A 57,355-nucleotide genomic window follows, 5' to 3' on the forward strand; every position below is an offset into this window, starting at 1 on the left:
TCCCGCCGACGATCTCGACCTCGTCCTGCTCGAACGACATGCGCGCGCCACGGCCGTAGCCGAGGCGGCGGCGGGCCAGATCACGCCGGATGTCATCGCTCGTCACCCGCACCCCGGCGGGCACGCCTTCGAGCAGGGCGACAAGCGCCGGGCCATGGGATTCACCTGCAGTCAACCAGCGCAACACGGGTCACAGTGTGACACGCCACCGCAGCGCTGTGCACCCGCCCGGGCGGCGTCCCGCCCTGCGGACCACCCCGGCCCGCTGCCGTCCCGCCGCCCACCGGCACGATCGCGACCGCAGCGCGGGGGTACGGTGCGGGGCGTGCCCGCATCGATCACCAGGCCCGCCGCGCCACACGGCCCGCTGCTCGTGGTGATGCTCGGGCTGACCACCGCGATCGGGCCGCTGTCACTGGACATGTATCTGCCCGCCTTCCCCGCCATCGCCGCGGACTTCGGGGTGCCCGACGCGCAGGTGCAGCTCTCGCTCACCACGTGCCTGATCGGGCTGGCACTCGGGCAGCTGGTCGGCGGCCCGCTCAGTGACCGGTGGGGCCGCCGCCGGCCCGTGGTCTTCAGCGTCACCGCGTACGCGGTGATCTCGCTGCTGTGCGCGCTGGCCCCGGCCGCGCCCATGCTGGTGGCGCTGCGCCTGCTGCAGGGGCTGGCGGGCGGGTTCGGGGTCGTGGTGGCCCGGGCCGTGGTGCGTGACCTGTACTCCGGGGTGGCCGCCGCGAAGTTCTTCTCCCAGCTCACCCTGATCTTCGGGGTGGCGCCGATCGCGGCGCCCGCCCTGGGCAGCGCGGTGCTGCGGGTGACCGCGTGGCCGGGCATCTTCGTCGCGCTGGGCGCGATCGCCGCGCTGCTGGCGCTGCTCGTGGCGGCCCGGCTGCCGGAGACGCTGCCGCCGGCGCAGCGGGCGCAGGGCGGCCTCGGCGAGACCGCGCGGGTGGCACGCCGGCTGCTGACCGACCGGGGCTACCTCGCGTTCGCGCTGGGACAGGGGTGCGCGTTCGCGGCGATGTTCGCGTACATCTCCGGGTCGTCGTTCGTGTTCCAGGACGGGTACGGGATCTCCCCGACCGCGTTCAGCCTGCTGTTCGGGCTCAACGCGGCGGGGCTGATCGGGCTCAGCCAGGCCAACCGGCGGCTGCTCGACCGGTTCACGCCCACTCGGCTGCTGACCGGCGCACTGGTGACCCAGACCGTGGCCGCGGCGGGGGTGCTGGCCGCGGCGGCGCTGGGCAGCCTGGCCGGGCTCGCGGCGGCGCTGTTCGTCGTGGTGGCGTCGATCGGCATGGTGATGCCGAACGGGACAGCCCTGGCGCTGGACCGTTACCCCCAGCGGGCCGGTACGGCGGCGGCGCTGCTGGGCGGCATCCAGTCCGTCGTCGCCGCGGTCGCCGCTCCCCTGGCGGGCCTGGGCGACGCGGGGACCGGCGTACCCATGGCGGTCGTGATCCTCGCCTTCGCCAGCCTCGCGCTGCTCACCATGGCCGTGCTGCGGCCGTGGCAGATTCACGGGCCCGGGGTGCGGCGGGAATCCGCCGAATCCGCCCAGTGATCAACCATCTGCTGCCGGGGTACTCCACGCGGCCGCGCGCGGTCGAGATGATCAGCGCTGGGCGGCGGCGGCCAGCAGCGCCGCGCGCATGGCCGGCTCGGGGGCCGGCCGCACGCCGGTGAACTGCTCGAACTGGCCGAGCCCCTGGGCCAGCAACAGGTCCAGGCCGGACACCACCGGCAGGCCGGAGGCGACCGCCGAGGCCGCCAGCGGGGTCGGCCAGGGGTCGTAGAGGGCGTCGAACAGCACCGTGCCACCGCGCCAGGCGATCGCGGGCGCCAAGGGGTCGGCCACCCCCTTGGGTACGGTCGAGATCACCACGTCGGCGTCGCAGGCGGACGGGGCGGCGGTCCAGGCGACCCCCGCCAGGGTGACCCCCAGCGCGGCGGCGGCCGGGGCCAGCTCCGCCACCGCCTCGGGACGCCGCGTCACCACGGACACCGTGGTCGCGCCGAGCTGGGCGGCGGCGGCCAGGGCGGCGCGGGCCGTGCCGCCGCCGCCGAGCACGGTCACCGTGGGCGCCGTACCGACGCCCGCGTCGCGCAGCACCCGCACCATGCCGGACACGTCGGTGTTGTCCGCGTGCCAGCCGTCCGCGCGGCGGATCAGCGTGTTGGCGGCACCGGTGGCCTGGGCGACCGCGGTGGCGGAGGTGGACAGCGCGAGCGCGGCCTCCTTGAGCGGCATGGTCAGCGACAGCCCGGCCCACTCCGGGCCCAGGCCCGCGACGAGGGCGGGCAGGTCCGCCTCGGCACACTCGATGGCGTCGTACGACCAGTCGGTCAGGCCTGCCGCGGCGAACCCGGCACGATGGATCACCGGGGACAGCGAATGCCCGATGGGCTTGCCGCACACCGCGGCACGGCGCGCCGCGCCATCCGCCCCCGGCAGAAGATCAGCCGTCACAGGACGCCGTTCTTGCGGGCGACCGCCTCGTTCTTGCGCTGGCCGTCGAGCGTCGTGGCGAACGCCGAGTGGCCCTGCTTGTCGATCGCCACGAAGTACAGCCACTGGCCGGCGGGCGGCTTCATCGCACCTTCCAGCGCGGCCTGACCCGGGTTGTTGATCGGCGTCGGCGTGAGGCCGGGCTTGTTGTGCGTACGGTACGGGTTCTTCGGGTCGGTCAGCTCGGCCAGCGTCATGTCCTTCGACGGCTTCGTCGGCCGCCCGGTGAGCTGGTAGTAGTAGTTGATCCCGACGTCGAACTGCAGGCAGCTGCACGGGAAGTTGCCGCCGTAGATCCGGTTGTACGCGACCCGGGCGACCTTGCCGAGGTCCGCCTCGTTGCCCGCCTCGGCCTGGGCCAGCGACGCCACGGTCAGCGCCTCGTACGGGCTGATCTTGCGTTCCTTCTCCACGGTGCTGACGAAGTCGACCTTCTCCGCCACCTTGAGGAAGTGCCCGACCATGAGACGCAGCGCGTCCTCGGCAGTGCCCTTGGGCTGGAACTCGTACGTGTCCGGGAACAGGAAGCCCTCGATCGAGCGGGTCGGTTTCTGCCCGTCCGTCCGGTTGAACCAGAACGCGGGCACGCCGAGCGCGACCGGGTCCTTGGCGGCCTCCTCGAAGTCCTTGACCGGGATGTTCGTGGCCTTCGACAGCAGCGCGAACACCTGCTTCGCGGTCTTGCCCTCCGGGATCGTGACCCCGGTGCTCACCCGCGACTTCGGGTCCAGCAGCATCGTGACCGCGTCCTTGGCGGCCATCTGCGTGCGCAGGTTGTACGTGCCCGAGCGGATGTTGTGGCCCTGCGGGTTCGCGTCGGCGGCGTTGACGAACGCGGCGGTGCTCTTGACCACGTCCTTGTCGACCAGCGCGTTGCCCATGTCCGTCAGGGTCGCGCTCTCCTTGATCTCCACCTGCACCGTGCCCGTGCCGGGGCCGTCGTAGTCGGCCGCGGTGAAGAAGTCACGCACCTTGTTGTAGCCCAGGTACACGCCGCCACCGAGGACCGCCAGCAGGACGAAGGTCAACAGGAACGCGACGGATGTCTTGCCCTTGCCGCCGCGGGAACGCCGGTGTCGCGGTTTGGTGCGATCGACCTTGTCGTCGAACGCCAGATCCAGCTCGTCGATCATCGTGTCTGCCTCCGCTGCGCATCCAGCCAGCTCTGCAGGATCTCCACGGCGGCCACCTGGTCGACCACCGCCCGCTGGCGCCGTCCACGCACGCCACGTTCGGCCAGCCTACGAGTTGCCACCACGGTCGACATCCTTTCGTCCGTCAGAACGACGGGCACGTCCCCGACGGCACGTGCCAGCCGGTCAGCGTACGCACGAATGTCTACCGCGGCTGCCCCTTCGGCGCCGGACAGGCGCACCGGGAGGCCCACCACGATCTGCACGGCCTCGTGCTCCGCCACGAGGCGCTTGAGCTCGGCTATGTCGGCGGGTACGGAATCGGCGGCCGCCCCCATGTCACGGGATACCGTCACCAAAGGGGTGGCCAGGATCCCGTCAGGGTCACAGATCGCAACCCCGACACGGACCTTACCGACATCGACGCCCAGCCGCCTACCCCGCGGCGGTGCCATCATCGGGCCACCTCTCCAGCGTCACGCAGCGTCGCCGACCGCCTTCTCTACCGCTGCCAACAGGGCCGATACCTGATCGGCCGGAACGCCACCGCCCTGAGCGAGGTCGGCGTTGCCGCCTCCGCGCCCGGACAGCGCCCCCTTGACGAGGTCGGCCGCGGAGAGTCCGCGACCCTTCGCGGCGGCGTTGATCGCCACAATAAGTGATGCCTTGCCGTTCGCGCGGGACGCGACCGCGACCACGGCCGGGCGCGCCGGGTCGATCTTGCCGCGGATCTCCTGGGCCAGGGTGCGGACGTCGTTGCCGGCCGCCCCCTCGGGCGCCTCCGTGCCCACGTACGCCACGCCGCGCAGGTCCTTCGCCTGCCCCGCGAGCGCGCCCGCACCGCCCAGCACCATCTGGGCGCGCAGCTTCTCCAGCTCCTTCTCCGCGTCGCGCAGCGCGGTCACGGTCTGCTCCACGCGCTCCGCGACCTGGTCGCCGGGCACCCGGAACAGCTCCGCCAGGCGGGAGACGAGCAGGTGCTCCTTGGCCAGGAACCCGAACGCGTCGATGCCGACCAGCGCCTCGACCCGGCGTACCCCGGAACCGATGGACGACTCGGAGAGGACCTTCACGAGGCCGAGCTGACCGGACCGGGACACGTGCGTGCCGCCGCACAGCTCGCGGGCGTAGTCGCCGACCTCCACGACGCGGACCTCGTCGCCGTACTTCTCGCCGAACAGCGCCATCGCGCCCAGCCGGCGCGCCTCCTCCTGGCTGGTGATGAACGCGTGCACCTCCAGGTCGCGCAGCAGCACCTCGTTGACCTGCTGCTCGACGTCGTGCAACACCGCCTGGGGCACCGCGCCCGGGGTGTTGAAGTCGAAGCGCAGGCGGCCGGGCGCGTTCAGCGAGCCCGCCTGGGTCGCCGACTCGCCGAGGAAGTGCCGCATCGTCTGGTGGATCAGGTGGGTCGCGGTGTGCGACCGGGAGATCGCCTTGCGCCGGGTCACGTCGATCTCCGCGAACCCGGCCTCGCCCGCGCGCACCTCGCCGCGGATCACCCGCGCCTTGTGCACGATCAGGCCCGGGATGGGCTGCTGCACGTCGACGACCTCGACCTGACCCGCGCCCACGTTGATCAGGCCGGTATCGGCCTGCTGGCCGCCGCCCTCCGCGTAGAACGGGGTGGAATCCAGGACCAGCTCCACGAACTCGCCCTCGCCCGCCGCCGCCACGCTGGCGCCACCGCCGAGCACCGCGCGGATCCGCGACTCGCGGGACACCTCCGCGTACCCGGTGAACTCCACCGGGCCGCCCGCGTCCAGCACCGACCGGTACGCGGACAGGTCCGCGTGGCCGGTCTTGCGCGCCGCCGCGTCCGCCTTCGCCCGCGCCCGCTGATCGGCCATCAGCCGCCGGAAACCGTCCTGGTCGACCTGCAGGCCCTGCTCGGCCGCGATCTCCAGGGTCAGGTCGATCGGGAACCCGTACGTGTCGTGCAGCTGGAACGCCTGCGCGCCGGTCAGCGTGGCGCCGCCCGCGGTCTTGGTCTCCGAGATCGCGGTGTCCAGGATCGTCGTGCCCGCCCGCAGCGTGGACAGGAACGCGTCCTCCTCCGCGTACGCGTAGGTGGAGATGCGGCCGAACTCCTCCGCCAGCTCCGGGTACGACGGGGCCATGCAGTCGCGCGCCACCGGCAGCAGCTCGGGCAGCGCCGGGGCCTGCCAGCCGAGCAGGCGCATCGCCCGGATCGCGCGGCGCATGATGCGGCGCAGCACGTACCCGCGGCCCTCGTTGGACGGGACGATGCCGTCACCGATCAGCATCAGCGCGGTACGCACGTGGTCCGCGATGACCCGCAGGCGCACGTCGTCGGGGTGCGACTGGTTCGCCGCGTGCCCGGAGTGCGCGCCGTACGTCTTGCCGGTCAGCTCCGCCGCCCGCGCCAGAATCGGGCGGACCTCGTCGATCTCGTACAGGTTGTCGACGCCCTGCAGCAGCGACGCGATGCGCTCCAGGCCCATGCCGGTGTCGATGTTCTGCTTGGGCAGGTCACCGACGATCGTGAAGTCCTCCTTCGACTTCACGTCGGTGATCTCGTACTGCATGAAGACCAGGTTCCAGAACTCCAGGTAGCGGTCCTCGTCGACCTCCGGGCCGCCCTCCGGCCCGTAGTCCGGGCCACGGTCGTAGTACAGCTCAGAGCACGGGCCCGCCGGGCCGGGGATGCCCATCGACCAGAAGTTGTCCTTCTTGCCGCGGCGCACGATCCGCTCCGCGGGCAGGCCGGTCTGGCGCCAGATGTCGATGGCCTCGTCGTCGTCGAGGTAGACCGTCGCCCAGATGCGCTCCGGGTCCAGGCCGAAGCCGCCCTGCTCGACCGGCTTGGTGGACAGCTCCCAGGCGAGGGGGATCGCGCCCGCCTTGAAGTAGTCGCCGAACGAGAAGTTGCCGTTCATCTGGAAGAACGTGCCGTGCCGCGACGTCTTGCCGACCTCGTCGATGTCCGGGGTGCGGATGCACTTCTGCACGCTGACCGCCCGCTGGTACGGCGGGGTCCGCTGGCCCAGGAAGAACGGCACGAACTGCACCATGCCGGCGTTGATGAACAGCAGGTTCGGGTCGTCGATGGCCGGCAGCGGGGCACTCGGCACGACCGTGTGCCCGTTGGCCTCGAAATGCGCCAGATAGCGCCGCTTGATCTCCGCCGTCCTCATCGTGACCCCTTCTGGGCGTGCCGCCCCTGCGTACCGTCCTCCGGGTCCTCCCGCAGGTCGCTGAACTGATCGTCGAACAGCTCGCCCGCCGCGAAGGCCTCGTGGATCTCCTGTTCGCGTTCCGCCATCCCGTCGCGAACGTCTTCCACGAAGCTACGCATCGACTCCACGAGGCCGCCAGCGGATTGTGACAGCGAGGCGGCGATGCCGGACGGGGTGAACTCGTCGGCCTTGCGCGTCAGCTTGCGGACGACGATCGCGCCGACCGCGAGTCCGATGCCCAGCCAGAGCAGGCGCTTCATGGCGGCGTTCCTTTCTCGGCAGCCCACCCGGCCCGGTGGTGCGCGGGCGGCCGCGGATGATCGGGGGTCGGCTCAGCGGGCGGACCGGCGCCGCCGCTTCAGTGACTCGCGGACCTCACGTTCCTCCTCGGCGTGCCGCCGGGCGACCGTGGCCTTGCGCAGGCCGTACCCGAACGACGCCACCTTGACCAACGGGTTCGCGGCGGCGGCGGACACGACGGCCACCAGGTTCGCGACGTTGGCCGAGATGTTCTGCGCGTGGCCGGTGATCGCGTCCACCTTCGCCAGCTGGAGGTTGACACCGTCCAAAGAGACCTGCACCTGGCCGAGCGCCGTGTTCACGTTCTCCACGGTCTCATTGACGTTGCCCAGCAGCGGGCCGGTGCGGTCGGTGAGGTCGTTGATGGCCCGGGTCGCCGCGTCCACGGTGTGCCGCAGCTTGAGGATCGGTACGGCGAGCACCAGCACGAGCATCAGGAACGCCCCCGCGGCGATCAGCCCTGCGATTTCTCCGGCGTCCATGAAACGCGTCTCCTCTTCTGGCGGCCGTGTGCGGCTAGTGCAACCGTGCAGACCCTACCGTCCGTCATCGCCGATGCGTGTCACGACCGGGAGGGTGTCGGCTCCAGCAGGGGATCATCACTGAGAACCGGGTCCGGGGTCTCGCCGACCAGCGACGGGTTCGGCGCCGGTTCCTTCTTGCCGCGCAGGTCCGTGATCGCGTTCTGCACCTTGATGCTGACGCTGGAACCCGTGCACTTCTTCGGGTCCGTGGGGGGCACCACACCGTTCGCTCCGGTCGACGGCAGCGCCGCCGGGTCCTGGGCGGCGACCGCGTCGATCGCGCAGGCGGGCGGGCCGACCCACAGGTCCAGAGTGAACTCGTCGCGCCGCCAGCAGGTGTAGCTGCCGTCGGTCACCGGCTGCTCGGGGCACTCGGCGACCTTCCAGCGGTGCCACCCGGCCGTCGACAGCGCCGCGGCGTACGCCTTGGTGGTCTCCTGATACGGCTGCTGCGACTGGGCGGTGCGCTCGCGGAACCGGCAGTCCATGAAACACCACTGGCTGCCGCTGCTGCGGTCCTTTACCTGCGCCTCGGCCCAGGACGGCACCTGCAGCGCGTCCAGCGAGGTGAAGACCGGGTCCCGGGTGGCCGAACGGATCCCGAAGAACAGCGGCAGCAGGCCCAGCACCACGACGGCCAGCGACATCAGCGTGATGACCCGCAGCCGCCGCTGGGTGCGCATCTTCTGGCGCAGCTCGGAACGGGCCTCGCGCAGGTTGCCCAGTGCCGCGTTGCCCAGCGCCGCGGCGGGCGCGCCCGTGGCGAACGGGCGTACCGGCGGGCGGGTCGCGGCGCCGCCGGGTGCCCCGTCACGGGCCGGAGCTGCGGCGCTGTCCGCGGGCGGCATCGTGCGGGCGGCGGCGGAACCCACCGCGGCCGCGCTGACCGTGGCGGACGCCCGCGTCGGTGCGACGGCCGTGCCGCCGGTGACCTGGGCGCGGCCCGGCGCGGGAGCCGCTTCCAGCGCACGGCTGGGCGCCCCGACCGAAGCCGCGCCGGTGGCCCGGCCGGGAGCCGGCTCGCCGGGCGGCAGGGCCCGGCTCGGCGCCTGGCCCGGCGGCAGGGCCCGGCTCGGCGCCGGACCGGGCGGCAGTGCCTGGCGGGGTCTGTCACCAGGCCGGGAGGCACGGCCGGTGCTGCGGTCAGGTGCGGTGGGTGGGGACACCGGCGCGGTACCAGGACGGGCAGACGGCACCCGGCCGGCGACGGGCGCGGCGGCCACCCCCGGACTGGACGCCAGGCCCGCAGCGGACGCCATCCCGGACGCCGGCCGCCGTCCCGGAGGATGATCCGGCGCGCCGTGGGCGGGCTGCTCCGTCACACCGTGCCGGGACGCATGTTCCGGGCGCTCGGCCAGGCCGTGCCGGGGCGCGGGCCCGGGATGCTCCGGGAGGCCGTGCCGGGCGGGCTGGTCTCCTGGAACCGACGCGATGCCGGGTGCGGCCGGGCTGGCCGAGCCGACGACCGGGCCGCTCGGCCGGGCGGTGCCATGACCGGCGCCCTGGCCGGTGGCCGAACCGGGCTGCCCAGCAATGCCGGGCCCGCCGGGCTGCATCCCGGTGCCAGGCCCGGGCTGCGGCGCAGGAGCGCGGCCTGGTGCGCCGGCGCGCCCTCCCCGACGGCCGGTACCGCTGGTGCGGGACGGGTCCCCGGCACGCGGAATCGACCCGGTGGCGCCCCCCGCCATTGCTCCGGCGCGGCCGGGCACGGCGGGACTGCGTACGCCCTCGCGGCCCGGCACGACCGGCGGGGCGACGGACTCCGCGGCCGGACTCGGCTGACCGCCCGCCCGCCCGCCTCGGGGGCCGGGCGCCCGCCCCGGCTGAGCGCCGGACGACGGCCCGGGCTGCCCGGGCGGGAATCCGCCGGGCTGCCCGGCCGGGAAGGGGCCGGGGTGGCCGGAAGGAAGCTGGGCCTGCCGAGCGCCCGGCGACCGCGGTGCGGACGGCGCGGCGGAACGCTGGTCGCCGGGGCGGGCGCGGCGACCGGGCTGGCTCCCGCTCCCCCGCTGTCCCGGTGCCTCGGGCGCCGGGGCGTACGCGCCGGATTCGGGCGCACCGTGGCGTCCGCCGCCGTCGCGGGTGCCGTCGGCGGGTTGCCGGTCGCCCGGGCGGCCGCGGGTGCCCGCTGCCGCGTTGCGGGATCCGAAGCCGGTGCTGTCGGCGCCGGGGACCGCGGAGACCGGCCGGACGCCACCGCCCTCGCGATGATCGGGCAGCGGGTACTCGTGGCGCGGGGCGCCGTCGGGCTGGTGCGCGGCGGGCGGGAAGCCGCCGGCCGCCGGGTCGGGCCGGGCATGTTCGGCAGCCCGGCGGGCCACCGGTGCGGCGGGTGACTCGTGGGCCGGGCGCCGCATCGCCGGGCCCGCGCCGGATGTGGGTCCGGCCGGCGGCTCGGCGGCCCGGCGGCCCCGGGACTGCGACGCCGCACGGCCACGCGGCGCGGGCAGTTCGGGCGCGTTGCCGGACAGCGGCACCGGCGGGGCCGCGTGAGTCGACGGGGCGGCGTGGGTCGGCGAGACCGGCGCGGAGGGCGGGACGAGATCGGACGGGCCGGTGGTGCGGCCCGGCTCGATCTGGCGGCGCCCGTGGCCCGGCCCGCGTTCGGCCTCCCGGCGCGGCGGAGCCACCGGCACGCCCTGGTGGTCCCGTGGCCCGCCGTGGGCGGCCTCAACGGGCCGGGACCGGCCTCCGGGCGGAGGCGGAACGGAACCGGGCGGGGGCGGCACGGAACCGGGCGGGGGCACCGAACGGGGCGCCACGGGAGGGGCCGACCGTGGGGCGGGCGCAGGGGCCGGGCCGCGCATCCCGGGCGGACCGGCGGCCGGTGAGCCGGGAGCGGCCGGCCCACCGGGCGAGGGGGGCCCACCGGGTGAGGCGGGGGCCGCTGCGGGGCCACGCCGCCGTCCGGGGTTCCCAGCCGCGTCGACGGCGGGCCAGCCGCCGGTGGCGGGGAACTCCCCGGAGCCGTCCTGCCAGGACCGGGCGCGGCCGGTCTCCCGGGCGCCCGGGCTCCGGGACGCGGCGCCGGTCGGTGCGCCGCTGGTGGCGCGGGGACCCGGCGGCGGGCTGACCGGGCGTACCCCGGGATCGCCACCGGCCGGACCGAACGTGCGTGGGTCCGCGGCGTCGTCCTCCGGGCTGGGGGCCGTGCGGCCGGACTTGCTGGTGCGGGCCTCGCCGGGGGCGGCGCCGGGGCCGATCGCGGCGCGCTGCTCCTTGGCCGTACGGAGGTCGTCGAGCCAGCCGGTCTCCTCCTGCGGCACCTCCTCCGGCGTCGCGGGCTCCGGCCGGCCACGCCCGAAGCGCCGACGACTGCGCCCGGCCTGCTCGTTGCGCTGGCCGGTCTCGTCGTCGGGCCCGTCGGCACCGCGCGCTCTCACAGCTGTTCCCCTCCGGCGGCGTCGCCGCGCTCGCCCGCGTCCGTACCGTCGGCCGACGGTACGCGCTCTCCCCGCACGATTCTGCGCAGGCGGGGCAACCGCTCGCCGACCGCCCGCTCGGCGCCGTGGTCGGTGGGCCGGTAGTACTCCGCGCCGACCAGATCATCCGGCACATAGCGCTGCGTAACAACTCCCCGCGGGTCGTCGTGGGGGTAGCGGTAGCCCGTACCGTGACCAAGACCACGTGCCCCCGGGTAGTGCGCGTCGCGCAGGTGCGCCGGAACGGCCCCGCCGCGCCCGGCCCGCACGTCGGACAACGCCTCCCCCAGCGCCGTGGTGACGCGGTTGGATTTAGGAGCCGTGGCGAGGTGCACGACCGCCTGGGCGAGATTGAGCTGGGCCTCGGGCAGGCCGACCTGCTGCACCGCCTGCGCCGCCGCGGTCGCGACCAGTAGCGCCTGCGGATCCGCCATGCCGACGTCCTCACTGGCGAAGATCACGATCCGGCGGGCGATGAACCGGGGATCCTCCCCGGCGACCAGCATGCGGGCCAGCCAGTGCAGCGCGGCGTCCGGGTCACTGCCCCGCATGCTCTTGATGAAGGCGCTGATCACGTCGTAGTGGGCGTCGCCGTCGCGGTCGTAACGGACGGCGGCCACGTCGACGGCGCGCTCGGCGGTGGCCAGATCGATCTCGGCGGCCCCGACCGCCTGGGCGGAGGCGGCGGCGGCCTCGAGGGCGGTGAGGGCCTTGCGTACGTCTCCGCCGGCCAGCCGGACGAGGTGTTCCTCGGCGTCAGCGCTGAGGGTGACCGCACCGGCCAGGCCGCGCTCGTCGGACAGCGCGCGCCGCACCAGCGCGCGCACGTCGTCCTCGGTCAGCGCGTGCAGGGTGAGCAGCACACAACGCGACAGCAGTGGCGAGATGACCGAGAAGTACGGATTCTCCGTGGTCGCCGCCAGCAAGGTGACGGTCCGGTCCTCGACCGCGGCCAGCAGCGAGTCCTGCTGGGTCTTGCTGAACCGGTGCACCTCGTCGATGAACAGCACCGTGGGCGGGCCGCCGCCGCGCCGGACCCGGCGGGCCGTGTCGATGACCGCCCGCACGTCCTTGACCCCGGCGGACAGCGCCGACATGGCCACGAACGTACGGTCGGTGGCGGCGGCCACCAGGTGGGCGATGGTGGTCTTGCCCGTGCCGGGCGGCCCCCACAGGATCACCGACATCGGGGCGCGGCCGGTGACCAGCTGGCGCAGCGGCGCGCCGGGGGCCAGCAGATGGTCCTGGCCGACGAGCTCGTCGATGCTGGCGGGACGCATGCGTACGGGCAGCGGGGAATCCGGGCCGGGCGCGGTGAATCCGACGGGCTCGGCGCCGGCCGGGGCGGCGGTGCGCGCGGCCCCGGGCCCGGTCAGCGGAAAAAGCCCATCGGATTCCATCGGCACCGAGGGTACCGGCACGCCCGTCAGTGCCGGAAATGCGCCGAACGCCCAGCTTTGGCCCGCCGGGTCATCCGCGGCCGGGGCGGCGCCCGGAGAACCGGCGTCCCGACCCGACGGACGTACCACTGCCCACCCCGGCCAGATACAGGGAGAGCAGCAGCAGGCCGAGCGAGGCGAACGTGGGGAAGTTGACCAGGTCGGTGGACTTGACGTCGAGCAGATCGAGCAGCAGGTAGATGCCGAAGACGACGGCGGCGGCAATGGCCAGCATGGTTTCCTCCGGGGGGAGTGAGAAGCACCTGGCGCGCTGATACCCCGGCCGGGACCGGGCCCAAACGCCGCTGGCACGGCGGCACCGGCCCGATACCCTGCCGCGCATGATCCACGTACGCCGCGCCACCCCGACCGACGCCGACGAGCTGATGCGGCTGCGGGTGGTGATGCTCAGCGGCATGGGCACCCCGGTGGCCGACGGCCCGTGGCTGGCGGCCGGCGCCGACCTGCTGCGCCGCCAGCTCGCCGACCCGGCCGAACGGGTGGCCGCGTTCGTCGTCGCCCGCCCGGACGCCCCGCACGCCCTGGCGGCCTGCGTGGTGGGCGCGATCGACGAGCGGCTGCCCGGCCCGCACAACCCCAGCCCGTTCAAGGGGTACGTCTACAACGTCGCCACGGATCCGGGCTACCGCCGCCGCGGCTACTCCCGCGCCTGCATGCGTGCCCTGCTCGACTGGTATGCCGAACGCGGAGTCACCCTCGTCGACCTGCGCGCCTCCCCCGACGGCGAGCCGCTGTACACCGCGCTCGGCTTCGTCCGCACCCCCGACCCGGCGATGCGCCTGATCACGCGAGCGCGTTGACCGCCTTCGCCACCACCAGGGTCGCGATCACCACGGAGATCGCCGACTGCAGCAGCATCGCGGTCTTCGCCCACCGCGACAGCGGCATCGTGTCGGTCGGGCTGAACGCGGTCGCGTTGGTGAACGCCAGGTACACGTAGTCGAGGAACCGGGGTTCCCAGTCGCGCCCCAGCCGGTCGTCGGCGAGCTGCGGGAAGAGGAAGTCCGGGTACTGGTGCGTCCCGGCCGAGCGGGCCTGCGGGCCGCCCCGGTCGAACTCCCAGTACCAGACCGCGAACGTGAGCACGTTCAACAGCCAGACCGCGCCGCCCGTGGCCAGCAACTGCGCCGCGCTGGCCGGGGCGTGGCCGGTGGCGATGTCGCGCACGAGCAGGGCCACCGAACCGGCGTTGGCGAGGCTGATCACCGCCGTCAACGCCAGCCCGACGCGGCGCAGCACCGGCGTGGGCCGCTCCATCCGGCCGGGGTTGGCCGCGACCAGCACTGCCATCAGCACGATCTCCACCGCGGGCAGCAGCCACCGCGACCCCAGGGTCAGCCGGTCCGGCAGCATCAGCTGCAACCCGATCATCCCGGCGATGGCCAGCGCGAACGGCCACCGGTGCTCGCCCGCGGTGGCACGCCGCCAGGCGGGCGCCACCGCGTCCTCGACGTCGCGGGTGACCAGTCGCTCGACGCGGGCCAGCCGCTCGATCAGGTCGTCGGAATCCGGCTGCACGCGGCCAGTCTCACAGCTCGGCGCGGCGGGCGCACCGCGTTGCGGCGCTGCGCCCACCGGCGGCGGACGCGCCGCCTCGCGTCAGTTCGAGTGCTCCACCGGCAGGGCGACGCCGTCGGTGCCGGGAAGCCCCGCGGTCGGCTTCGGCTTGGCGTCGATGCCCGCCTCCAGCCGCTGCTGCGCGGTGATCGGCGTCGGCGCCCCGGTCAGCGGGTCGAACCCGCCGCGGGTCTTCGGGAACGCGATGACCTCGCGGATCGAGTCCGCGCCGGACAGCAGCATGCAGGTGCGGTCCCAGCCGATCGCGATGCCCGCGTGCGGTGGCGGGCCGTACTTGAACGCCTCCAGCAGGAAGCCGAACTTGTCCTGGGCCTCCTCCGGCGAGATGCCGAGCAGGTCGAAGACCCGGCTCTGCACGCTGCCCCGGTGGATACGCACGCTGCCGCCGCCGATCTCGTTGCCGTTGCACACGATGTCGTACGCGTACGCCAGCGCCCGGTCCGGAGCGTCCTCGAAGTTGTCCATCCACTCCGCGTTGGGCGAGGTGAACGGGTGGTGCACCGCGGTCCAGCCGCCCTCGTCCGTACGCTCGAACATCGGCGCGTCCACCACCCAGCAGAACGCCCACGCGGACTCGTCGATCAGGTTGGTCCGCCTCGCGATCTCGATGCGGGCCGCGCCCAGCAGCTCCTGGGCCTCCCGGCGGTGGTTCGCGGCGGCGAAGAAGATCGCGTCGCCCGGCTTGGCGCCGACCGCGTCGCCGATCCCGGCCAGGTGCGCGGCGGACAGGTTCTTGGCGACCGGGCCGCGCGGCTCCCCGGTCGAGGAGTCCAGCAGCACGTACGCGAGCCCGCGCGCCCCGCGCGCCTTGGCCCAGTCCTGCCAGCCGTCCAGCTCCTTGCGGGTCTGCCCGGCGCCGCCCGGCATGACCACCGCGCCGACGTAGCCGCCCGCGTCGATGGCCCCCGCGAAGACGCGGAACTCCGTGCCGCGCAGGTAGTCCGTCAGCTCGGTCAGTTCCAGGCCGTAGCGCAGGTCGGGCTTGTCGGAGCCGTACCGGTCCATCGCGTCGTGCCAGGTGATCCGGCGGATCGGGGTGGGCACGGTGACGTCGGCCAGTTCGCCCCACAGCTTCGCCACGATCTGCTCGCCCAGCTCGATGACATCGTCCTGGGTGACGAAGGACATCTCGATGTCGAGCTGGGTGAACTCGGGCTGCCGGTCCGCGCGGAAGTCCTCGTCGCGGTAGCAGCGGGCGATCTGGTAATACCGCTCCAGGCCGGAGACCATCAGCAACTGCTTGAACAGCTGCGGCGACTGCGGCAGCGCATACCAGGTGCCCGGCTGCAGGCGGACCGGGACGAGGAAGTCGCGGGCACCCTCGGGGGTGGAGCGGGTCAGCGTCGGCGTCTCGATCTCCACGAAGTCGCGGGCGTGCAGCACCTCGCGGGCGATCTGGTTGGCCCGGCTGCGCAGCTTCAGCGCGCTCGCCGGCCCGGTGCGGCGCAGGTCCAGGTACCGGTACTTCAGGCGCAGGTCGTCGGAGGCGGTCACCGCGTCGTCGACCGGCAGCGGCAGCGGCGCGGACTCGGACAGCACCACCAGCTCGCTGGCCACGACCTCGACCGCGCCGGTGGCCAGGTCCGGGTTCTCGTTGCCCGCCGGGCGCGCGGTCACCTCGCCGGTGACCTTGACGCAGAACTCGTTGCGCAGCGCGTGCGCGTCCTCCTCGCGGAAGACCACCTGGACGACGCCGGAGGTGTCGCGCAGGTCGACGAAGATGACCCCACCGTGGTCGCGCCGGCGGGCCACCCACCCGGCGAGCGTCACCGTCGTGCCGGCGTCACTCGCACGCAGGCTGCCGGCGTCATGGGTACGGATCACGGGAACGTCTCCTCACAGGTGTCACAGGGCGCACCCGACATTCTGTCAGGGCCGCCGGGCCCAGCCGCGACGCGGCCCGAAACTCGTCGATCAGAAGTACGTGTGCAGCACGTCCACGACGCGCAACTCGTCGTCGACCACCGGGATGTGCCGCCACTTGTCGAACGCCGTGCACGGGTGCGAGATCCCGAACCGCACGATGTCACCGGGGACCAGCCGCACCCCCGGGGCCACCTCCAGGTAGGCGTGGTGGTCGTTGAGCCGGGTCACCGCGAGCCCGTCCGCCGCGACCGTGACGCCGTCCGCGCGGCGCACCGACAGCGGCACGGGCAGGCCCTCATCGAACGGCGCGTCCCGCTTGCCCATCCCGGCCAGCGCCAGACCCGGCTCCGGGACCGACAGGACCTGGGCGTACAGGTCGAGGGCGGCGGCCAGCGGGCCTTCGGCGGGCACCCGGCGAAACGGGGTGCGGTCGGCGTACAGGCCGTCGTCGTGGGTCACCGAGGCGCCGCTGCGCAGCACCGTACGCAGCTCGTGGCCCGGCAGCCACGCCCCCGCCAGCAGGCCGGCGACCCGGTCGAACCAGGCGCTGCCGCCCGCCGACACCAGCACCCGCGGGCCGAGCAGCCCGCCCGCGGCCAGGGCCCGCGCACCGGCCGCCAGGCCGGTCAGGAACGCGTCCACCTCGGCCTGCCCGCCCAGCCCGCCCTCATACCCGGTCACCCCGGCCAGCTCCAGGCCCGCGACACCGGTCACGGCCCGGCCCACGGCAACGACCTGCTCGACGGTACGGCAGCCCGTGCGCCCGCCGGAGTGCCCGAGCTCGACCAGTACCCGCAGGCGTCCCCGGGTGCCGCCGGAACCGGATCCGCCGGACCCGGCCGCGTCCGGCCCGGCCACGCGGGGACCGGCCGCGTCGAGGGCCGCCGCGGCGGCGGCCACCCCGGCCGCCGAGTCGACCTGGAGGTACACCTCCCAGCCGCGGGCGCTCTCCGCCGCCAGCCAGCGCAACGCGGTCACGTCGAGCACCTCGTTGGCCAGCACCACCCGCGGTACGCCGACGCGGCGCAGCACCAGCGCCTGATTGGCCGTTGCCACCGTCATCCCCCACGCCCCGGCGTCCAGCTGTGCGGCCAGCAGCGCCGGGGCCATGGTCGTCTTGGCGTGCGGCGCGAAGTCCAGCCCGTGCCGGGCGCAGTACGCGGCCATGGTGGCGATGTTCGCCTCGGCTGCCGACCGGCGCAGCACCAGCACCGGCCAGGTGAATCTGCCGTCGAACAGCCCGGGCCGCGTCGCGGCGAACTCGGCCCCGCTCACCGATCCGCCGGGCAGCCAGAAACCCTTGCTGCGCCAGTCGATCCGCTCATCTGGACTGTCGAGGGTCACGCTCAGCTCCAGATGACTGGTACCGATCCGGATGACTTGACCGGCGCAGCGCCGCCACGCACGCTGTGCAAGCTACCCCTTGATCGAACATTGTGGAGGACCCTCGCCGTGCCGGACCCGTACGATCTGCTCCTCGTCGGTGGCGACGTGCTGGACCCGGGCGGCGGGCACACCGGGCGACTGGACGTGGCCGTGCGCGACGGCCGGATCGCTGCGATCGGGCCCGGCCTGGGCCACGCCGCCCGCACCGTCGTCGAGATCGCGGGACGACTGGTCACGCCCGGGCTGGTGGACCTGCACACCCACGTGCACCCCGGCGCCGGGTACTGGGGCATCGACCCCGACCCGATCGCCTGGTACACCGGCGTGACCACCTGGGTCGACGCCGGGTCGGCCGGGGCGTACACCCTGGACGGGCTGCGCGACTTCGCCGCCGGGCGGCAGGTGCGGGTCGCGGCCCTGCTGAACGTCTCCGGCCCCGGGCTGGCCGCCCGTACCGGGGAGTGCCGGGACCTGTCCGCCTGCGACGTCGCCGTGGCGATCGACACCGTCCTGGCACACCGCGACCTGATCCGCGGCGTCAAGGTACGCGTCGACGCCGAGGCGGTCGGCGGCAACGGCGTCGAGCCGCTGCGGCGGGCTCTGGCCGTGGCCGACGCCTGCGGGGTACCCGTGATGGTGCACATCGGTGCGGCGCCGCCCGCCGCGGCCGACGTGCTGGACCTGTTGCGCCCCGGTGACATCGTGACCCACTGCGCCAGCGGCATCGCGACCCCGCTCGGGCCCTCGGCACGGGCCGCGTACGAGCGTGGGGTGCTGTTCGACCTCGGGCACGGCTCGGGCGGGTTCGCCTTCGACGTGCTGGAGGCGCAGCTCGACGCGGGGCTGCGGCCGTACTCGATCTCCACCGACCTGCACGCCCGCTCGGTCTACGGTCCGGTGTTCGACCTGCCCACCACGATGGCCAAGCTGCTGGCCGTGGGGATGTCGCTGCCCGACGTGGTCGCCGCGGCGACCGCCCACCCGGCCCGCGCGTTGCGCCTCGACGCCGGGACCCTCACCCCCGGCGCCCCTGCCGACCTGGCGGTGTTCGCGGTGGAGCCGGGCGAGTTCGAGGTCGTCGATGCGCACCGGCAGACCCGGCGGGCCCCGCTGCGGCTGGTCAACGAGGCCACGTACGTGGCCGGGCGGCGGCTGGGACCCCGGCTGCCGGCATCCCCGCCGTCGTGGATCCCGCTCACCGACGCTCAGCACGCCGCCCTGCGGCACCGCGAACGCGACGTGCGGGCGCTGCTCGGCACCCCGCTCGTCGGCGTCGACGGGCTGGCGGAACAGTTTCCCCGCCCGCCCCGGCCCACCGTCGAACCTTCGCGCCCACCTCAGGCTGCCGCACGGACCTCCGATCCCACCGCACCCGTCAAGGAGTGAGCAGATGCCCAGCCGTGCCGTCCACACCGACCAGGCCGCCCCCGCGGGCGGCCCGTACTCGCCGGCCGTCGTCGCGGGCGACACCGTGTACCTGTCCGGGTCCATCCCGGCGCGCCCCGACGGCACCCGCGTCACGGGCAGCTTCGCGGAGCAGGCGCACGCCGCGTTCCGCAACCTCGCGGCGGTCGCCGAAGCGGCCGGGGCCAGCCTGGACCAGGCCGTACGGGTCGGTGTCTACCTGCGCGACTTCGCCGACTTCGCCGAGCTCAACGAGATCTACCCGCAGTACTTCCGCGGCCCGGTGCCGCCCGCGCGCACCACGGTCCCGGCGGCACTGGTCGGCTTCGACATCGAAGTGGACGCCGTGCTGTACCTCGGCTGAGTGTCGCACCGCACCCGGGCCGCCCGGCGTGCTTTGATCGGGTGACCGGCGGCGGACACGGCGGGTAACGTGCCGGAAACCTCCGGCTGCGAGCATTTCGCTTCGGCGATCAGGGAGGCCCGGCTTGTTCCTCAGCCAGCACGAGCAGGAACGTCTGCTCATCCACGTCGCGGCGGACGTGGCCCGGCAGCGGCGGGAGCGGGGACTGCGCCTCAACCATCCGGAGGCCACCGCGATCATCACGGCGTTCCTGCTGGAGGGCGCCCGCGACGGCCGGACGGTGGCGGAGCTGATGGACACCGGCCGCCGGGTGCTCACCCGCGAGGACGTGCTGGCCGGTGTGCCCGAGATGCTCACCGAGGTGCAGGTGGAGGCGACCTTCCCGGACGGCACGAAGCTCGTCACCGTGCACGGGCCGATCGCATGATCCCCGGCGAGATCCTGCCCGGGCCAGGCGACATCACGATCAACCCGGACCGTCCCGTCCGGACGCTGTCGGTACGCAACACCGGCGACCGGCCGGTGCAGGTCGGCTCGCACTTCCACTTCGCCGAGTGCAACACGGCGCTGGAATTCGACCGGCAGGCCGCCTGGGGCCACCGGCTCGCCGTACCGGCGGGGACCTCGGTGCGCTTCGAGCCGGGACTGCCCCGCGACGTGGAGCTGGTGCCGCTGGCCGGGCGCCGGGTCGTGCCCGGCCTGCGCGGCCTGGCCGGTGGCTGCCTGGACACCGAACCACCGACGCCCGCACCGGCCGAGGTGGATGACATCGAACCGGCGGGCTCGCTGGACGAGGACGCGGGGGAAGGCCCGGCCAGCAACGGGAGCGCCCGGTGACCGTCCTCGACCGCGACCGCTACGCCGCCCTGTACGGCCCCACCGCGGGCGACCGGATCCGGCTGGCCGACACGAACCTGCTCATCGAGATCGACCAGGACCTCAGCGCGGGCCCGCACCCCGGCGACGAGGTGGTGTTCGGCGGCGGCAAGGTGATCCGCGAGTCGATGGGCCAGTCCCGGGCGACCCGCGGCGAGGGCACCCCCGACACGGTGATCACCGGCGCGGTCGTGCTGGACCACTGGGGCATCGTCAAGGCCGACGTCGGGATCCGCGACGGGCGCATCGTGGCACTCGGCAAGGCCGGCAACCCCGACACCATGGACGGCGTGGACCCGGCGCTGGTCATCGGCCCCGGCACCGAGGTCATCGCGGGCAACGGGAAGATCCTCACCGCGGGCGCGATCGACAGCCACGTGCACCTGATCAGCCCGACCATCCTCGACACCGCGCTGGCCTCCGGCATCACCACGATCATCGGCGGGGGCACCGGCCCGGCCGAGGGCACCAAGGCCACCACGGTGACCCCGAACTCGTGGCACCTGGCCCGGATGCTGGAGTCCCTCGACGTGTGGCCGCTCAACGTGCTGCTGCTCGGCAAGGGCAACACGGTGTCCGAGGAATCGCTGTGGGAGCAGCTGCGCGGCGGGGCGGGCGGCTTCAAGCTGCACGAGGACTGGGGCACCACCCCGGCCGCGATCGACGCCTGCCTGCGGGTCGCGGACGCCTCCGGAGTGCAGGTCGCCATCCACACCGACACCCTCAACGAGGCCGGTTTCGTCGAGGAGACACTGCGGGCCATCGCGGGGCGTTCGATCCACGCGTACCACACCGAGGGGGCGGGCGGCGGGCACGCGCCGGACATCATCACGGTCGCCGGGCAGCCGCACGTGCTGCCGTCCTCGACGAATCCGACCCGGCCGTACACCCGCAACACCCTCAGCGAGCACCTCGACATGCTGATGGTCTGCCACCACCTGAACCCGGCCGTGCCCGAGGACCTGGCGTTCGCGGAGAGCCGCATCCGGCCGTCCACGATGGCCGCCGAAGACCTGCTGCACGACCTCGGCGCCATCTCGATGATCGGCTCGGACTCGCAGGCCATGGGCCGGGTCGGTGAGGTGATCCTGCGGACCTGGCAGACCGCGCACGTGATGAAGGCGCGGCGCGGCGCCCTGCCCGGCGACGGCGCCGCCGACAACCTGCGCGCCCGCCGGTACGTCGCCAAGTACACGATCTGCCCCGCGGTCGCGCACGGCCTCGCCGAACTGGTCGGCTCCGTGGAGCCGGGCAAGCTGGCCGACCTGGTGCTGTGGGACCCGGCGTTCTTCGGGGTACGGCCCGCCCTGGTCCTCAAGGGCGGCATGATCGCGTACGCGCAGCTGGGCGACGCCAACGCCTCCATCCCCACCCCCCAGCCGGTGCTGCCGCGCCCGATGTTCGGCGCGTACGGCGTCGTCCCGGCCCAGACGTCGCTGGCGTTCGTCGCACCCGCGGCCATCGACGCGCTGCTGGGCGACCGGATCGCGGTCAGACGGACCCTGGTGCCGGTCGCGGACACCCGCGCGGTGGGCAAGGCGGACCTGCCGCTCAACGACGCGCTGCCCCGCATCGAGGTCGAGCCGGACACGTTCACGGTCCGCGTCGACGGCGAGGCCGTGGAGCCCGAGCCGGTCACCGAGCTGCCCATGGCGCAGCGTTACTTCCTGTTCTGATGGGGACGTCGCTGGCCACCCTGCTCGTGCTGGCCGACGGGCGGCTGCCCGCGGGCGGCCACGCCCACTCGGGCGGGCTGGAGGCGGCCGTGGCGGCGGGCCGGGTCACCGACCTCGCGGGGCTGGCCGGGTTCCTGCGCGGACGCCTGGCGACCGCGGGGGTGGTCGGGGCGGGATTCGCCGCGGCCGCCTGCGCCCGTACCGATGAATGGGCCGAATTGGACGCGGGCCTGGACGCCCGCACGCCCTCGCCCGCGCTGCGCCGCGCGTCGCGGGCCCAGGGCCGGGCGCTGCTGCGCGCGGGCCGGGCCATCTGGCCGGCCCCGCACCCGTCCCTGGCGATCAGCGCCGCGCCCCACCATCCGGTCGCGCTGGGTCTGGTCGCGGCGGACGCCGGCCTGCGGCCCCGCGAGGCCGCGGCCGCCGCTGCGCACGGCACGCTGACCGGTTCCGCCTCCGCCGCGGTCCGGCTGCTCGGCCTGGATCCGTACGGGGTGCACGCCCTGCTGGCGGACCTGGCGCAGGCGTGTGACCGGATCGCGGACGACGCCGACGCCCGGGCGGGCGATCCGGTGGACGCGCTACCCGCGGCGGGGGCGCCACTACTCGACATCGGCGCGGAGTTCCATGCCACCTGGGAGGTGCGTCTCTTTGCATCCTGAACCGACCGCTGCTCCGGCGCCCCGCGGCGCCGGGCCACACCCGCACGAACACGGCCCGGACGAGGTGCCGCACGCCCACCCGCAGCCGGGACGCGACCCCCATGCGGCCCTGCCTCCCGGCGCCCGCGCCCTGCGGGTGGGGATCGGCGGCCCGGTCGGCTCCGGCAAGACCGCCCTGGTGGCCGCGCTGTGCCGCGCGCTCGGCGCCGAGGTGCGACTGGCCGTGGTCACCAACGACATCTACACCACCGAGGACGCCGACTTCCTGCTGCGTACGGGCGTGCTCCCGGCGGAGCGGATCCGCGCGGTGGAGACCGGCTGCTGCCCGCACACCGCGATCCGCGACGACATCTCGGCCAACCTGGACGCGGTCGAGGATCTCGAGGCGGCGCTGGGACCGCTGGATCTCGTGCTGGTCGAGAGCGGTGGCGACAACCTGACCGCGACGTTCAGCCGCGGGCTGGTCGACCGGCAGGTCTTCGTCGTGGACGTGGCCGGCGGCGACAAGGTGCCGCGCAAGGGCGGCCCGGGCGTCACCGGCGCGGACCTGCTCGTGGTCAACAAGACCGATCTGGCGCCGCTGGTCGGCGCGGATCTGGGGGTGATGCGGCGGGACGCGGCGGCGCGGCGCGGCGCGCTGCCCACCGTGTTCCTGTCGCTGGTCGAGGACCGGGCCGCCACCCCCGTGACGGACTGGATCCGCGGTCTGCTGGCCGCTCGCGTACCGGCGGCGTGATGCGGGCGGCCGCGCGCATCGTGGCCGAGGCCGACGGGCGTGGTGGCACCCGGCTGCCGGTGCTGCGCGGCGAGCCCCCGCTGCTGCTCCGGCGTACCGGTCCGGCCCGCGGCCCCGCCACGGTGCACCTGGTGGGCGGCGCGGCGGGCCCGCTGAGCGGCGACGACCTGCGCCTCGACGTCGAGGTCGGCCCCGGCGCGCGGCTGGACGTGCGCGCGGTGGCGGCCACCCTGGCCCTGCCGGGTCGCCCGGCCGCCCCGCCGTCGGTGTTCGAGGTCCGGGCGTCGGTCGCCGCGCGGGCGACGCTGTGCTGGCTGCCGGAGCCGCTCATCGCGGCCGCGGGCTGCGATCACCGCGCGGTGGCCCGGGTGGAGGTGGCCGACGGCGGATGCCTGCTGTGGCGCGACGATCTGGCCTGCGGGCGGCACGGCGAACCGACGGGCGACCTCCACGCCGACGTGACGATCCGGTACGCCGGCGCGACCCTGTACCGGCACCAGCTCGCGGTCGGCGCCCGGGCCCCGGGCTGGTCGGGCGCCGCGGTGCTGGGCGCGGCGACGCTCGGCGGGTCCGGAACCGCGGCCCGGTGCGGCTCCCCGGGCGACGGTCACGCGATGGGGTCGGTCGTGCTCGCCCGGCCGGATCCCCCCGCCACACACCGGGCCGCCGCGGACTTCCCGGGGGTGGGGCAGCCGCGTGCGGAAGCGGCCGTCATGGCGCTGGCCGGGCCTGGTGTGCTGGCCACCGCGATCGGGCCGGACATCCGCTCGGTGCGGGCGGCCCTGGACCCATGGTGCGCCGCCCAGCTGCGAGATCTTGAGGAGTTCGGGTGAGGAGCCGGCCCGAACTCCCCGCTACGCCGCGACGGCAACCGCGACGGGCACCCCGTGGCTGTCCGTCAGGGCCAGCCTGGCGTGCAGGTTGCCCTGCCGGGAGACGCGGGCGAAATACTCGCTGCGGCGCCGCTGCACACAGCCCTTGCGCGTCCGGGGCCCACCGGCCGCGACGGTCAGCAGTTCAGGCGCCAGCGAGGTGTTCAGGCCCTCGCGCAGCATGCGCAGCGCCTCCGTACGCAGCTGCGAGATCCGCGACTCGGTGACCCCGAGTTCCGCGGCGACCTCACTGAGCGGCCGTTCCTGCAGGAACGACTGGGTGACGACCATGCGCAGCCGCTCGGGCAGCGCCTGGATCGCCTGGTGCAGGTAGCCGAGCCGCTCCCGCTTGAGCAACAGGTCCTCCGGACCCTCGGCGGTCTCCGCGATCATCTCCTCGGCCGCTCCGGCGGGGAAGCCCTGCAGGCTGAGCAGGGCGGCCTTCTGCACATCGTCGTCGACCGCGGACAGCTCGGAGACCCCGATGCCGAGAAACTCCGCCACCTCGGGGTCGGTGGGGGTACGGCCGAGCGCGGCGGTGAGTTCCTGCCGCGCGGCGGCGGTGCGGCGGGCCCGGGCCCGTACCAGGCGGCTGGCCCAGTCCTGACCGCGCAGCTCGTCGAGGAGCGCACCGCGGATGCGTACCGCGGCGAACCGGTGGAAGGGGATGCCCCGGGTGACGTCGAACGAGCGGGCGGCGTCCAGCAGCGCGGCGAACCCCGCAGACGACAGATCGTCGGCATGCACATGCCCCGGTACGCGGTTCAGCAACTCCCGCACCAGATAGCCCACCAGCGGCATGTGTTCCCGGATCAGGTCTTCGAGGTCGCGCGCGGAGGGCGCGTCATGGATGGTGCCGGTGGCGGCGGGGAGTTCGGTCGTGACAGTCACGTTGGTCCTCCTCGCGCGTACGAGAACCGGCCGGTGGCGGCCGGTCAGGAGAACCCTCGCCGCCCCCGGGTGCAGGGGCGGCCGAACTCGGTTGCTTTTCTGGTGCTTTTTGCCAGAAATCCTCAGGTCGCGTAGTGGGGGTGCCACTCCTCGACCGTCAGGCGTTCGAGTTGGCCGCAGACCCACACCATGCGGCGAACCGCCAGCTCGGGGTGGTCCCCGAACTCCATGGCGACGCCGGCGGCGCAGCCATCGCTGCCGTGCCGCAGGATCATCGCGGTCACGGCTTCTTCCATCGACTGTCGGTTCGGGTGCTCGGACGGCTGCAGGTTGGAGACGAACAACGCCTCGGCGGCCAGCTCCCGCATGGTGCTGATCATGTCGAACTCCCCGATGTGCGACGACGTGCGATATCCGGCCGGACACATGCGCTAGGACCGATCCACCTCATCTTCCTCGCATGTGCCGCGGCACTCGGCAGGCACGCCGATGCATTTTTCCGCGAATGCGGCCCGGGCGCGGGCGCGGGTCGCGCGCCCGGAACCGCAGGCTTCGCCGTACCGGACGGGTGGGCGGCCGTGGGGCCGGAGCCCGTCCACACGCGGGACCTCACCCGCGCCGAGGTGGCGCGGCCGAGCCCCACCGGCATCGAAGGGCGAGGCGGCGGTATGTCGGGTCGTCCCGATGCGACATCCGGGTCCGCGGTGGCGTCGTCGTCACCGACCGCGCTGTCCTGCCCGGAAACTGTCTGCTGGTGTCACCCGCAACCGTATCGCGGCGATCCGCCGACCCGCCGCGCTTTTTCCGGTCAGCCGGGAGACCGGGCACACGCCCCGTAAATCGTCCTAGGATCCTGCCCGGATCACTGGTCGGCGGGGTCCTGGTCCGCGGGGTCGGGCGGCGGCAGGGACGGACTCGGCGGCGGCGAGTTGGTCGTCGGGGCCGTGGTGGGCGACTCCGTGGTCGGGTCGGTCGTCGGCGTGTCGTCGCCCGGGGGCTTCGGCGGCGGCGGTGTCGTGGTCGACGCGGCGGAGCTGGGCGTTGCCGGTCCCGTCGTGCCGGCAGGCGGTGTGGTGGCACCGGCGGTCGGTGTCGTGGCCGCGCCCGGCGTCGATACCACCGGCACGGGCACCGCCAGACCGTTGGGCGCGATGGAGATGCCCGGCACGGGATTGCTGGTCGTCGGCACCGGCCCGAGCCGCACACCGCCACCCGCCAGGTGCTCGACCGGCCGGGACGGCTCCCCGGGCTTGCCCGACACGAACGTCTCGCAGGTCTTGCCGTCGAGCTGGAAGACCATCGGCGCGGCGTTGCTCTCCGAGTACCGGCCGGTGATCTGCATCGTGGTGGTGCGCAGCGGGCTGAGCGCGTCGGCCGAGGTGAGGGTGACGCCGCGGTCCTGCTGGTCGAGTTTGAGCTTGCCGTTGCCGGACATGGTCTGGTCACCCGGCATCACGAACCACAGGTCCCAGTCCTTGATCGGTACGGTGTCCCGGTTGGCGACCGTGACCGCCGCCTTGAACCGCTTCCCGTCGTCCGACCAGACCGTGTAGCTCACCACGCACTTGCCGTTGGCGGCCAGCACGGACGGCTGCGGAGTCACGTTGGCGGCGTTGCGGCCGGGGACGGTGCCCGCCACAGCCCAGGCCCCCGCGCCGAACGCGACCAGTGCCCCGGTCACGATCAGCACTCGCCGGGTCGGCACGCCGCGACCGCCGCCACCCGGGCCGTCCGGGGCCGGTGGATCGTCGCCGCGCCGCTGGGGCGGCACGAGCTGTCGTTGCGGGGCCAGCGGATCCCGGCTGTTCATCCCCACCGGCGGGCGGATGGCGGTCGGAGCGTCCCCGGCCCGGTCAGCCGTGCCCACGCCGCCGGGACCGGACCACGCCTCCCCGGCGCGGTCGGCCCAGCCGTTCGTCTCGGCGTCCTGCTCGGTGCCGCGGCGGGCACCGGGCTCGGCGGGCAGGGCGGTGCCGGACCGGGCCGCGGCGCTGAACCGGTTGTTGCGGGCCAGGCCCTGCGCGGGATGGGACGGACCCCCGTTGGCGGGCACCGGGGCAGCCGGATCGAGCGGATCGGCGAGGCTGGTCGGGGCGGGGTATCCGGCACCGTCGTATCCGGCACCGTCGGCGAACGGGTCCGCGGCGTCCGGCCCCGCATCGGATCGCCGGGCCCCGGGCGGCGGGGCGCCCAGGGCGTCCACATCGGCAACCGCGGCGAGCCCGGCCGCGCCCATCCCGGAGGGCACCGCCGCAACCCCGCGCCCGGCCTGAGCGGGTGCGTCCGCGACCCGGGCGTGCCCCGGCCGGACCCGGCCGAGGAAGCCGTCGGTCTGCCACCGGGACGGCAGGATCGTGGTGTCCTCGCTGTTGTCGGCCCAGTCCGGCACGAAGCTGCGCGGGGCCGGGGCGCCCGCGGAGAGGCCCGCCAGCACGTGCGCCAGCTCGGCACTGGAGGGGCGGTCGTCGGGGCCTTTCTCGAGACACCGGCCGACCAGCGCCTCGACCGCGTGCGGGAGGCCCTCGACGGGCGGCAGCGGCTCGGGCTCGGTGTACTGGTGCGCGCGCAGCAGTGCCGTGGTCGTGCCGACGTCCCACGGGAGCTGGCCGATGAGCGTGCGGTAGATCAGCAGGCCGACCGCGTACACATCGGTGGCGGGACTGACCTGGCCGCCCTCCAGCCGCTCCGGGGCGAGGTAGGCCGGCGTGCCGAGCAGGCTGCCGTCGGGGTCGATGTCGTTCTCGCCGATCAGGGCGGAGATGCCGAAGTCCACGACCTTGGCGCCGGTCGAGGTCAGCATGACGTTGGCCGGGGTGACGTCACGGTGGACGATGCCACGGGCGTGCGCGGCGGCAAGGGCCGCCGACACCTCGGCGCAGATGCGTACGGCGGCAGGCCAGGGCAGCCGCCGGACGCGGGCCAGCACGGCGGCCAGTGACTCGCCGTCGACCAGCTCCATGACGACGTACGGGACGGGCTCGCCGTCGACCGTGGTCGCCTCGCCGTAGTCGTACACATTGGTGATGTGCGGATGGCTGAGCCGGGCGGCCGCCTGGGCCTCCGCTCGCAGCCGTCGCCGGAACGACGGGTCGGCACTGGTCGACGGTGGCAGGACCTTCACCGCGACCTGGCGACCGAGAACTTCGTCGAACCCTCGCCACACCACTGACATCCCGCCGGCACCGAGTCGCTCGACCAGCCGGTATCGACCGGCCAGCAGACTCGAACCGGGGAGGTCCGTCGTGCTCATGTGCCCCCACATGCGCGATCGGAAGAAACGTCGAGTTCGCACCGCCATGCTGCCCGACGCCGGGGTGTGGATCGGTCCGTCGTTGGACCGAAGCATTCCCCATCGACGGCGAGGATGTTAGCCGACGATCGGCCACTATCTCGACCGATCAATGACAGTACCGGCTCACGCGCCGTCACTCTGCGTTCCGGACTTTCCGCACCTGAGACGCTCTCACGTTGATCGGAGAAATCCCAGGTCAGAGGTGTTTTGAGGCTCAACGCCTGTCCGAACTAGACGGTATGCCAGGTTCGCGTACTCTTGCGACAGTCACCCATTAGTGAGGCATCCGAGCAGACCCTCGCACTTCTCGTGGCGAACACGTTACGCAGCGAATTCCTCGGCCCGATCGGAACAACGATCAGACCCGGAATCCGCTCCGGAACTCGCCGACGATTACCGTGCGTTGCCATTCTTTCGATACTCATTTTCCGGCCCTATCGGTACTCCGACCCCGGGGCTCCGGCATTGACCAGGACAACCCCGCCTGATTGGCCGATCCGGGCGAACGATCATTCCTTATTCGCAGCCGTCGACATTCGTACGGACATAGCGGCCAAGTCGGTCGTGTACCCGATCATCGGGCGGCGCCGGCCAGCCCCACCTCCGCCGGCCGGGCGCCCCGCTCGTGCAGCAAGCCCAGCGCCGCGTCCGCCTGCCCGGTCAACAGCAGCACCACATCGCCGGGATCCGCGAGCCGCAGCGCGGCGTCGAGCGCTTCCGCGCAGCTCGCCGCGCGCACCGCGGTCAGCTCCGGTCGCCGGGCCAGCATCTCCCGCTCGACCAGCGCCGCGACCTCCCCGGGGGCGCGTCCCCGCGGTTCGCCGTCGTAGAGCACCACCCGGGTCAGCCCGTCCGCCAGCACCTGCGCGCTGGCCGCCAGCAGGTCGTCGCGGCGATCACCGGGCAGTGTGACGGCCGCGAGGCAGCGCGTGGCACCCCACAGCCGGTGCAGGGTCCGCACCACGGCCGCCAGCGCCGCCGGGTTGCGGGCGTGGTCCACGAACACCGACACGTCGCCGACCCGCAGCAGGGTGCCCCGGCCGGGGTTGTGCCGCGGCGGGTCGAACTCCGTCAGCCGGGCGAGCGCGACCTGCTGCGCGGTGCCCAACGCCCGGGCCGTCGCCAGCGCGGCGAGCGCGTTGGCCACGGCGAACCCGGCCGCTCCCCCGAACGCGCCCGGCACCTCGGCCGCGCGCACCAGCGGCGTACGGCGGGCCCCGGTCGCCTGCACCAGCCAACCGTCCTCCACCAGGTACGCGGTGCCGCCCCGGGCCAGGTGCGCGGTCAGCATCGGACGCGGCGGGTCCAGACCGAACCAGACCACGCGCTTGCGCTCCGCCCGTACCCGGGGCAGGTCCACCAGGCCGCGGACCCGCGGGTCGTCCGCGTTGAGCACGAGGGTCCCGCCGTCGCGGACCCGTTCCGCGATCAGCGCCTCGACCTGCACGAGGTCCTCAATCGAGTCGGCGCCGTCCTGGCCCAGGTGGTCGAGGGCGATGTTGGTGATCACCCCGACGTCGGTCCAGTCGTAGCCGAGCCCGCCACGCACCGTCGCGCCACGCCCGGTCTCCAGCACCGCGGCCTGCACGCCGGGGTCACCCAGGACCATCTGCGCCGCGCCCGGCCCGGTGGCGTCGTCGCGGTGGATCAGCCGCCCGTCGATGCTGACCCCGTCGGAGGTGGTGAGCCCCACCCGCTGCCCGGCGCCCGCCAGCAGATGGGCGACCAACCGCGCGACGCTGGTCTTGCCGTTCGTCCCGGTGATTGCGGCGGCCGGGATCCGCCCGTCGGATCCACCGGGGAACATGGCCGAGACGATCGCGTCCCCGATGTCGCGGGCCCGTCCCTGCGCGGGCGCGAGGTGCCGGAGCAGCCCGGGTGCGGCGTTGACCTCGACGACCCCACCGGAGGGCTCCCCCGTGCGGTCGCCGGGCGGCACCGGCGCCGCGACGTCGGCCAGGCGCAGGTCGACGCCGACGATGTCGAGCCCCACCAGCGCGGCGACGCGCCGGCAGAGCCGGGCGACGTCGGGGTGCACGACGTCGGTGACGTCACGGCTCGCCCCGCCGGGGCCGGGGGGCGCCGGGATCCGCTCGGCGGCGGCCACCACCTCGTCGGCCACGACCAGGACGCGGTAGTCCCGGCCCGGCAGCTGACGTTCGACCACCACGTCGCCGCCCGCGGCCGCGAACGCCCGCTCGACCTCGTCCGGGGTGCCGAGGTCGAGGACGACCCCCTCGCCCTGCCGCCCGCGCCGCGGCTTGACCACCACCGGCGCCCCGAGCCGGTTGAACAGGCGCACCGCCTGCTCGGCGGTGTTCGCGGCGCCACCGGGCACCACCGGCACACCCGCCTCGGCCAGCAGCCGCCGGGTGACCTGCCGGTCCCCCGCGATGTCGACGCCCACCCCGCCGGTGCGGTCGGTGCGGGCGGCCCACGCCAGGCGGCGCCGGGTGCCCCAGCCGAGCCGCAGCAGGCCGAGATCTCCGTAGCGCTCGACCGGGATGCCCCGGCGCCGGGCGGCGGCGATCACGGAACGGGTGCCCGGCCCGGTCGCCTGCCGCTCGGCCAGTGCGGCCAGCTCCGCCAGGCGTTGCGCCAGATCGAAGCCCGGTAGCGCGGCGGCCACCGAGGTCACCACCTCCACGGCGGCGTCCAGCAGCTCGGCCGGCAGGCTGGAGTCGGACGACTCGTCCGCGGGGCACTCGACGACGAGGTCGTACTGTCCCGGCTCGCCGGAGGCGACCGTACGGCCGAAGCTCACCTCCCGGCCGATCCGGCGCGACAGCTCGACGCAGACGTGCTCGGTGACGTGTCCGAAGTACGTGCCCACGCGCATCCGGCTGACGAACCCGCCGGGGACGCCCGGGTATGCCGCAGCTCCGGCCAGGCCCTCAGCGCCGCCCGCCGCGCAACGGTGCTCGGCCAGGCCGGGCAGTGCCCGCAGCAACCGTTCGGGAAAGCCGGCGACGTCGGTCGTCTCCTGCCCGGCCAGCTCGTCCATCCGCAGGCGCGCGACGACGACGGGCTGGGGGAGGTACACATTGGGTCCGCGCAGGTGCCGGACGCTCAGGATCTTCACCACACCCCTCCTCGGCCGGCCGGGACCAGAGTGGAACCACCCCTGAGATTAATCGGAACATTTCCGAAACATCCCGCTAATCTCCGAGTCACCGGCAGCCCTCGCCCAGCGTCCGGGGTCCGTTCCGTCGTGGCCTGACGGACCCGGATCAGCGCCGCCGGGCGCCGGGGCCGGGGCGCGGCACGATCTCGCGGTACTCGCTGACGTGGTGGCCCTCGGTGCAGTACAGCTCGCCGTGCACCGCGGCGCCGCAGTCGCGGTGCACCATGACCAGCGGCGGGCCCTCCGGGTCGGCGAGATACCGGTCACCCCACTCGCGCACCGCGATCAGCACGGGATACAGATCGAGACCCTTCTCGGTGAGCCGGTACTCGTGGCGCTCCCGGGCACCGGGCTCCCGGTACGGCTCGCGGCGCAGCAGCCCGTTGTCGACCAGGGTGGCCAGCCGGTTGGCCAGAACCTGACGCGGGATGCCGGTGCGCGCCCGCATGTCGTCGAAGCGCCGGTTGCCGATGAAGACCTCGCGCAGCACCACGACGGTCCACTTCTCGCCGAGGACCGCCATGGCCCGGCCGATCGTGCAGACGTCGGCGCTGTAGCCGAGGGCCTCGGGGTGTGTGGTGGCGCGCGTCATACCGCCAGGCTAGGTCTGTTTGACAGATGCAGCAAACCGGTGCGAAGCTGCGTCCATGACCCAGACTCAGAACGCCGCCGGTCACACCGACGATCTCGGGGCCACCCCGGCGGACGACGGCGTGCGCGCCCGCACGTTCACCTGGACCGATCCCGCCCGCCACGCCCATCTGCTGGGCCGCTGCGGGGGGCTGGAGCTGCTGCAGCGCATGGCCGCGGGCGAGTTGCCACCGCCGCCGGTCATGGAGCTGCTCGACATGTCCGGCATGGAGGCCGAGCAGGGACGGGTCACCTTCTACCTGCGACCCCAGGAGTTCCACTACAACCCGCTCGGCACCGTGCACGGGGGTGTGCTGTCCACCCTGCTCGACAGCGCCGCGGCCTGCGCGGTGCACAGCACACTGCCCTCCGGGCTCGGCTACACGTCGCAGGACCTCAACGTCAAGTTCCTCCGGCCGGTCACGGTGGCCTCCGGGCGGCTGCGCTGCGAAGGGGTCGTGATCCAGCGCGGCCGCCGCACCGCGTACGCGGAGGCCCGGCTGACCGACGGCGAGGGCCGCCTGGTCGCCCACGCCACCTCCAGCTGCCTCATCTTCGAGGCGAGCCCCGCCGCCTGATCAGGCACCGGCCGGCACCTCGCGCCGTCGCGTACCCGGAAAACGCCATGGCTGGGCGTTGGGCCACGACGGCGCCGTCGTGGCCGCCTCGACCGCGGCCGTCAGCTCCGCGGGACCGTAGGTATGGTCGCGGCATGCTCGCCGGAATCGTGGTGCCGGGTCGCGAATACACCGCGCAGGGTCCGCTGCTCCACCTCGCCGACCGCGCGCTGCGGGACAGGCGGGCACACCTCGAGACCATCTCCTGGACCGTCCCGTCCGGGCTGGCGGACGTCGGCCCTGAGCCGTTCGTGCGGGCACACGTGGACGCGGCCCTGCACCGGGCCCACCAGGCGGCGCCGCAGGCCCGGCCGGTGGTGATCGCCAAGTCGCTGGGCAGCTGGGCGGCCGCCCTGGTGGCCGAACGCGGGCTGCCCGCGGTCTGGCTGACCCCGGTGCTCACCGCCGACGACGTCGTCGCCGCGATCGGCCGCAGCCCCGCCCCGGCGCTGCTGATCTGCGGCACCGCGGACTTCGTCTGGGTGCCCAAGGCCGCGCAGGCGACCGGGAAGCCCGTGCTCACCGTCGCGGAGGCGGACCACGACCTGCGGGTGCCCGGCCCGCTGCGCCGCTACACCGACGCGCTCGGCACCGTGGCCACCGCGATCGAGGAGTTCCTCGACGGGCTCGGTTAGCACGATCCGGGTGGCTTGATGATCGATCAGCCCGAAGGCCGACATCCGGCGAAGGTGGCGCTGCCGGAGCGCCGCACGCCTAGCTCGCGGTGACCGTGGCGTGCCGGTCGGCGGCGGGTGGCTCCCACGTCGCCGCGTCTGCGTCGACCTGGGCGCCGGAGCGGATGTCCTTGACCGAATCGGCGGCCCCGTCCACACCCGGGAACCACACGTACGGCACCCCGCGGCGCTCCGCGAAGCGGATCTGCTTGCCGAACTTCGCCGCCGTCGGCGCCACCTCGGTGGCGATGCCGCGACGGCGCAGCGCGGTCGCGATCCGGTCGCAGGCGGGCCGCAGGTCGTCGTTCGGCAGGGCCACCACCACGCAGGTGGGCACGGGACGGGACACCGCCAGCGCGTCGCGGCCGAACAGCAGCCCGAGCATCCGGGACACGCCGATGGAGATGCCGACCCCGGGGAAGCGTTCCGTTCCCGCGGTGGCGAGATTGTCGTACCGGCCGCCGGAGCAGATCGAGCCGAACTGCTCGTACCCCTGTAGCTGCGTCTCGTACACCGTGCCGGTGTAGTAGTCGAGACCACGGGCGATCTTCAGGTCCGCGACGACCAGGCCGGGGGCGTGCTCCACGGCGGTCTCCACCACCCGGGCCAGCTCGGCGAGGCCCTCGTCGAGCAGCGGGTCGCCGACGCCGAGCGCGCGTACCGCGTCGACGAACGACGCGTCCGACGCGCTGATCTCCGCCAGCTTCAGGCATGCCGCGGCCTGGGCGTCGGTCGCACCGGCGGTCTCGACCAGCAGCGCGGCCACCTTCTCGGGGCCGATCTTGTCGAGCTTGTCGACCGTACGCAGCACCTGGTCGGTGTCGGCCAGGCCGAGGCCGCGGTAGAAGCCTTCGCAGACCTTGCGGTTGTTCACCAGGATCCGGGCGGGCGGGATCGGCAGGGCGGCGAACACGTCGCCGATCACCAGCGGCATCTCGGTGTCGTAGTGGAACGGCAGCGTGTCGCGGTCCACCACGTCGATGTCGGCCTGCAGGAACTCCCGGTAACGGCCCTCCTGCGGGCGCTCGCCGCGCCACACCTTCTGGATCTGGTAGCGCCGGAACGGGAACTGCAGCTTGCCCGCGTTCTCCACCACGAAGCGGGCGAACGGCACGGTCAGGTCGAAGTGCAGGCCGAGCGCGTCGTCGCCACCGGACGCGGCCGGGTCCTCCTGCAGGCGGCGCAGGAGGTAAACCTCCTTGGAGGTCTCTCCCTTGCGCAGCAGCTGGTCCAGGGGTTCGACCGCGCGGGTCTCCAGGGGAGCGAAGCCGTACAACTCGAAGGTGGCGCGGATCCTGTCCAGCACGGACTGCTCGATCATGCGCTGGGGCGGCAGCCACTCGGGGAAGCCGGAAATGGGCACTGTGTTTCTCCGTATGCGGGGTCAGAGGCCGCGGCGGGGCGCGCCGGTCAGTTCCCGCAGGTACGGGTTCGAGGCACGCTCGCGGCCGATGGTCGTTGCCGGTCCGTGGCCGGGCAGCACGACGGTGTCGTCGGCCAGCGGCAGGATCTTGTCCCGCAGGCTGGCCATCATGGTCGCCGTGTCGCCGCCCGGCAGGTCGGTGCGCCCGATGGAGCCCGCGAACAACACGTCACCGGAGAGGCAGACCTCGTCACCCTCGACGGGCTTTCCAGCCCACGACGTGCCGGCGCCGGGCAGCCGGAACAGCACCGACCCGCCGGTATGGCCGGGAGCGTGGTCGACCGTGATCTCGATGCCCGCGATGGTCAGGGTGCCGCCGTCGGTCAGCTCGGCCACGTCGTCGGGCTCGGTGTACGGCAGCCGGCCGCCGAACAGCGCGGCCAGGTCGACGCTCAGCCCCTTGGCGGGGTCGGCCAGCAGCTCCCGGTCGGCGGGGTGCACGTACGCCGTGATGCCGCGGGCGCCGCACACGGGCGCCACGGAGAAGGTGTGATCCAGGTGGCCGTGGGTCAGCAGCACCGCGGCCGGGTGCAGCCGGTGCTGCGCGATCACCTCGTCGAGCCGGTCCAACACGCCGATGCCCGGATCGACGATCAGGCACTGCTCCCCCGGACCGGCGGCCAGCACGTAGCAGTTGGTGCCGAACGCCTCGGCCTCGAAGCCGGTGACGAGCACAGGGCACCCCTCTCGCACGGTCGGTATCGCCACGCGAGCCTACCGTGCGGCAGGTGCGGCCCTGCGGTGCGCCGGGCCCGGCGACTGCGGGCCGCGACACCGTACACACCGTGACGGAACCTCGCACACCACATTCTCAGGAGTTACCCGTACACTCTTGCGGGCGTGTGGCATCGCGCACTCGCCGCTACGGGCCGGGGGGCGCACCGGGTGGGGCGCGCGCGCCGCGACGGGATGAGGAAGGAAGCACTCGGTGGCATCCAGCAAGGACCGGCAGCGGAAACTGGCGCGGGCCAAGCTTGACCGGCAGCAGGCGCGCCGGGCCTCGAAACTGCAGCGCCGCCGGCGGATCCAGGCCGGTGTGGGTGCCGCGCTCGGGCTGCTGCTCATCGTCGGCGGGGTGGCCTGGCTGGGCGGCGCGTTCGACAGCGACGACGACGCCGACACCCCCGACGCCGCCAACTCCGACGTGTGCGTGTGGATGCCGCAGAGCACGGCGGGCAACACCAGCCTCAAGGACGTCGGCATGCCGCCGACCAAGGGCATTCCGACCTCGGGTACCCAGACGATGACGATCACCACCAACCAGGGCAAGCCGATCGTCGTGACCATGGATGTGACCACCACGCCGTGCAGCGCGGCCAGCTTCAGCTACCTCGCGGGCAAGAAGTTCTTCGACAACACCGAGTGCCACGAGCTCACCACCGAGGGCGCCGTGCACTGCGGCGACCCGACCGGGACGGGGCAGGGCGGCCCGACGTACGGCTTCTACGACGAGAACCTGCCCACCGCCCCGCCCACCCCGGCGCCCAGCCCGTCGGCGAAGACCCCGCCGAAGATCGCCCCGGTGTACCCGAAGGGTACGGTCGCCATGATCGGCAACCCGCCGGGCACCAACGGCAGCCAGTTCCTGATCTTCTTCAAGGACTTCAGCCCGGCGACCCCGCAGTATTCGATCGTGGGCCGGGTCACCGACGGCATGGACACCGTGGCGGCGATCGGGCGTATCCCCGTCGTGGACAATGGCACCGGTGCCAAGGTCAAGCCCAAGGAGAAGATCGTGGTGCAGAGCCTGACCGTCTCCGCCGCGACCGGCGCCACACCGGCGCCCGCCACCAGCAGCCAGTCCTGACCACCCTCACCGCACCGAGGCATACAGGAGGAAGACCGTGTCGTCGATCAAGGACCGGCAGCGCGCGGCGGCGCGGGCCCGGCTCGAGAAGGAGATGGCCGAACGCGCGACGGCCGCCAAGAAGCGGCGCCAGCGCCAGGCCGTCATCGGGTCGGCCGCCGCGGTCGTGGTGATCGCCGGCGCCGCCGTGTGGATCGTGACCGCCCTGCGCGATGACGACAAGACGTCGAACAAGGCCGGCGCCCCGCCGGCGGGCACGGTCGCCTGCACCTGGATCCCGGTGGACGCCGGCTCCGGCGCCAAGGTCAAGGACGTGGGCACTCCGCCGGCGAACGTCCCGAACACCGGCAAAGCCACGTTGACGATGAACACGAACCTCGGGCCGATCGCGGCCACGGTGGACAATTCCAAGGCGCCGTGCACCAGCGCCGCCTTCACTCACCTGGCCAGCAAGCAGTTCTGGAACAACACGAAGTGCCACCGGCTGACGACGGAAGGCATCAAGGTTCTGCAGTGCGGCGACCCGTTCGCGACCGGCAAGGGCTGGCGACCCACGGACGGCCAGGGCGGACCGAGCTTCCGGTACGCGGAGGAGAACCTGCCGACGGACAAGAACCCCCCGTACCCGGTGGGCACGATCGCGATGGCCAAGACCCAGCAGCCCAGCTCGACCGGTAGCCAGTTCTTCATCGTCTGGGGCGACACGCCGCTGCCCGCGCAGTACACCGTGCTGGGCACGGTCACCTCCGGCATGGACATCGTCCAGTCGGTGGCCAAGGCGGGCACGGACAACGCCAACGCGCCGGGCGACGGACATCCGAAGAAGGAAGTCGTCATCTCCAAGCTCACCATGGCCCCGGCCTGACGGGCGAAACGTAGACGCAGGGACAATGCCGCTGCCGCCGACTGGCGACAGCGGCATTGTCATGTGCGGCAATTGAGCGGCAAGCAGCCTCCGCGAACGGCGCTCAGGCCGGGACGGTCACGCCCCGGAGGTCACGCGGTAGGCGTCGAACACGCCGTCCACCTTGCGCACCGCGGCGACCAGATGGCCCAGGTGTTTCGGGTCGGCCATCTCGAACGTGAACCGGCTGACCGCCACCCGGTCCCGGGTGGTCGTGACCGTCGCGGACAGGATGTTCACCCGCTCCTCCGACAGCACCCGGGTCACGTCCGCCAGCAGCTTGTGCCGGTCGAGCGCCTCCACCTGAATGGCCACCAGGAACGTCGACGCGCTGGTCGGCTTCCAGCTCACCTCGACGACCCGCTCGCGCTGCATCCGCAGGTCCTCCGCGTTCGCGCAGTCCTCGCGGTGCACGCTCACCCCGCCGGAGCGGGTGACGAAACCGAACACCGTGTCGCCCGGCACCGGGGTGCAGCAGCGGGCCAGCTTCACCCACACGTCACTGACGCCCTTGACGACGACGCCGGGATCCTGCGCGCTGCCCCGGGTACGCGGCGGGCGGGTCGCGACGGCGGTCTCGGCGATGTCCTCGACCGCGCCCTCCTCGCCGCCGAACCCGGCGACGAGCTTCTGCACCACCGACTGCGCCGACACGGTGTTCTCGCCGACCGCCGCGTACAGCGAGGCCACGTCGGCCAGGTGCAGGTCGCGGGCGATCGTGGTCAGGTTCTCGCTGGTCAGCATGCGCTGCAAGGGCAGACCCTGCTTACGCATCGCCTTGACGATGGACTCCTTGCCGACCTCGATCGCTTCTTCCCGGCGCTCCTTGTTGAAGTACTGCCGGATCTTCGTACGGGCCCGGGGGCTCTTGACGAAGCCGAGCCAGTCCTGGGTCGGGCCCGCCGACGACGACTTCGAGGTGAAGATCTCGATGACGTCGCCATTGGACAGTGTGGACTCCAGCGGCACCAGCTTGCCGTTGACCCGGGCGCCGATGCACTTGTGGCCGACCTCGGTGTGCACCGCGTACGCGAAGTCGACCGGGGTGGAGCCGGTGGGCAGCGGGATGACGTCGCCCTTGGGGGTGAAAACGTACACCTCCTGGCTGGACAGGTCGAAGCGCAACGCGTCGAGGAACTCGCTCGGGTCGCTGGCCTCCCGCTGCCAGTCGAGTAACTGGCGCAACCACGTCATCTCGTCGATGTGCGCGGGCGGGCCCACGATCGTGGCGCCCTTCTGCTCCTTGTACTTCCAGTGCGCGGCGATGCCGAACTCCGCGGTGCGGTGCATCGCGAACGTACGGATCTGCATCTCGACCGGCTTGCCGGTGGGGCCGATGACCGTCGTGTGCAGCGACTGGTACATGTTGAACTTCGGCATCGCGATGTAGTCCTTGAACCGGCCCGGCACGGGCTGCCAGTTCGCGTGGATGACGCCGAGGGCCGCGTAGCAGTCGCGGACCGTGTCCACCAGGATGCGGACGCCGACCAGGTCGTAGATGTCGTTGAAGTCGCGGCCCCGCACGATCATCTTCTGGTAGATCGAGTACAGGTGCTTCGGGCGGCCGGTGACCTCCGCCTTGATCTTCGCGGACTTCAGGTCGAGCTGGACCCGCTGGGTGACCTGGCGCAGCAGTGCCTCGCGCTGCGGCTGGTGCTCCCCGATCAGCCGGTTGATCTCCTCGAACCGCTTCGGGAACAGCGTCCCGAACGCCAGGTCCTCCAGCTCCCACTTGATCGTGTTCATACCGAGGCGGTGGGCCAGCGGGGCGAGGATCTCCAGCGTCTCCTTGGCCTTCTGCTCCTGCTTGGCGCGGGGCAGGAAGGTCAGCGTACGCATGTTGTGCAGCCGGTCGGCCAGCTTGATGACCAGCACCCGGGGGTCTTTGGCCATGGCCACGACCATCTTGCGGATCGTCTCTGCCTTCGCCGCGTCGCCCAGCTTGACCCGGTCGAGCTTGGTCACGCCGTCGACCAGCAGCCCCACCTCGGCGCCGAAGTCGGTCTTCATCTGCTCGAGCGAGTACGCCGTGTCCTCAATCGTGTCGTGCAGCAGCGCGGCCACCAGGGTCGTGGTGTCCATGCCGAGATTCGCCAGGATCGTCGCGACGGCGAGGGGATGCGTGATGTACGGGTCGCCCGACTTGCGGTACTGCCCCGAGTGCCAGCGTGCCGCCACGTCGAATGCGCGCTGCAAGGCCCGGATGTCCGCCTTGGGGTGGCTGGCCCGGTGGGTGGCGATCAGCGGCTCGAGCACCTCGCTGACCTGGGTGCTCTGCCACGGGGCATTGAACCGGGCCAGCCGGGCCCGGACCCGGCGGCCGGTCGGTGCGCTGGCCAGCGCCCCGAGCGGGGCGGTGGGGTCGTCGGCGGCGGTCAGCGGCTGGGTCGCCTCAGCGTCGCCGCCGGTGGCGCGCGCGGGCGCGCCGGGCGTACCCGGCCGGCGGGGCGCTCCGGGCCGCACGATGGTGGCCTCGGTGCGTGCTGCCCGGGCGGACGCCTCACGCTTGGGCGCATCGCCACCCTTCGGCGCCTCACCGGTCTTCGGCGCCTCACCGGTCTTCGGTGCAGCACCGACCTTCGATGCTCCACCGGCCTTGGGCGCCTCCCCCTTGGGCGACGCGGGCTTGAGCCCCGCGCCCTTGCCCGACGCCGCCTGGGGCCCGTTGCCCTTGTCCGGCGCGGCCTGGGACCCGTTGCCCTTGTCGGGCGCGCCCTTGGCGGCGTCTCCCTTGACCGATTCCCCCTTGAGCGGCGTGGCCTTGGGTGCCTGACTCTTGGACGCCGCGGCCTTGGGCGCCGCCGTCTTCGGCGCCGCCTTGGCGGGGCGCTCGCCCGCCGGGGCCGTGGGGCCCCCGGCCGGTAGGCCCGCCCCGGCGGGACGGTCGTCGGCGCGCGGACCGGACTTGGCCGGGCGGTTCGGGGAGCGGGGCTTGGTGGCGCGTTCCGGCCCCGGCGGGCCGCCGTTGGGCTGCGCGAGATCAGCGACAGGTGCCTGTCCGGGTTTCGTCGCCTCCCCGGCCGCCTGCGGTGTACTGGGGCGCGCGGAGTCCGCCGCGGCCGCCGACTGCGGGTCGGCGCCGGGCTGTGAGCTGTCGGTCGGCTGCACCGCGCCCTTCACCGGAGGAGCGACGTCGCTGGACACCGGCCTCCTCACACCATCGCCAGGGAACCCGCCAGCCGGGGTCGACCGGAGGGCTCCTTCACCGCCAGGAACACCGTTGCTCACCTGGTTGGAAACGTCATCCTACCCGGGACTCCATACCCGGTGGCCGGGCCTGAACTCCGAAAGAGGTCGCCTGGCGGGGGCCAAACGGATCAAACGGTCAGGACCGCATGGACCGTACGCGGGGACAGCCGCTGCCGACCGTCCAGGAAGCCGAGCTCGAGGAGCACCGTGAAGCCCGAGACCGTGCCACCCGCCTGTTCCACCAGCTCGAGCGCCGCCTCCGCGGTGCCGCCCGTGGCCAACACGTCGTCGACCACGAGGACCCGCTGTCCCGCGATGAACGCGTCCTCGTGCACCTCGAGGGTGGCCTCGCCGTACTCCAGCGAATACGTCGCCGAGAGCGCCCGGCGCGGCAGCTTGCCCGCCTTGCGCAGCGGCACCACCCCGGTGCCCGTCGCGTAGGCGACCGCTGCCGCCACCACGAACCCGCGCGCCTCCACGCCCGCGACCACGTCGAACCCGTCCGTGCCGTGGTGTGCCACGATCCCGTCGATGACCTGCCGGAAGACCGGCCCGTCCGCGAACAGCGGCATGAGGTCCTTGAACACGATGCCGGGCTTCGGGAAGTCGGGCACGTCCAGCACCCGGCTGGCGACGAGTTCGGCGGCCAGCCGCCCGCGGTCGCCGCGTACCTCTGCGGTCTCAGTCACCCGCTCAGCCTATCGACGACCGAACGGCCCGCCACCGGTGCGGGTGGCGGGCCGTTCGGGACGTCCTCGGACTGCTCGGCGGCGCTTGCCGCCCCGGGCCGGAGCGCCGGTCAGCGGCGCTTGCCGCCGCCGCCGGGCCGGTTGCCGGTCGCACCCGGCCGGCCGCCGCGCGTGTTGCGCTTGGCGGCGGGGCGGGCCCCTGGGCGGGGGGACGAACCGGCCAGTGCCGGGGCAGCCTCGTCGGACGGGCCCTCCGTCCGCTTGGCCGCACCCTCCGACCGGCCGGCGGAGCGGCGGCTCAGCACGCGGGCGTTGTGCGACTTGATCCGCGGCTCCTGGTCCTTCAGCCAGGACAGCAGCGGCGCCGCGAACAGGATCGAGGCGGCGACGCCGATGCCCATGCCGACGAACAGCACCAGGCCGAGGTCCTTGAGGGTGCCCGCGCCGAGCAGGCCGGCGCCGATGAACAGCAGGCCGCCGACCGGCAGCAGCGCCACCAGACCGGTGTTGATCGAACGCATCAGGGTCTGGTTGACCGCCAGGTTCGTGGCCTCGCCGTAGGTCTGCGTGCTGCCCGCCGTGATGCCCCGGGTGTTCTCCTGCACCTTGTCGAACACGACGACGACGTCGTACAGCGAGAAGCCGAGAATGGTGAGGAAGCCGATCACCGTGGACGGGGTGACCTCGAAACCGGACAGCGAGTAGACGCCCGCGGTGAGGATCAGGTCGAGCAGCAGCGACGAGACCGCGGCCACGGCCATCCGCCACTCGAAGCGGATCACCAGATAGCCCATCACCAGGACGAGGAAGACGCCGAGGCCGATGAGCGCCTGCCGGGTGACCGCGCCACCCCAGGCGGCGGAGACCTGGCTGTCACTGACGTGGGTGGCGTCGACCTTGAGGTCGCTCACGATGGTGGCCTTGACGGTCGCCGCGTTCTCGGTGCTCATCGCGGACGCGCGGATGTTGAAGCTCTGCTCCTTACCGGAGCGGCCGACCCCTTGAGCCGCGCTGACCTGGCCATCCGGGACGACGGAGGCCACCGCCTTCTTCACCGAGTCCTGGACCTCGGTCGCGGTCAGCTTCCGGCCGTCCTGGGCGACAGCCGGCACGTTGAACGCCGTGCCGCCCTCGAACTCGATGCCCAGGTCGAAGCCGCGGAAGACGAAGCTGCCGATGGCGACGAGGGTGAGCAGTGCCGCGGTCAGGAACCAGACCTTGCGCCGCCCGATGATGTTGAGATCTGCCTCGCCCCGGTACAGGCGATAGGCGAAACCGCCGGTCTTGGCCATCTCATGCCTCCTTCGCGCGCGACGTGCGGGGCGCCGACTCGTCGGACTTCGTCCGGGCCGGAAGGACCCGGCCGAGGCCGCTGACGCGAGGCGACAGGAACGCCTTGGTGCTGGCGAACAGCGTCATGATCGGGTGGCGGAACAGGAACACCACCATCAGGTCGATGATCGTGGCGAGGCCCAGCGCGAACGCGAAGCCCTTCACCGCGCCGATCGACACGACGTACAGCACCACGGCCGCCATGATCGTGATCGTATTGGCGCTGATGATGGTACGCCGCGCGCGCACCCACGCCCGCGGGACCGCGCTGCGCGGACTGCGTCCCTCATGGATCTCGTCCTTGAGGCGCTCGAAGTAGATGACGAACGAGTCCGCCGCCACACCGAGCGAGACGATGAAGCCCGCTATGCCCGCCAGGGTCAGCGTGAACCCGGTGGCCCGGCCCAGGAAGACCAGGGCCCCGTAGGTCAGCAGGCCGGACAGGATCAGGCTCAGGAAGATCACCGTGCCGAGCAGGCGGTAGTAGAAGAACGCGTAGATCGCCACGAGCGCCATACCGATCGCGGCGGCCAGCAGGCCCGCCTTGAGCTGGGCGGTGCCCAGCGTCGGGGAGACCGTCATCGCCTCGCCGGGCTTGAACGTGACGGGCAGCGCACCGTACTGGATCTGGTCGGCCAGCTCGCGGGCCGACTTCGCGTCGAAGTCACCGGTGATCTGCGACTGGCCGGTGAGCACGCCCTGGATCTCGGGCGCCGAGACGATCGTCTTGTCCAGCACGACCGCGACGTGGCAGTGCTGACCGTCGCCCTGCAGCGCCGCGGCCGCGTTCTCGCACCCGTCGTTGGCGGTCTTGTTGTACGCCTCGCGGGTCAGGTCGGCCCACTTCTTCTGGCCGTCGGGCTTGAAGTCCAGGGACACGACCCACTGGCCCTGCTGCTGGTCGTACTGCGGGGTGGCCGTGTCGATGTCCGTACCGAGCACCTTGGCGACGTCCAGGAACATCTTGCGCCCGCCGTTGTCGCAGGCGGTGGCCTTGGAGTGTTCGTCGTCGATGGCACCGTTGCGCCGGTCCAGCAGCTGCTTGCAGCTGATGGTCGGCACGTTGTACTGCATCTCCGGGGTCAGCGTGTCGATCTCGGGGCCGCTGAGCGTCCCGAACTTCGCGAACGGCACCCCGGCCTGCGGGTTCTGCGACAGGTCCGGCACGTCGGTGAGCTTGCTGGCGGCGGCCCACGCCTCCGGGCCGACCTTCTTCTCCACGTCGGCGCGGGTCGGGGCCGAGGCACCCGCGGCGGGCGCGGACGCCGTCGGCGCGGGCGTGGACGCCGTCGGCACGGCCGCGGCGGTAGCGGTCGGCGCCGGGGCGCTCGGGCTCGCGCTCGGCGCCTGCTCGCCGCCGCCCTGGCCGCCGCTCGGCTTGGTGGTCGGCTGGTCCGTGCCGGTGACCTTCGGCGCCTTGGACGTGGCCGGCGCGGACGGCTTCGCGCTGCCGCCGGGCGCCGCGCTCGGGGCCGCCGACGGCGGGTTGGCCGCGACCTCGGCGACGTCGACCGTGGCCTTGAGGACCTTCCGGAAGCGCATCTGCGCGGCCTGGCCGATGTCCTTCAGCTCGTCGGCCTCTTTACCCGCGACGGACACCACGATGTTGCGGTCACCCTCGATGACGACCTCGGCCTCCGAGACGCCCTTCGCGTTGACCCGGCTCTCCATGATTTCCTTGGACTGCTCCATGCTCTGGCGCGACGGCGCCTGGCCGTTGGACAGCAGCGACGCCTGGTACGTCACCTGCGTGCCGCCGATCAGGTCGAGGCCCAGCTTCGGCTGCAGCCGGTCATGGATGCTGCCCTTGGCACCCGCCGCGAAGAAGACGAGCAGATACAGGACGACGAAGACCAGGCCGAGTACGGCGAGTTGCCGCCCGGGATGCATCTGTCCCTGTGGTGGTCGGGCCACGGCGTTCGGTCTCCTCGTGCGCTACGGCCGCCGCAGGCTCGCGACGACGACAGGTGAAGGTGCAGGGGCAGCCGCGTCAGACCGGACGACCCGCCCGGCGACGATTATTCACAACGGCGGGCTGCCCGGTCTCCCCGACCCGGACATCCCGCCATCGAAGTCGAGCGATCAGTCCTTGTTCTTGCGGGTTTCGACGACCGGGCTCTGAATCGGCTCCTCGGCGGCCGGAGCATCGACGGCCGGCTCGGCGGTCGCGGATTCGGTGTCCTGCGCCTCGGCCGCGGCGGCCGACTCGGGCTTGACCACCCGCGCGATGGCCGGGCGGGCAAAGCGCAGCTCCACACCGGGGGACGCCTCGATCGTCACCACCTCGTCGTCCGCGGCGGTCACCGTGCCGTGCAGCCCGCCGATCGTGACGACCTGGTCGCCCGGGCCGAGCGCGGACTGCATCTCCTGCGCCTCCCGGCGCCGCTTCTGCTGCGGGCGGATCATCATGAAGTACATGACGCCGAAAAGCAGGGCGATCAGCAGCAGCGGCATGAAGCTACCGCCGCCCTGGCCCTGAGCTGCGAAATTCACGAAGTGAACCTTCCATGGAGCCTCCGACGCGGCACATGGTGCGCGACGGGGCGAGACAGACATCCCGTAAGAACCGCGGCGAGTTTAGTCCCTCTTCCTGGGAACACAGCGCGCGGCACACGTCACGTTCACATTACGAGGGCGCCCGCGCTCAGGCATCCCGAGCGAACAACTCCGGCTGACCCGCGACCAGGCCGCGCCCGTCCACCGGCGGGGTCCTGCCCAGATGCCGCCAGCCCGCGTCCGTGGCCACCCGGCCGCGTGGGGTACGCGCCAGCAGTCCCGCCCGGACCAGGAACGGCTCGCACACCTCCTCGACGGTGTCCGCCTGCTCCCCCACCGCCACCGCCAGCGTCGACAGCCCCACCGGCCCGCCCCGGAACGATTCGATGAGCGCCCGCAGCACGGCCCGGTCCAGCCGGTCCAGGCCCAGCTCGTCGACGTCGTACACGGCCAGCGCGGCCCGGGCCGTCTCCTCGTTGACCACCCCGTCCGCGCGGACCTCGGCGTAGTCGCGCACCCGGCGCAGCAGCCGGTTCGCGATCCGCGGGGTGCCCCGCGAACGCCCGGCGATCTCCGCGGCGCCCTCCGGGGTGATCGGCACCCCGAGGATCCGCGCGGAGCGGTGCAGCAGCGCGTCCAGGTCGGCGGGCGAGTAGAAGTCGAGGTGCGCGACGAACCCGAAGCGGTCGCGCATCGGGCCGGACAGCAGCCCGGCCCGGGTGGTCGCGCCGACCAGGGTGAACGGCTCCACGTCCAGCGGGATCGCGGTCGCGCCCGGCCCCTTGCCGACGACGACGTCGACCCGGAAGTCCTCCATGGCGCTGTAGAGCAGCTCCTCGGCGGGCTTGGCGATGCGGTGGATCTCGTCGATGAACAGCACGTCGCCGGTGCCGAGGCTGGTGAGGATCGCGGCGAGGTCGCCGGAGCGCTCGATCACCGGGCCGCTCGTGGTCCGGATACCCGTACCCAGCTCCGCGGCGACGATGTTGGCCAGGGTGGTCTTCCCCAGGCCAGGCGGGCCGGACAAGAGGATGTGATCGGGCGGAGTACCGCGGCCCATCGCGCCCTTGAGCAGCAGCTCCAGCTGATCGCGGACCCGGTGCTGCGCGATGAACTCCGCCAGCCGGCGCGGGCGGACGCTGGCCTCGGCGTCCAGCTCCTCATCCCCCACGTACGGCGATACCAGGCCGTCGCCGGTCATCGGGTCCGCCCGAGCAGCCGGATCGCCTGGCGCAGCAGCACGGGCACCGGTGGCACCTCGCCGTCGAGGGTCTCGCCGACCGCGGCGACCGCCTGGTCGGCCTGGGCCGCGGACCAGCCGAGCGCGACGACGCCCTGACGTACCTGTTCCTGCCAGTCGCCGCGCAGCACCCCACCGGCCGCGCCGTCCGAGCCCGCCGCGACCGGGCCGATCCGGTCGCGCAGCTCCAGGACGAGGCGTTCGGCGCCCTTCTTGCCGATGCCGGGCACCCGGGTCAGGGCGGCGATGTCGCCACCGGACACCGCCCGGCGTACCGCGTCGGGTGGGTGCACAGCCAGCACGGCCTGCGCCAGCCGCGGGCCCACCCCGCTGGCGGTCTGCAACAGCTCGAACAGGTGCTTCTCGTCGTCGTCGGCGAAGCCGTACAGGGTGAGCGAGTCCTCCCGGACGACGAGGCTGGTGGCCAGCCGGGCCTCCGCGCCGGCCTTGAGGCCCGCGAGGGTGCCGGGGGCGCACTGGACCGCGAGGCCCACGCCGCCGACCTCGATGACGGCACTGTCGGGGGCGATCGCGGCGACCACGCCGCGGACGCTGGCGATCATCGTGGTGCTCCTGTCCGGCGGGCGGCGGCCTGAGCCGCCGCGGCGATGCGGGCGCGGGTGCCGCCGCGCCAGATGTGGCAGATGGCCAGGGCCAGGGCGTCGGCCGCGTCCGCCGGGCGGGGCGGCTCGTCGAGCCCGAGCAGCCGGGTGACCATGCTGGTCACCTGCGCCTTCCCGGCCGTGCCGGAGCCGGTGATGGCCGCCTTCACCTCGCTGGGGGTGTACGTCTGGACCGGCAGCCGGGCGCGTGCCCCGGCCAGGATCGCGACCGCGCTCGCCTGCGCGGTGCCCATGACCGTACGCACGTTGTGCTGGCTGAACACGCGCTCGACCGCGACGCTCTCCGGGCGGTGTTCGGCGACGAGTTGGCTGAGCGACTCGTCGAGGTGCAGCAGGCGCAGCGCGATGTCGTCAGCCGGATCGGTGTAGACCACGTAGTAGCCGACCAGCTTGCACGGCCGGCCGGGTACGCCCTCCACGACGCCGACCCCGCACCGGGTCAGCCCCGGGTCGATGCCGAGCACGCGCACAACGCGACCTCCCCATGTCCGGCGTACGTGTGTTCGACACCCTAGTACGGCCGCTTCCGGGGCCGGACGCGACACGCCTCGGCGACGGGCTGGGAGGCCATCGCCTGTCGGTCGGCCATGTGAGACGCAAGCCGGCTATGACGTGTGTCAGCCGTAGTGATAGCGGCACATCAGGATCTCCAGGTCGCCGCCGGCGGTGGTCCGGTAGACGAGGCGGTGCTCCTGATTGATACGACGCGAAGACCAGCCACTCAGGTCAACTTTGAGCAGTTCGGGCTTGCCGATACCCCCGTCGTTGCCGCTGCGGATGTCTCGGATGAGTTCGTTGACCCGGCGCAGCATCCGCCGGTCCTCGGTCTGCCAAGTGATGTATTCATCCCATGCAGAGGGATGCCAATTGACCTTCACGCAGCACTCGGGTCGGTGCCCTCGTCAACCAGGTCGTGCACCACGCCGCCACCGGAGTCCATGTCCGCGATACGGCGGCGCAGTTCGAGGCCGTTGGCGCCGCGAGACAGGTAGTTGGTTTCCCGCCAGGCGTCGTAGTCACGCTTGAGCATGATCACGACATCCTCATGGCCGCTGCGGGTCACGACCAGATCCTCGGCGTCACTCTCGATGGCGTCGAGCGCGGCCGCAAGGTTCGACCGCAGATCGGACGCGGAGATCACTCGCAATGCACACCTCCTGGTTGTACGAAATAGCGTACAACGCGACCGACGGAGCAGCAATGGCTCTGCGTGAGCGGCGGACCGAGCCTCATGTAGGCCCACCGCACGCAGGATCAGGCGTCGATCTTGACCATGGCCTCGTAGGGGACGTCGAAGTTTGCGAAGGGTGTTCTGCAGGTACGACCGCGTCTTGCGCAGACAAGCGACACGCCTCGACGATGGACTCCGGAGGCGTCATGGCGTACCTGTTCCCGCCGATGGCTGAGGAGCCGCCGCGCGACTACGTGGACTTCGTGGCCGGTCATCTCGACGCGCTGCGCCGGGACGCGGCGCGCCTGGTGGACGGCGACCCGTACGCGACCCAGCTGCCCGGTGAGGTGCTGGCCGACGTGGCGGGGCACTGGCGGCGGCTGCGGTGGTGGTCCCGGCTGCGACGGGACGACGCGGCGGCGGAGTTCCTGGCGCGTCGTCTGGTGTCCCGGACGAAGGAGTGGCGCGAGGAGAGGCTATCGCCGGTCGAGGTATGCCCGGTGCCGCAACCCGGGGCCGTGCCGCCACTCCCACCGGCCGTGGGCCGGGCGCCCGGGTGCGGCGGCGTCACGACGGCGTCGGCGACCCGGCCGGTGAGCGTGGCACAGGGGCTGGCGCCGTTGCTGGGGTCGACGGTCCGGGCGGGCGCGCGGCCGGTGGCGGAGGCGGGAATCGCGTGGGTGCATGCGTATCAGCGCTACTGCCGGCGGCGGGTGGGGCGGCTGGCCGCGGCGGTGGTGCTGATCGTGAGCGGCATCGTCCAGCTCATGTCGCACTGGTCCACCACGGCCACCTGACCACCCCGGCGATCATTCCGGGCGGACGCTGATGCGGAAACTGGGCGCGGGACAAGCCCGGCCGCCACCGGGCCCCGTCAGGCGTCGATCTTGGCCATGACCTCGTCGGAGACGTCGAAGTTGGCGAAGATGTTCTGCACGTCGTCGCAGTCCTCCAGGACGTCGATGAGCTTGAACACCTTGCGGGCGGCCTCCTCGTCGACCTCCACGGTCATCGTGGGCACCAGCGACGACTCGGCCGAGTCGTACTCGATGCCGGCGCCCTGCAGGGCCGTGCGGACGCCGACCAGATCGCCGGCCTCACTGACCACCTCGAAGGACTCGCCCAGGTCGTTGATCTCCTCGGCCCCGGCATCGAGCACCGCGAGCATGACGTCGTCCTCGCTCAGGCCGCCCTTCGGGACGATGACCACGCCCTTGCGGTTGAACAGGTACGACACGCTGCCCGCGTCGGCGAAGGTGCCGCCGTTGCGGGTGAGCGCGGTGCGGACCTCGGTGGCGGCGCGGTTGCGGTTGTCGGTCAGGCACTCGATGAGGATGGCGACGCCGTTCGGGCCGTACCCCTCGTACATGATCGTCTGCCAGTCGGCGCCGCCGGCCTCCAGGCCGGAGCCGCGCTTGACCGCGCGGTCGATGTTGTCGTTCGGTACGGAGCTCTTCTTCGCCTTCTGGATGGCGTCGAAGAGGGTGGGGTTACCGGCCGGGTCGCCGCCCCCGGTGCGCGCCGCGACCTCGATGTTCTTGATCAGCTTGGCGAACATCTTGCCGCGCTTGGCGTCGATGACGGCCTTCTTGTGCTTGGTCGTCGCCCACTTGGAGTGGCCGGACATGGGTAACCTCCGCTTTCACCGTTCGTCTGCGGCGCTGGACACCATCTGCACGAAATGCCGGTGGACGCGCAGGTCGCCGGTCAACTCGGGATGGAAGGCCGTGGCAAGCAGGTTTCCCTGCTGAACCGCGACAATCCTACCGGCGGCCGGCCCCGCCGTGACGCGGCCCAGCGCCCGAGCCGCCGGGCCGATGTCCTCGACCCACGGGGCGCGGATGAACACGGCGTGGAAGTCGCCGCCCGCGATGCCCTCGATCGCGACCGGGGCCTCGAACGAGTCGACCTGGCGCCCGAACGCGTTGCGTCGCACGGTCATGTCGATGCCCGCGAAGGACTCCTGGTCGGGGCGGCCGTCCAGCACGGTCGTGGCCAGCATGATCATCCCAGCGCAGGAGCCGTACACCGGCATGCCGTCGGCGATGCGCTTGCGGATCGGGTCGAGCAGCCCGAACGAGACCGCCAGGTTGCTCATGGTGGTGGACTCCCCGCCCGGGATGACCAGCGCGGCGACCGCGTCCAGCTCCTCGACCCGGCGCACCGGCCGCACCTGCGCGCCGCTCTCGGTCAGCGCGTCCAGGTGCTCGCGCACATCGCCCTGCAGGGCCAGCACCCCGATGGTCACGTCGTCCTCCAGCTCGTCAACGGGCAGCGGTCCCCGGGCCTTCGACAGGCCCGGAGACCGCGTGGGTTCGGGCCGTCGAGGGCCCGGGACCGCTTGGGTTCGCGGGAATTACCAGCCGCGCTCGGCGAGGCGGTGCGGGACCGGGATGTCGTCGACGTTGATGCCGACCATGGCCTCGCCCAGGCCGCGCGACACCTTCGCGACCACATCCGGGTCGTCGTGGAACGTGGTGGCCTTGACGATGGCCGCGGCCCGCTGCGCCGGGTTGCCGGACTTGAAGATGCCGGAGCCGACGAACACGCCCTCCGCACCGAGCTGCATCATCATGGCCGCGTCGGCCGGGGTGGCGATGCCGCCCGCGGTGAACAGCACCACCGGCAGCTTGCCCGCCTCGGCGACCTCCTTGACCAGCTCGTACGGGGCCTGCAGCTCCTTGGCGGCGACGTACAGCTCGTCGGCGGGCAGGGAGGTGAGCTTGCGGATCTCGGCGCGGATGGTGCGCATGTGGGTGACCGCGTTGGAGACGTCGCCGGTGCCGGCCTCGCCCTTCGAGCGGATCATGGCGGCGCCCTCGGTGATCCGGCGCAGGGCCTCGCCGAGGTTGGTGGCGCCGCAGACGAACGGCACCGTGAACGCCCACTTGTCGATGTGGTTGGCGTAGTCGGCCGGGGTCAGCACCTCGGACTCGTCGATGTAGTCGACGCCGAGCGACTGCAGGACCCGGGCCTCGACGAAGTGGCCGATGCGGGCCTTGGCCATGACCGGGATCGAGACCGCGTTGATGATGCCGTCGATCATGTCGGGGTCGCTCATCCGGGACACTCCGCCCTGGGCGCGGATGTCGGCGGGGACCCGTTCGAGGGCCATCACGGCGACGGCTCCGGCGTCCTCGGCGATCTTGGCCTGCTCGGCGTTGACCACATCCATGATCACACCGCCCTTGAGCATCTCGGCCATGCCGCGCTTGACGCGGGCGGTACCGGTGACGGGCGTCGACTGCTGGCTGTCGGACACGGGAGATCGGCTCCTTAGGGCGAGGTTTGTCGGGGTCCGAGTCTAGGGGTGCCACTGGTGGCCACCGATGGCCAATCGACCCCCAGGTGGCCTGCTCCACGCAGGCCACTCGGGGATGGCCGAGACCGGTCAGCCGGCCTCGACGGGGACCGCCGGCGGGGTGGGACGTGCCATGGTCGTCAACGGGTCGACGATGTCGAAATACTGCGGGCGGGGGTAGCGGCGGGCCATCCGCAGCACCCGGACCAGCGCCCGCCGCCGGGCGGTCAGCGCGTCGCGGACCTGATCGGTGTGCACCTGCCGGGCGAGCACGACCCGGCGGCTGTGCACGATCAGGGCGTGCGTGGCCGGGTCGCTGCCGGTCAGGTCGATCGCCTCGAGCTGCCGGGTCAGGTCGTTCTCGGCGGCCTCCCGGTCTCCCGGCGCGGCGTCCAGGGCCAGCCGGGCAGCCAGATACAGCTCGGTGTTCTCGGCGGCCTCCGCGACCACCGCGGCCGCCGCCGCGCGACGCAGCAGGTGGGCGTCGAGGGCACGCTGGGCCGAATGGGCGCGCACGTGTACGCGTTCGACGCGGTGCGCCGTCCAGGTCAGGTAACCCGAGAGCAGGGCAGCCGCCACGACGATGCCCATGACCCACCACATGCCGGGCATCGTAGTGCCGCAACGCTCCCCGTACTCAGCGCGCGGGGGGTGGTTCCGCCCACTCGGCGTCGAAAACCCGGCCGTCGGTGGCCTCGATGGCGGTGGCGTAGACCTCCAGGACCCGCTGCGCCACGGTCCCCCAGTCGTACGCCTGCACCACCTCGCGGGCGCAGGCGGCGAGTCCCGCCCGGCGGCCGGGATCGTCCAGCAGCCCGGCCAGGACCCCGGTGAGCGCGTTCGCGTCGCCGGTGGCGAACAGTTCCCCGGCCCGGCCGCCGTCCAGGACCCGGCGGAACGCGTCCAGGTCGCTGGCCGCGACCGCCGCCCCGGCCGCCATGGCCTCGGTGAGGATCATGCCGAAGGACTCGCCGCCGGTGTTCGGGGCCACGTAGACGTCGACGCTGCGCAGCATGCGTGCCTTGTCGGCCTCCGAGACCAGCCCGAGGAAGGTGACCCGGTCGCGCAGGTCGGCGGGCAGTTCGTCGTACAGCTCGTCGCGGTCGCCCGGGCCTGCGACGAGCAACCGCAGGCCGGGGCGCTGCCGGGCCAGGGTGACGAACGCCGTGCGCAGGATCGGGAAGCCCTTGCGCGGCTCGGTGAACCGGCCCAGGAAACCCAGGGCGCCGCCGTCGCCCGGCCAGCCGGGCAGCGGTTCGGCGTGGGCGAACTTCGCCACGGCGACCCCGTTCGGGATCTCCACGGCACCGCCGCCCAGGTGTTCCACCTGCACCTTGCGGGCCAGTTCGCTGACCGCGATCCGGGCGGTGATCTTCTCCACGATGAGCTGGAGCAGGCCCTGGGCCACCGACAGCGCCCGGGACCGGGTCATCGCGGTGTGGAACGTGGCGACCACCGGACCACGGGCGGACAGTACGGCCAGCATCGACAGGCTCAGCGCCATCGGCTCGTGGACGTGCAGCACGTCGAACTCGCCGCGGAACAACCACCGCCGCACCCGGGCGGTGGAGACCGGCCCGAATGCGATGCGCGCCACCGAGCCGTTGTACGGCAGCGGCACCGCCCGCCCGGCGGGCACCACGTACGGCGGCAGGTCGGCGTCCTCGTCGGCCGGGGCCAGCACGCTGACGGAGTGACCCAGCTCGATCAGCGCCTCGGCGAGGTCGATGATGTGGTTCTGCACCCCGCCGGGCACGTCGAACGAGTACGGGGAGACGATCCCGATGCGCACGCCGCCCGCCTCAGGCCGGGCCCGTGTGCGCGGGCGCGTCCAGCCACAGTCTCTGCAGCATGTGCCAGTCCTGCGGGTGCGCGGCGATCCCCTCGGCGAACGCGTCGGCCATCCGCTGGGTGGCCACCCGTACCCGCACGTCCAGTGGCCCCTCGTCGGGGCCGGGCAGCGGGATTCGGCGCATGCGGGCTTCGGTGCGTTCGGGGGTGAACCACATGTCCACGGCATACAGTGGCGCGCCGGTCCGCAGCGCCACCAGGGCCGGGCCCGCGGGCATCCGGGTGCGGCCGCCGAAGAAGTCCACCTCCACGCCGCGCGCGGACAGGTCGCGGTCGGCGAGCAGGGCCACCGCGTACCCCTGGGTGGCCCGCTCGGCGAGCACGTCCAGCGGGTGGCGCTGCCCGCCGGTCAGCGCCAGCACCTCCATGCCGAGCTGCTCGCGGTACGCGACGAAGCGCTGGAACACCCCTTCGGGCTTGAGCCGTTCCGCGACCGTGACCAGCCGCCAGCCGTTCGCGGACACCCAGGCGGCCGCGGCGTCCCAGTTGGCGACGTGCGGCAGCGCGAGGACCGCACCGCGGCCCTGGGTCATCAGCTCGGCCAGTTCGTCGGCCTGGGCCAGCCGGAAGCCGTCGAGATGCTGGGCGGGGGTGCGCGACGGGAGCCGGAACGCCTCCATCCAGTACCGGGCGTAGGAGCGCAGCCCGGCCCGGACGAGGTCCTCCAGGTCCACGTCCGGCAGGTCCGGCCCGGCCACCTGGCGCAGGTTGCGGCGCAGCCGCTGGGTGCCGGGCCCGTTGCCGCGGTACGCCCGGTCCGCCCCGGCGCGGAACAGCGCTGCGGCGGCACCCTCGGGCAGGGCACGCACGAGCCGCCAGCCCGCCGCGTACCCCAACTCGGCGAGCCGGTCCTGGGTCTTGCTCACGGGGTGGGGATCCGCGCCGAGCGGGCGGCATGCGTGAGCCGCTGGAACACCGTGATGATCGAGAGCACCGCCAGCAGCCACAACGTGACGGGCAGGCCCCAGACCAGGCCCGCGCTGGCGAGCAGGCCGCCGGCGCCGACGATGAGCAGCCGCTCCAGCCGTTCGGCGATGCCGACGTCGGCGTCCAGGCCGAGGCTCTGCGCCCGGGCCTTCACGTACGAGACGACCTGCCCGGAGGCGAGGCACAGCAGTGCGGCCACCACTCCCCCGTACGGGTTGCCGCGCTCGGCGAGATAGAAGGTGACCGCACCGAACACCGCCGCGTCGGCGATGCGGTCCATGGACGAGTCCAGCAGCGCCCCGAACTTGCTGGAGCCGCCGCGCATCCGGGCCATCGTGCCGTCGAGCACGTCGGTGAGCGCACAGGCGGTGACGATCCAGACGCCCCAGAAGATGTGCCCGAGCGCGGCGACGGTGGAGCCGGCGAGCACCCCGACGGTCCCCGCCACGGTGACCGCGTTGGGGGTGACGCCGAGGCGCAGCAGGAACCGCGCGGTCGGGTCGACGCCGTGCGACACGACCGCACGAGCGGTTCCGGTGAAGATCTTTGCCATGGCCGTCTCACCATAACGGCGTGCCATCTGCCGACGGTACGGCCCACGTCACGGGTTGGCCGTATCGTCATGGTGGCGCCGCCGGTGACTACTGGGGGTTGCGGTCACGACTGCGCTGGGTGTGGGATCCAGGAACAGCGTCGAAACTCTTCTGAAACGGAGGTGCGCTGTCATGGCGCAGAAGACCGCGGAAAGGGGGCTCGCCGGCGCCGCCGCGCCGGTGGTTACCGAGCCCGGCAGAGTGCGCAACGTGGTGCTGGTGGGCCACTCCGGTTCCGGGAAGACGACGCTGGCGGAGGCGCTGCTCGCCGCGTCCGGCACGATTCCCCGCGCCGGTTCGGTGACCGACGGCACCACGGTGTGCGATCACGATCCGGCGGCCGTACGCCAGCAACGGTCCGTCGCCCTCGCGTGTGCCCCGCTGGTGCACGACGACGTCAAGATCAACATGCTGGACACCCCCGGATTCGCCGACTTCGTCGGGGAGCTGCGCGCCGGCCTGCGGGCCGCGGACGCCGCGCTCTTCGTCGTCTCCGCGGTGGACGGTGTGGACGACGCCACCACCGCGCTCTGGGAGGAGTGCGCCGCGGTGGGCATGCCCCGGGCCGTCGCGATCACCCGGCTGGACCACCCGCGCGCCGACTACGACGGCACCCTGGAGCGCTGCCAGGAGGCGTTCGGCGACAACGTCATGCCGCTCTACCAGCCGATGCTGGCCGACGACGGGCAGTCGGTCGCGGGCCTGCTGGGCCTGGTGACCCTGCGGGTGCTCGACTACTCGGCGGGCTACCCGCCACAGGCGCGCGACGCCGAACCCGAGCACCTCGCCCCGGTCGAGGAGGAACGCAACACGCTCATCGAGGGGATCATCGCCGAGAGCGAGGACGAGACCCTGATGGACCGCTACCTCGGCGGCGAGCCGGTCGGCCAGGACGTCCTGATCCCCGACCTGGAGAAGGCGGTCGCCCGCGGCCACTTCTACCCGGTCATCCCGGTGTGCGCGCAGACCGGGGTCGGTCTCGACGCGCTGCTGGACACGCTCGTCTCCAGCGCCCCGACCCCGCTGGAGCACGACCTGCCCGCGGTGACCGGCGTGGACGGTTCGCCGCGTACGCCACTGACCTGCGACCCGGACGGCCCGCTGGTCGCCGAGGTGGTCAAGACGACCATCGACCGGCACGTCGGGCGGGTCTCGCTGGTCCGGGTCTTCTCCGGCACCCTGCGCCCGGAACAGACCGTGCACGTCTCCGGGCACGGCATGGCCGAGCGCGGCCACCCGGACCACGACGCCGACGAACGCATCGCGCACATCTACTCCCCGCTCGGCGCCCAGCTGCGCGAGGTCTCCGCGTGCGTGGCCGGTGACCTGTGCGCGATCACCAAGTCCGGCAGCGCCGAGACCGGCGACACGCTGTCGGGCAAGGACGAGCCGCTGCTGATGGCGCCGTGGCGGATGCCGGAGCCGCTGCTGCCGATCGCCGTGGTGGCCAAGTCCCGCTCGGACGAGGACGCCCTGGCCAAGAACCTGGCCCGGCTGGTCGCCGGTGACCCGACCCTGCGCCTGGAACGCAACGCCGACACCCACCAGCTGGTGCTGTGGTGCATGGGCGAGTCGCACGCCGACGTGGTGCTGGAGCGGCTGCGCGCGGGCGGGGTCGAGCTGGACACCGAGCCGGTCAAGGTCTCGCTGCGGGAGACGTTCGGCGCCGCCGCCAAGGGCCACGGCCGCCACGTCAAGCAGTCCGGCGGCCACGGCCAGTACGCGGTCTGCGACATCGAGGTGGAGCCGCTGCCGCGCGGCGCGGGCTTCGAGTTCGTCGACAAGGTGGTGGGCGGCGCGGTGCCGCACAACTACATCCCGTCGGTGGAGAAGGGGGTGCGCGCGCAGCTGGAACGCGGCCTCATCGCCGGCTACCCCGTGGTCGACCTGCGGGTCACGCTGTTCGACGGCAAGGCGCACAGCGTCGACTCGTCCGACGCGGCGTTCCAGACCGCGGGCTCGATGGCGCTGAAGGAGGCCGCGGAGGCCGGCCAGATGACCCTGCTCGAACCGCTCGACGAGATCGTCGTGCGGGTGCCGGAGACGTACGTCGGCGCGGTGATGAGCGACCTGTCCGGCCGCCGGGGCCGCCCGATGGGCAGCGAGAGCGAGGACGAGACCGGCTACAGCCTGGTCCGGGCCGAGGTGCCCGCCACCGAGCTGATCCGGTACGCGGTCGAGCTGCGCGCGATCACCTCCGGGGCGGGCACCTTCACCCGCACGTACGTGCGGCATGAGCCGATGCCCGCGCACCTGGCCGACACGGTCCGCAAGGAGGCCGTGGCCAGCCGCTGACCGCGCTCGTCGCCTGCCTGCTGGTGGCCGCCCGGACCGCGGCCATCAGCGCGCGGCCTCCTCGGGACGGCCATCAGCGGCCGGCCTCGGGACGGGGACCGGCCGCGGCGCCTCACGCGACCTCGGGCCACACCTTCGCCAGCATCTCCCGCGTGTCGGCCAGCAGCTGGGGCAGCACCTTCGTGCGCCCGATCACCGGCATGAAGTTCGCGTCACCGCCCCAGCGCGGCACCACGTGCTGGTGCAGGTGCGCGGCGATGCCCGCGCCCGCCACCGCGCCCTGGTTCATGCCCAGGTTGAACCCGTGCGGGCGGC

The 57,355-nt window shown here is 73.0% G+C and carries 53 protein-coding genes and 1 pseudogene (2 of these 54 running past the window's edge); 16 read left to right on the forward strand and 38 right to left on the reverse strand.

Going from position 1 to position 57,355, the window contains the following annotated elements; all coding sequences use genetic code 11:
- Positions 1–187: the 5' end (the start) of a chorismate synthase gene (gene aroC, locus ACMCNO_RS24100; protein ID WP_412751714.1), read on the reverse strand. The gene continues 992 nt to the left of window position 1, outside the view; the window shows 187 of its 1,179 coding nt (coding positions 1–187); its start codon is at positions 185–187; the stop codon falls past the left edge of the window.
- 129 nt (positions 188–316) lie between these two features.
- On the opposite strand from aroC, the gene ACMCNO_RS24105 reads away from it, so the two are divergent.
- On the forward strand, positions 317–1,567 hold the full coding sequence (locus tag ACMCNO_RS24105; protein ID WP_412751715.1) for a multidrug effflux MFS transporter: 1,251 nt from the start codon (positions 317–319) through the stop codon (positions 1,565–1,567).
- A gap of 51 nt (positions 1,568–1,618) precedes the next feature.
- Here the strand turns inward: ACMCNO_RS24105 and ACMCNO_RS24110 are convergent, their stop codons facing one another.
- The 9 genes from ACMCNO_RS24110 to ACMCNO_RS24150 all read right to left on the reverse strand — a co-directional run bounded on the left by ACMCNO_RS24110 (position 1,619) and on the right by ACMCNO_RS24150 (position 12,765).
- A complete protein-coding gene (locus ACMCNO_RS24110) occupies positions 1,619–2,473 on the reverse strand; it encodes a shikimate dehydrogenase (protein WP_412751716.1) in 855 nt (284 codons plus the stop codon).
- Positions 2,470–3,645: an endolytic transglycosylase MltG gene (gene mltG / locus ACMCNO_RS24115; RefSeq protein WP_412751717.1), complete on the reverse strand. Its 1,176-nt coding sequence runs from the start codon at positions 3,643–3,645 to the stop codon at positions 2,470–2,472. The genes ACMCNO_RS24110 and mltG overlap by 4 nt, the downstream gene beginning before the upstream one ends.
- Complete coding sequence (ruvX, locus tag ACMCNO_RS24120) at positions 3,642–4,103, reverse strand: Holliday junction resolvase RuvX (protein WP_412751718.1); 462 nt, start codon at positions 4,101–4,103, stop codon at positions 3,642–3,644. The genes mltG and ruvX overlap by 4 nt, the downstream gene beginning before the upstream one ends.
- A gap of 18 nt (positions 4,104–4,121) precedes the next feature.
- The gene (gene alaS, locus ACMCNO_RS24125; RefSeq protein ID WP_412751719.1) at positions 4,122–6,803 is read right to left on the reverse strand and encodes an alanine--tRNA ligase; all 2,682 of its coding nucleotides are present in this window, start codon (positions 6,801–6,803) and stop codon (positions 4,122–4,124) included.
- A complete protein-coding gene (locus tag ACMCNO_RS24130; protein ID WP_412751720.1) occupies positions 6,800–7,105 on the reverse strand; it encodes a hypothetical protein in 306 nt (101 codons plus the stop codon). The genes alaS and ACMCNO_RS24130 overlap by 4 nt, the downstream gene beginning before the upstream one ends.
- Before the next feature lie 72 nt (positions 7,106–7,177).
- A complete protein-coding gene (locus tag ACMCNO_RS24135; RefSeq protein WP_412751721.1) occupies positions 7,178–7,627 on the reverse strand; it encodes a DUF948 domain-containing protein in 450 nt (149 codons plus the stop codon).
- 80 nt (positions 7,628–7,707) lie between these two features.
- A complete protein-coding gene (locus ACMCNO_RS24140) occupies positions 7,708–11,052 on the reverse strand; it encodes a hypothetical protein (RefSeq protein ID WP_412751722.1) in 3,345 nt (1,114 codons plus the stop codon).
- Positions 11,049–12,491, reverse strand: coding sequence for a replication-associated recombination protein A (locus ACMCNO_RS24145; RefSeq protein WP_412751723.1), 1,443 nt, complete (start codon positions 12,489–12,491; stop codon positions 11,049–11,051). Before ACMCNO_RS24145 ends, ACMCNO_RS24140 begins: the two co-directional genes overlap by 4 nt.
- A 70-nt stretch (positions 12,492–12,561) precedes the next feature.
- Positions 12,562–12,765: a hypothetical protein gene (locus ACMCNO_RS24150; RefSeq protein WP_412751724.1), complete on the reverse strand. Its 204-nt coding sequence runs from the start codon at positions 12,763–12,765 to the stop codon at positions 12,562–12,564.
- 106 nt (positions 12,766–12,871) lie between these two features.
- On the opposite strand from ACMCNO_RS24150, the gene ACMCNO_RS24155 reads away from it, so the two are divergent.
- Entirely contained in the window at positions 12,872–13,351 is a 480-nt protein-coding gene (locus ACMCNO_RS24155) for a GNAT family N-acetyltransferase (RefSeq protein ID WP_412751725.1), read from the forward strand.
- Here ACMCNO_RS24155 and ACMCNO_RS24160 read toward each other — a convergent pair.
- The 3 genes from ACMCNO_RS24160 to ACMCNO_RS24170 all read right to left on the reverse strand — a co-directional run bounded on the left by ACMCNO_RS24160 (position 13,335) and on the right by ACMCNO_RS24170 (position 17,339).
- Positions 13,335–14,069, reverse strand: a complete 735-nt coding sequence (locus tag ACMCNO_RS24160; RefSeq protein ID WP_412751726.1) for a DUF1345 domain-containing protein — start codon at positions 14,067–14,069, stop codon at positions 13,335–13,337. The two genes, ACMCNO_RS24155 and ACMCNO_RS24160, sit on opposite strands and share 17 nt — an antisense overlap.
- Before the next feature lie 81 nt (positions 14,070–14,150).
- The gene (gene aspS / locus ACMCNO_RS24165) at positions 14,151–15,953 is read right to left on the reverse strand and encodes an aspartate--tRNA ligase (RefSeq protein ID WP_412751727.1); all 1,803 of its coding nucleotides are present in this window, start codon (positions 15,951–15,953) and stop codon (positions 14,151–14,153) included.
- A 90-nt stretch (positions 15,954–16,043) separates the two neighbouring features.
- The gene (locus tag ACMCNO_RS24170; protein ID WP_412751728.1) at positions 16,044–17,339 is read right to left on the reverse strand and encodes an alanine racemase; all 1,296 of its coding nucleotides are present in this window, start codon (positions 17,337–17,339) and stop codon (positions 16,044–16,046) included.
- A gap of 108 nt (positions 17,340–17,447) precedes the next feature.
- On the opposite strand from ACMCNO_RS24170, the gene ACMCNO_RS24175 reads away from it, so the two are divergent.
- The 8 genes and pseudogenes from ACMCNO_RS24175 to ACMCNO_RS24210 all read left to right on the forward strand — a co-directional run bounded on the left by ACMCNO_RS24175 (position 17,448) and on the right by ACMCNO_RS24210 (position 23,932).
- Positions 17,448–18,767, forward strand: a complete 1,320-nt coding sequence (locus ACMCNO_RS24175; RefSeq protein ID WP_412751729.1) for an amidohydrolase/deacetylase family metallohydrolase — start codon at positions 17,448–17,450, stop codon at positions 18,765–18,767.
- Positions 18,768–18,771: 4 nt separating this feature from the next.
- Positions 18,772–19,149, forward strand: a complete 378-nt coding sequence (locus tag ACMCNO_RS24180) for a RidA family protein (RefSeq protein ID WP_412751730.1) — start codon at positions 18,772–18,774, stop codon at positions 19,147–19,149.
- 124 nt (positions 19,150–19,273) lie between these two features.
- A complete protein-coding gene (locus ACMCNO_RS24185) occupies positions 19,274–19,576 on the forward strand; it encodes an urease subunit gamma (protein ID WP_412751731.1) in 303 nt (100 codons plus the stop codon).
- Positions 19,573–19,878, forward strand: a pseudogene (locus tag ACMCNO_RS24190) (urease subunit beta); the annotation flags it as partial. The gene ACMCNO_RS24185 and the pseudogene ACMCNO_RS24190, both read left to right, overlap by 4 nt.
- A gap of 104 nt (positions 19,879–19,982) precedes the next feature.
- Entirely contained in the window at positions 19,983–21,701 is a 1,719-nt protein-coding gene (locus tag ACMCNO_RS24195; RefSeq protein ID WP_412751732.1) for an urease subunit alpha, read from the forward strand.
- The gene (locus ACMCNO_RS24200) at positions 21,701–22,363 is read left to right on the forward strand and encodes an urease accessory protein UreF (protein ID WP_412751733.1); all 663 of its coding nucleotides are present in this window, start codon (positions 21,701–21,703) and stop codon (positions 22,361–22,363) included. Before ACMCNO_RS24195 ends, ACMCNO_RS24200 begins: the two co-directional genes overlap by 1 nt.
- Entirely contained in the window at positions 22,353–23,099 is a 747-nt protein-coding gene (gene ureG, locus ACMCNO_RS24205) for an urease accessory protein UreG (RefSeq protein WP_412751734.1), read from the forward strand. Before ACMCNO_RS24200 ends, ureG begins: the two co-directional genes overlap by 11 nt.
- The gene (locus ACMCNO_RS24210) at positions 23,099–23,932 is read left to right on the forward strand and encodes an urease accessory protein UreD (RefSeq protein WP_412751735.1); all 834 of its coding nucleotides are present in this window, start codon (positions 23,099–23,101) and stop codon (positions 23,930–23,932) included. The genes ureG and ACMCNO_RS24210 overlap by 1 nt, the downstream gene beginning before the upstream one ends.
- 21 nt (positions 23,933–23,953) lie before the next feature.
- Here ACMCNO_RS24210 and ACMCNO_RS24215 read toward each other — a convergent pair whose 3' ends face one another.
- From ACMCNO_RS24215 to ACMCNO_RS24235, 5 genes are all read right to left on the reverse strand, one after another.
- Positions 23,954–24,862, reverse strand: a complete 909-nt coding sequence (locus tag ACMCNO_RS24215) for a sigma-70 family RNA polymerase sigma factor (RefSeq protein WP_412751736.1) — start codon at positions 24,860–24,862, stop codon at positions 23,954–23,956.
- A gap of 122 nt (positions 24,863–24,984) precedes the next feature.
- Positions 24,985–25,242: a hypothetical protein gene (locus ACMCNO_RS24220; protein ID WP_412751737.1), complete on the reverse strand. Its 258-nt coding sequence runs from the start codon at positions 25,240–25,242 to the stop codon at positions 24,985–24,987.
- 482 nt (positions 25,243–25,724) lie between these two features.
- Positions 25,725–28,112: a protein kinase domain-containing protein gene (locus ACMCNO_RS24225; protein ID WP_412751738.1), complete on the reverse strand. Its 2,388-nt coding sequence runs from the start codon at positions 28,110–28,112 to the stop codon at positions 25,725–25,727.
- Between the two features lie 616 nt (positions 28,113–28,728).
- Positions 28,729–31,236 (reverse strand): cyanophycin synthetase family protein, encoded by a 2,508-nt coding sequence (locus ACMCNO_RS24230; RefSeq protein ID WP_412751739.1) that lies wholly within the window; start codon positions 31,234–31,236, stop codon positions 28,729–28,731.
- Positions 31,237–31,384: 148 nt separating this feature from the next.
- Positions 31,385–31,870 carry a winged helix-turn-helix transcriptional regulator gene (locus ACMCNO_RS24235; RefSeq protein ID WP_412751740.1) on the reverse strand — a complete coding sequence of 162 codons (486 nt, stop codon included), beginning with the start codon at positions 31,868–31,870 and terminating at the stop codon, positions 31,385–31,387.
- 55 nt (positions 31,871–31,925) lie between these two features.
- Between ACMCNO_RS24235 and ACMCNO_RS24240 the strand changes: the two genes are divergently transcribed.
- Together ACMCNO_RS24240 and ACMCNO_RS24245 are read left to right on the forward strand one after the other, a co-directional pair.
- A complete protein-coding gene (locus ACMCNO_RS24240) occupies positions 31,926–32,486 on the forward strand; it encodes a PaaI family thioesterase (RefSeq protein ID WP_412751741.1) in 561 nt (186 codons plus the stop codon).
- Between the two features lie 134 nt (positions 32,487–32,620).
- On the forward strand, positions 32,621–33,160 hold the full coding sequence (locus ACMCNO_RS24245) for an alpha/beta hydrolase (RefSeq protein ID WP_412751742.1): 540 nt from the start codon (positions 32,621–32,623) through the stop codon (positions 33,158–33,160).
- A gap of 79 nt (positions 33,161–33,239) precedes the next feature.
- Here the strand turns inward: ACMCNO_RS24245 and hisS are convergent, their stop codons facing one another.
- The gene (hisS, locus tag ACMCNO_RS24250; RefSeq protein ID WP_412751743.1) at positions 33,240–34,562 is read right to left on the reverse strand and encodes a histidine--tRNA ligase; all 1,323 of its coding nucleotides are present in this window, start codon (positions 34,560–34,562) and stop codon (positions 33,240–33,242) included.
- Between the two features lie 21 nt (positions 34,563–34,583).
- Positions 34,584–35,297: an MBL fold metallo-hydrolase gene (locus ACMCNO_RS24255; protein WP_412751744.1), complete on the reverse strand. Its 714-nt coding sequence runs from the start codon at positions 35,295–35,297 to the stop codon at positions 34,584–34,586.
- A 253-nt stretch (positions 35,298–35,550) separates the two neighbouring features.
- On the opposite strand from ACMCNO_RS24255, the gene ACMCNO_RS24260 reads away from it, so the two are divergent.
- Both ACMCNO_RS24260 and ACMCNO_RS24265 read left to right on the forward strand, forming a co-directional pair.
- Positions 35,551–36,429: a peptidylprolyl isomerase gene (locus ACMCNO_RS24260; RefSeq protein WP_412751745.1), complete on the forward strand. Its 879-nt coding sequence runs from the start codon at positions 35,551–35,553 to the stop codon at positions 36,427–36,429.
- Between the two features lie 37 nt (positions 36,430–36,466).
- Positions 36,467–37,294, forward strand: a complete 828-nt coding sequence (locus tag ACMCNO_RS24265; RefSeq protein ID WP_412751746.1) for a peptidylprolyl isomerase — start codon at positions 36,467–36,469, stop codon at positions 37,292–37,294.
- 117 nt (positions 37,295–37,411) lie between these two features.
- On the opposite strand, the gene ACMCNO_RS24270 is transcribed toward ACMCNO_RS24265, so the two are convergent.
- The 10 genes from ACMCNO_RS24270 to ACMCNO_RS24315 form a co-directional block, all read right to left on the reverse strand.
- Complete coding sequence (locus ACMCNO_RS24270; RefSeq protein WP_412753797.1) at positions 37,412–39,799, reverse strand: RelA/SpoT family protein; 2,388 nt, start codon at positions 39,797–39,799, stop codon at positions 37,412–37,414.
- A gap of 851 nt (positions 39,800–40,650) precedes the next feature.
- Positions 40,651–41,211: an adenine phosphoribosyltransferase gene (locus ACMCNO_RS24275; RefSeq protein ID WP_412751747.1), complete on the reverse strand. Its 561-nt coding sequence runs from the start codon at positions 41,209–41,211 to the stop codon at positions 40,651–40,653.
- A 110-nt stretch (positions 41,212–41,321) separates the two neighbouring features.
- Positions 41,322–42,503: a protein translocase subunit SecF gene (gene secF / locus ACMCNO_RS24280; protein WP_412751748.1), complete on the reverse strand. Its 1,182-nt coding sequence runs from the start codon at positions 42,501–42,503 to the stop codon at positions 41,322–41,324.
- Position 42,504: 1 nt separating this feature from the next.
- Positions 42,505–44,433 (reverse strand): protein translocase subunit SecD, encoded by a 1,929-nt coding sequence (gene secD / locus ACMCNO_RS24285; RefSeq protein WP_412753798.1) that lies wholly within the window; start codon positions 44,431–44,433, stop codon positions 42,505–42,507.
- Positions 44,434–44,625: 192 nt separating this feature from the next.
- On the reverse strand, positions 44,626–44,997 hold the full coding sequence (gene yajC, locus ACMCNO_RS24290; RefSeq protein ID WP_412753799.1) for a preprotein translocase subunit YajC: 372 nt from the start codon (positions 44,995–44,997) through the stop codon (positions 44,626–44,628).
- A 190-nt stretch (positions 44,998–45,187) separates the two neighbouring features.
- Positions 45,188–46,240 carry a Holliday junction branch migration DNA helicase RuvB gene (gene ruvB / locus ACMCNO_RS24295; RefSeq protein WP_412751749.1) on the reverse strand — a complete coding sequence of 351 codons (1,053 nt, stop codon included), beginning with the start codon at positions 46,238–46,240 and terminating at the stop codon, positions 45,188–45,190.
- On the reverse strand, positions 46,237–46,842 hold the full coding sequence (gene ruvA / locus ACMCNO_RS24300) for a Holliday junction branch migration protein RuvA (protein WP_412751750.1): 606 nt from the start codon (positions 46,840–46,842) through the stop codon (positions 46,237–46,239). Before ruvA ends, ruvB begins: the two co-directional genes overlap by 4 nt.
- Positions 46,839–47,372 carry a crossover junction endodeoxyribonuclease RuvC gene (ruvC, locus tag ACMCNO_RS24305; RefSeq protein ID WP_412751751.1) on the reverse strand — a complete coding sequence of 178 codons (534 nt, stop codon included), beginning with the start codon at positions 47,370–47,372 and terminating at the stop codon, positions 46,839–46,841. Before ruvC ends, ruvA begins: the two co-directional genes overlap by 4 nt.
- Positions 47,373–47,519: 147 nt before the next feature.
- Complete coding sequence (locus ACMCNO_RS24310) at positions 47,520–47,780, reverse strand: Txe/YoeB family addiction module toxin (RefSeq protein WP_412751752.1); 261 nt, start codon at positions 47,778–47,780, stop codon at positions 47,520–47,522.
- On the reverse strand, positions 47,777–48,043 hold the full coding sequence (locus ACMCNO_RS24315) for a type II toxin-antitoxin system Phd/YefM family antitoxin (RefSeq protein ID WP_412751753.1): 267 nt from the start codon (positions 48,041–48,043) through the stop codon (positions 47,777–47,779). Before ACMCNO_RS24315 ends, ACMCNO_RS24310 begins: the two co-directional genes overlap by 4 nt.
- A 236-nt stretch (positions 48,044–48,279) precedes the next feature.
- Between ACMCNO_RS24315 and ACMCNO_RS24320 the strand changes: the two genes are divergently transcribed.
- Positions 48,280–48,870 (forward strand): hypothetical protein, encoded by a 591-nt coding sequence (locus tag ACMCNO_RS24320; protein ID WP_412751754.1) that lies wholly within the window; start codon positions 48,280–48,282, stop codon positions 48,868–48,870.
- Between the two features lie 77 nt (positions 48,871–48,947).
- Here the strand turns inward: ACMCNO_RS24320 and ACMCNO_RS24325 are convergent, their stop codons facing one another.
- The 7 genes from ACMCNO_RS24325 to pgsA form a co-directional block, all read right to left on the reverse strand.
- Positions 48,948–49,700, reverse strand: a complete 753-nt coding sequence (locus ACMCNO_RS24325; RefSeq protein ID WP_412751755.1) for a YebC/PmpR family DNA-binding transcriptional regulator — start codon at positions 49,698–49,700, stop codon at positions 48,948–48,950.
- Between the two features lie 15 nt (positions 49,701–49,715).
- Positions 49,716–50,321, reverse strand: coding sequence for a pyridoxal 5'-phosphate synthase glutaminase subunit PdxT (gene pdxT / locus ACMCNO_RS24330; protein WP_412751756.1), 606 nt, complete (start codon positions 50,319–50,321; stop codon positions 49,716–49,718).
- Between the two features lie 108 nt (positions 50,322–50,429).
- Entirely contained in the window at positions 50,430–51,335 is a 906-nt protein-coding gene (pdxS, locus tag ACMCNO_RS24335) for a pyridoxal 5'-phosphate synthase lyase subunit PdxS (RefSeq protein WP_412751757.1), read from the reverse strand.
- A gap of 129 nt (positions 51,336–51,464) precedes the next feature.
- Complete coding sequence (locus ACMCNO_RS24340) at positions 51,465–51,986, reverse strand: hypothetical protein (protein ID WP_412751758.1); 522 nt, start codon at positions 51,984–51,986, stop codon at positions 51,465–51,467.
- Positions 51,987–52,011: 25 nt separating this feature from the next.
- Complete coding sequence (locus ACMCNO_RS24345) at positions 52,012–53,166, reverse strand: glycosyltransferase family 4 protein (RefSeq protein WP_412751759.1); 1,155 nt, start codon at positions 53,164–53,166, stop codon at positions 52,012–52,014.
- Between the two features lie 10 nt (positions 53,167–53,176).
- Entirely contained in the window at positions 53,177–54,091 is a 915-nt protein-coding gene (locus ACMCNO_RS24350) for a phosphatidylinositol mannoside acyltransferase (RefSeq protein ID WP_412751760.1), read from the reverse strand.
- On the reverse strand, positions 54,088–54,705 hold the full coding sequence (gene pgsA, locus ACMCNO_RS24355) for a phosphatidylinositol phosphate synthase (protein ID WP_412753800.1): 618 nt from the start codon (positions 54,703–54,705) through the stop codon (positions 54,088–54,090). The genes ACMCNO_RS24350 and pgsA overlap by 4 nt, the downstream gene beginning before the upstream one ends.
- Positions 54,706–54,877: 172 nt before the next feature.
- Between pgsA and ACMCNO_RS24360 the strand changes: the two genes are divergently transcribed.
- Positions 54,878–57,040, forward strand: a complete 2,163-nt coding sequence (locus tag ACMCNO_RS24360; RefSeq protein WP_412751761.1) for an elongation factor G-like protein EF-G2 — start codon at positions 54,878–54,880, stop codon at positions 57,038–57,040.
- Positions 57,041–57,152: 112 nt separating this feature from the next.
- On the opposite strand, the gene ACMCNO_RS24365 is transcribed toward ACMCNO_RS24360, so the two are convergent.
- On the reverse strand, positions 57,153–57,355 hold the 3' end of the coding sequence (locus tag ACMCNO_RS24365; RefSeq protein ID WP_412753801.1) for an HIT family protein. It continues 277 nt past the right edge of the window; only the last 203 of its 480 coding nucleotides appear in the window; its start codon lies off the right edge, out of view; the stop codon is at positions 57,153–57,155.

The organism is Krasilnikovia sp. M28-CT-15 (assembly GCF_047159595.1).
GTDB lineage: Bacteria > Actinomycetota > Actinomycetes > Mycobacteriales > Micromonosporaceae > Actinoplanes.

Excerpts from the sequence above, each read along its gene's own strand:
- mltG (WP_412751717.1), bottom strand. The coding sequence starts at position 3,645 with ATGATCGACGAGCTGGATCTGGCGTTCGACGACAAGGTCGATCGCACC.
- ruvX (WP_412751718.1), bottom strand. The coding sequence starts at position 4,103 with ATGATGGCACCGCCGCGGGGTAGGCGGCTGGGCGTCGATGTCGGTAAG.
- alaS (WP_412751719.1), bottom strand. The coding sequence starts at position 6,803 with ATGAGGACGGCGGAGATCAAGCGGCGCTATCTGGCGCATTTCGAGGCC.
- ACMCNO_RS24130 (WP_412751720.1), bottom strand. The coding sequence starts at position 7,105 with ATGAAGCGCCTGCTCTGGCTGGGCATCGGACTCGCGGTCGGCGCGATC.
- ACMCNO_RS24135 (WP_412751721.1), bottom strand. The coding sequence starts at position 7,627 with ATGGACGCCGGAGAAATCGCAGGGCTGATCGCCGCGGGGGCGTTCCTG.
- ACMCNO_RS24145 (WP_412751723.1), bottom strand. The coding sequence starts at position 12,491 with ATGGAATCCGATGGGCTTTTTCCGCTGACCGGGCCCGGGGCCGCGCGC.
- ACMCNO_RS24150 (WP_412751724.1), bottom strand. The coding sequence starts at position 12,765 with ATGCTGGCCATTGCCGCCGCCGTCGTCTTCGGCATCTACCTGCTGCTC.
- ACMCNO_RS24155 (WP_412751725.1), top strand. The coding sequence starts at position 12,872 with ATGATCCACGTACGCCGCGCCACCCCGACCGACGCCGACGAGCTGATG.
- ACMCNO_RS24180 (WP_412751730.1), top strand. The coding sequence starts at position 18,772 with ATGCCCAGCCGTGCCGTCCACACCGACCAGGCCGCCCCCGCGGGCGGC.
- ACMCNO_RS24200 (WP_412751733.1), top strand. The coding sequence starts at position 21,701 with ATGGGGACGTCGCTGGCCACCCTGCTCGTGCTGGCCGACGGGCGGCTG.
- ACMCNO_RS24210 (WP_412751735.1), top strand. The coding sequence starts at position 23,099 with ATGCGGGCGGCCGCGCGCATCGTGGCCGAGGCCGACGGGCGTGGTGGC.
- ACMCNO_RS24220 (WP_412751737.1), bottom strand. The coding sequence starts at position 25,242 with ATGATCAGCACCATGCGGGAGCTGGCCGCCGAGGCGTTGTTCGTCTCC.
- ACMCNO_RS24225 (WP_412751738.1), bottom strand. The coding sequence starts at position 28,112 with ATGAGCACGACGGACCTCCCCGGTTCGAGTCTGCTGGCCGGTCGATAC.
- ACMCNO_RS24235 (WP_412751740.1), bottom strand. The coding sequence starts at position 31,870 with ATGACGCGCGCCACCACACACCCCGAGGCCCTCGGCTACAGCGCCGAC.
- ACMCNO_RS24240 (WP_412751741.1), top strand. The coding sequence starts at position 31,926 with ATGACCCAGACTCAGAACGCCGCCGGTCACACCGACGATCTCGGGGCC.
- ACMCNO_RS24245 (WP_412751742.1), top strand. The coding sequence starts at position 32,621 with ATGCTCGCCGGAATCGTGGTGCCGGGTCGCGAATACACCGCGCAGGGT.
- secF (WP_412751748.1), bottom strand. The coding sequence starts at position 42,503 with ATGGCCAAGACCGGCGGTTTCGCCTATCGCCTGTACCGGGGCGAGGCA.
- secD (WP_412753798.1), bottom strand. The coding sequence starts at position 44,433 with ATGCATCCCGGGCGGCAACTCGCCGTACTCGGCCTGGTCTTCGTCGTC.
- yajC (WP_412753799.1), bottom strand. The coding sequence starts at position 44,997 with ATGCCGCTGCTGCTGATCGCCCTGCTTTTCGGCGTCATGTACTTCATG.
- ruvB (WP_412751749.1), bottom strand. The coding sequence starts at position 46,240 with ATGACCGGCGACGGCCTGGTATCGCCGTACGTGGGGGATGAGGAGCTG.
- ruvA (WP_412751750.1), bottom strand. The coding sequence starts at position 46,842 with ATGATCGCCAGCGTCCGCGGCGTGGTCGCCGCGATCGCCCCCGACAGT.
- ACMCNO_RS24320 (WP_412751754.1), top strand. The coding sequence starts at position 48,280 with ATGGCGTACCTGTTCCCGCCGATGGCTGAGGAGCCGCCGCGCGACTAC.
- ACMCNO_RS24325 (WP_412751755.1), bottom strand. The coding sequence starts at position 49,700 with ATGTCCGGCCACTCCAAGTGGGCGACGACCAAGCACAAGAAGGCCGTC.
- ACMCNO_RS24340 (WP_412751758.1), bottom strand. The coding sequence starts at position 51,986 with ATGCCCGGCATGTGGTGGGTCATGGGCATCGTCGTGGCGGCTGCCCTG.
- pgsA (WP_412753800.1), bottom strand. The coding sequence starts at position 54,705 with ATGGCAAAGATCTTCACCGGAACCGCTCGTGCGGTCGTGTCGCACGGC.
- ACMCNO_RS24360 (WP_412751761.1), top strand. The coding sequence starts at position 54,878 with ATGGCGCAGAAGACCGCGGAAAGGGGGCTCGCCGGCGCCGCCGCGCCG.